The 57,671-nt window shown below is 62.5% G+C and carries 47 protein-coding genes (2 of these 47 only partly in view); 27 read left to right on the plus strand and 20 right to left on the minus strand.

Translation table 11 applies throughout. The features are described from left to right. The 3 genes from HZ994_16790 to HZ994_16800 form a co-directional block, all read left to right on the plus strand. Window positions 1-107 carry the 3' end of a hypothetical protein gene (locus HZ994_16790; protein ID QTN33899.1) on the plus strand. 532 nt of this gene lie to the left of the window's left edge, so the window shows 107 of its 639 coding nt (coding positions 533-639); its start codon lies beyond the left edge, outside the window; the stop codon is at window positions 105-107. 72 nt (window positions 108-179) lie between these two features. After that, window positions 180-1,301: a prepilin peptidase gene (locus tag HZ994_16795; protein ID QTN33900.1), complete on the plus strand. Its 1,122-nt coding sequence runs from the start codon at window positions 180-182 to the stop codon at window positions 1,299-1,301. Window position 1,302: 1 nt separating this feature from the next. Beyond that, entirely contained in the window at window positions 1,303-2,457 is a 1,155-nt protein-coding gene (locus HZ994_16800; protein QTN33901.1) for a cytochrome P450, read from the plus strand. A 1-nt stretch (window position 2,458) separates the two neighbouring features. Here the strand turns inward: HZ994_16800 and HZ994_16805 are convergent, their stop codons facing one another. Further along, complete coding sequence (locus tag HZ994_16805) at window positions 2,459-4,216, minus strand: sulfatase-like hydrolase/transferase (protein ID QTN33902.1); 1,758 nt, start codon at window positions 4,214-4,216, stop codon at window positions 2,459-2,461. Window positions 4,217-4,236: 20 nt separating this feature from the next. Further along, a complete protein-coding gene (locus HZ994_16810) occupies window positions 4,237-5,787 on the minus strand; it encodes a sulfatase (GenBank protein ID QTN33903.1) in 1,551 nt (516 codons plus the stop codon). Between the two features lie 178 nt (window positions 5,788-5,965). On the opposite strand from HZ994_16810, the gene HZ994_16815 reads away from it, so the two are divergent. The 7 genes from HZ994_16815 (at window position 5,966) to glgP (ending at window position 13,968) form a co-directional block, all read left to right on the plus strand. Further along, the gene (locus HZ994_16815) at window positions 5,966-6,790 is read left to right on the plus strand and encodes a hypothetical protein (protein QTN33904.1); all 825 of its coding nucleotides are present in this window, start codon (window positions 5,966-5,968) and stop codon (window positions 6,788-6,790) included. A 35-nt stretch (window positions 6,791-6,825) separates the two neighbouring features. Beyond that, complete coding sequence (locus HZ994_16820) at window positions 6,826-7,656, plus strand: NAD(P)-dependent oxidoreductase (GenBank protein ID QTN33905.1); 831 nt, start codon at window positions 6,826-6,828, stop codon at window positions 7,654-7,656. A 31-nt stretch (window positions 7,657-7,687) separates the two neighbouring features. Beyond that, on the plus strand, window positions 7,688-8,368 hold the full coding sequence (locus HZ994_16825; GenBank protein QTN33906.1) for a hypothetical protein: 681 nt from the start codon (window positions 7,688-7,690) through the stop codon (window positions 8,366-8,368). A 191-nt stretch (window positions 8,369-8,559) separates the two neighbouring features. Then, entirely contained in the window at window positions 8,560-10,173 is a 1,614-nt protein-coding gene (gene nadB, locus HZ994_16830) for an L-aspartate oxidase (protein QTN33907.1), read from the plus strand. 75 nt (window positions 10,174-10,248) lie between these two features. Further along, on the plus strand, window positions 10,249-10,974 hold the full coding sequence (locus HZ994_16835; GenBank protein QTN34431.1) for a spermidine synthase: 726 nt from the start codon (window positions 10,249-10,251) through the stop codon (window positions 10,972-10,974). 51 nt (window positions 10,975-11,025) lie between these two features. After that, window positions 11,026-12,216 (plus strand): trans-2-enoyl-CoA reductase family protein, encoded by a 1,191-nt coding sequence (locus HZ994_16840; protein ID QTN33908.1) that lies wholly within the window; start codon window positions 11,026-11,028, stop codon window positions 12,214-12,216. Between the two features lie 87 nt (window positions 12,217-12,303). Then, on the plus strand, window positions 12,304-13,968 hold the full coding sequence (glgP, locus tag HZ994_16845; protein QTN33909.1) for an alpha-glucan family phosphorylase: 1,665 nt from the start codon (window positions 12,304-12,306) through the stop codon (window positions 13,966-13,968). Between the two features lie 12 nt (window positions 13,969-13,980). On the opposite strand, the gene pgsA is transcribed toward glgP, so the two are convergent. Then, complete coding sequence (gene pgsA, locus HZ994_16850; protein ID QTN33910.1) at window positions 13,981-14,571, minus strand: CDP-diacylglycerol--glycerol-3-phosphate 3-phosphatidyltransferase; 591 nt, start codon at window positions 14,569-14,571, stop codon at window positions 13,981-13,983. 101 nt (window positions 14,572-14,672) lie between these two features. Here pgsA and gnd point away from each other — a divergent pair, with 101 nt between their 5' ends. Beyond that, window positions 14,673-16,091: a decarboxylating NADP(+)-dependent phosphogluconate dehydrogenase gene (gene gnd / locus HZ994_16855; GenBank protein QTN33911.1), complete on the plus strand. Its 1,419-nt coding sequence runs from the start codon at window positions 14,673-14,675 to the stop codon at window positions 16,089-16,091. A gap of 9 nt (window positions 16,092-16,100) precedes the next feature. On the opposite strand, the gene HZ994_16860 is transcribed toward gnd, so the two are convergent. From HZ994_16860 to HZ994_16895, 8 genes are all read right to left on the minus strand, one after another. Further along, complete coding sequence (locus tag HZ994_16860; GenBank protein QTN33912.1) at window positions 16,101-16,703, minus strand: sigma-70 family RNA polymerase sigma factor; 603 nt, start codon at window positions 16,701-16,703, stop codon at window positions 16,101-16,103. Between the two features lie 123 nt (window positions 16,704-16,826). Further along, window positions 16,827-17,840, minus strand: a complete 1,014-nt coding sequence (locus HZ994_16865) for a DUF1460 domain-containing protein (GenBank protein QTN33913.1) — start codon at window positions 17,838-17,840, stop codon at window positions 16,827-16,829. Between the two features lie 116 nt (window positions 17,841-17,956). Beyond that, window positions 17,957-19,675: a right-handed parallel beta-helix repeat-containing protein gene (locus HZ994_16870; GenBank protein ID QTN33914.1), complete on the minus strand. Its 1,719-nt coding sequence runs from the start codon at window positions 19,673-19,675 to the stop codon at window positions 17,957-17,959. 69 nt (window positions 19,676-19,744) lie between these two features. After that, complete coding sequence (locus HZ994_16875; protein QTN33915.1) at window positions 19,745-21,313, minus strand: arylsulfatase; 1,569 nt, start codon at window positions 21,311-21,313, stop codon at window positions 19,745-19,747. A gap of 46 nt (window positions 21,314-21,359) precedes the next feature. Continuing rightward, the gene (locus tag HZ994_16880; protein QTN33916.1) at window positions 21,360-23,192 is read right to left on the minus strand and encodes a right-handed parallel beta-helix repeat-containing protein; all 1,833 of its coding nucleotides are present in this window, start codon (window positions 23,190-23,192) and stop codon (window positions 21,360-21,362) included. 113 nt (window positions 23,193-23,305) lie between these two features. Beyond that, window positions 23,306-24,037, minus strand: coding sequence for a DUF1559 domain-containing protein (locus HZ994_16885; GenBank protein ID QTN33917.1), 732 nt, complete (start codon window positions 24,035-24,037; stop codon window positions 23,306-23,308). 206 nt (window positions 24,038-24,243) lie between these two features. Beyond that, a complete protein-coding gene (locus tag HZ994_16890; GenBank protein QTN33918.1) occupies window positions 24,244-25,452 on the minus strand; it encodes a DNA-binding transcriptional regulator in 1,209 nt (402 codons plus the stop codon). Further along, entirely contained in the window at window positions 25,442-26,656 is a 1,215-nt protein-coding gene (locus HZ994_16895; GenBank protein QTN33919.1) for an MFS transporter, read from the minus strand. The genes HZ994_16890 and HZ994_16895 overlap by 11 nt, the downstream gene beginning before the upstream one ends. Before the next feature lie 292 nt (window positions 26,657-26,948). Between HZ994_16895 and HZ994_16900 the strand changes: the two genes are divergently transcribed. From HZ994_16900 to HZ994_16915, 4 genes are all read left to right on the plus strand, one after another. Beyond that, a complete protein-coding gene (locus tag HZ994_16900; GenBank protein QTN33920.1) occupies window positions 26,949-27,617 on the plus strand; it encodes a hypothetical protein in 669 nt (222 codons plus the stop codon). Window positions 27,618-27,659: 42 nt separating this feature from the next. After that, window positions 27,660-31,088, plus strand: coding sequence for a hypothetical protein (locus HZ994_16905; protein QTN33921.1), 3,429 nt, complete (start codon window positions 27,660-27,662; stop codon window positions 31,086-31,088). A 12-nt stretch (window positions 31,089-31,100) separates the two neighbouring features. Then, entirely contained in the window at window positions 31,101-31,799 is a 699-nt protein-coding gene (locus HZ994_16910) for a hypothetical protein (GenBank protein ID QTN33922.1), read from the plus strand. Window positions 31,800-31,907: 108 nt separating this feature from the next. Further along, on the plus strand, window positions 31,908-36,215 hold the full coding sequence (locus HZ994_16915) for an alkaline phosphatase D family protein (GenBank protein ID QTN33923.1): 4,308 nt from the start codon (window positions 31,908-31,910) through the stop codon (window positions 36,213-36,215). Window positions 36,216-36,345: 130 nt separating this feature from the next. Here the strand turns inward: HZ994_16915 and HZ994_16920 are convergent, their stop codons facing one another. Continuing rightward, window positions 36,346-37,038: a PEP-CTERM sorting domain-containing protein gene (locus HZ994_16920; protein QTN33924.1), complete on the minus strand. Its 693-nt coding sequence runs from the start codon at window positions 37,036-37,038 to the stop codon at window positions 36,346-36,348. A 349-nt stretch (window positions 37,039-37,387) separates the two neighbouring features. Between HZ994_16920 and creB the strand changes: the two genes are divergently transcribed. From creB to HZ994_16940, 4 genes are all read left to right on the plus strand, one after another. Next, window positions 37,388-38,074 carry a two-component system response regulator CreB gene (gene creB / locus HZ994_16925; protein ID QTN33925.1) on the plus strand — a complete coding sequence of 229 codons (687 nt, stop codon included), beginning with the start codon at window positions 37,388-37,390 and terminating at the stop codon, window positions 38,072-38,074. 151 nt (window positions 38,075-38,225) lie between these two features. Continuing rightward, window positions 38,226-39,671, plus strand: coding sequence for a two-component system sensor histidine kinase CreC (gene creC / locus HZ994_16930; GenBank protein ID QTN33926.1), 1,446 nt, complete (start codon window positions 38,226-38,228; stop codon window positions 39,669-39,671). A gap of 70 nt (window positions 39,672-39,741) precedes the next feature. Continuing rightward, on the plus strand, window positions 39,742-40,503 hold the full coding sequence (locus tag HZ994_16935) for a hypothetical protein (protein QTN33927.1): 762 nt from the start codon (window positions 39,742-39,744) through the stop codon (window positions 40,501-40,503). Further along, complete coding sequence (locus HZ994_16940; protein QTN33928.1) at window positions 40,500-41,288, plus strand: hypothetical protein; 789 nt, start codon at window positions 40,500-40,502, stop codon at window positions 41,286-41,288. The genes HZ994_16935 and HZ994_16940 overlap by 4 nt, the downstream gene beginning before the upstream one ends. Before the next feature lie 158 nt (window positions 41,289-41,446). Here HZ994_16940 and HZ994_16945 read toward each other — a convergent pair whose 3' ends face one another. Further along, window positions 41,447-42,400, minus strand: coding sequence for a DMT family transporter (locus tag HZ994_16945; protein QTN33929.1), 954 nt, complete (start codon window positions 42,398-42,400; stop codon window positions 41,447-41,449). 71 nt (window positions 42,401-42,471) lie between these two features. Between HZ994_16945 and HZ994_16950 the strand changes: the two genes are divergently transcribed. From HZ994_16950 to HZ994_16960, 3 genes are all read left to right on the plus strand, one after another. Further along, window positions 42,472-43,668 carry a DEAD/DEAH box helicase gene (locus HZ994_16950; protein ID QTN33930.1) on the plus strand — a complete coding sequence of 399 codons (1,197 nt, stop codon included), beginning with the start codon at window positions 42,472-42,474 and terminating at the stop codon, window positions 43,666-43,668. A 140-nt stretch (window positions 43,669-43,808) separates the two neighbouring features. Then, a complete protein-coding gene (locus tag HZ994_16955; protein ID QTN33931.1) occupies window positions 43,809-44,690 on the plus strand; it encodes a polyprenyl synthetase family protein in 882 nt (293 codons plus the stop codon). Between the two features lie 230 nt (window positions 44,691-44,920). Next, the gene (locus tag HZ994_16960) at window positions 44,921-45,949 is read left to right on the plus strand and encodes an Mrp/NBP35 family ATP-binding protein (protein QTN33932.1); all 1,029 of its coding nucleotides are present in this window, start codon (window positions 44,921-44,923) and stop codon (window positions 45,947-45,949) included. Between the two features lie 13 nt (window positions 45,950-45,962). Here HZ994_16960 and HZ994_16965 read toward each other — a convergent pair whose 3' ends face one another. The 4 genes from HZ994_16965 to HZ994_16980 all read right to left on the minus strand — a co-directional run bounded on the left by HZ994_16965 (window position 45,963) and on the right by HZ994_16980 (window position 48,611). Next, complete coding sequence (locus HZ994_16965) at window positions 45,963-46,715, minus strand: tetratricopeptide repeat protein (protein QTN33933.1); 753 nt, start codon at window positions 46,713-46,715, stop codon at window positions 45,963-45,965. Window positions 46,716-46,791: 76 nt separating this feature from the next. Beyond that, window positions 46,792-47,358, minus strand: coding sequence for a methyltransferase domain-containing protein (locus HZ994_16970; GenBank protein QTN33934.1), 567 nt, complete (start codon window positions 47,356-47,358; stop codon window positions 46,792-46,794). Further along, the gene (locus HZ994_16975) at window positions 47,355-48,332 is read right to left on the minus strand and encodes an FAD-binding oxidoreductase (protein QTN33935.1); all 978 of its coding nucleotides are present in this window, start codon (window positions 48,330-48,332) and stop codon (window positions 47,355-47,357) included. Before HZ994_16975 ends, HZ994_16970 begins: the two co-directional genes overlap by 4 nt. A 36-nt stretch (window positions 48,333-48,368) precedes the next feature. Continuing rightward, complete coding sequence (locus HZ994_16980; GenBank protein ID QTN33936.1) at window positions 48,369-48,611, minus strand: hypothetical protein; 243 nt, start codon at window positions 48,609-48,611, stop codon at window positions 48,369-48,371. A gap of 87 nt (window positions 48,612-48,698) precedes the next feature. Here HZ994_16980 and HZ994_16985 point away from each other — a divergent pair, with 87 nt between their 5' ends. The 4 genes from HZ994_16985 to HZ994_17000 all read left to right on the plus strand — a co-directional run bounded on the left by HZ994_16985 (window position 48,699) and on the right by HZ994_17000 (window position 54,379). Next, window positions 48,699-49,673 (plus strand): Gfo/Idh/MocA family oxidoreductase, encoded by a 975-nt coding sequence (locus HZ994_16985; GenBank protein QTN33937.1) that lies wholly within the window; start codon window positions 48,699-48,701, stop codon window positions 49,671-49,673. Window positions 49,674-49,758: 85 nt separating this feature from the next. Then, a complete protein-coding gene (locus HZ994_16990; protein ID QTN33938.1) occupies window positions 49,759-50,574 on the plus strand; it encodes a PDZ domain-containing protein in 816 nt (271 codons plus the stop codon). 185 nt (window positions 50,575-50,759) lie between these two features. Continuing rightward, a complete protein-coding gene (locus tag HZ994_16995) occupies window positions 50,760-51,881 on the plus strand; it encodes a M20 family metallopeptidase (GenBank protein QTN33939.1) in 1,122 nt (373 codons plus the stop codon). A gap of 5 nt (window positions 51,882-51,886) precedes the next feature. Continuing rightward, window positions 51,887-54,379, plus strand: coding sequence for a ligase-associated DNA damage response DEXH box helicase (locus tag HZ994_17000; GenBank protein ID QTN33940.1), 2,493 nt, complete (start codon window positions 51,887-51,889; stop codon window positions 54,377-54,379). Window positions 54,380-54,428: 49 nt separating this feature from the next. Here HZ994_17000 and HZ994_17005 read toward each other — a convergent pair whose 3' ends face one another. Genes HZ994_17005 through HZ994_17015 form a run of 3 tightly spaced genes read right to left on the minus strand, consistent with a single transcriptional unit; the run spans window position 54,429 to window position 56,730 of the window. Next, window positions 54,429-55,343, minus strand: a complete 915-nt coding sequence (locus HZ994_17005) for an RluA family pseudouridine synthase (protein ID QTN33941.1) — start codon at window positions 55,341-55,343, stop codon at window positions 54,429-54,431. Then, window positions 55,340-55,936: a hypothetical protein gene (locus HZ994_17010; GenBank protein ID QTN33942.1), complete on the minus strand. Its 597-nt coding sequence runs from the start codon at window positions 55,934-55,936 to the stop codon at window positions 55,340-55,342. Before HZ994_17010 ends, HZ994_17005 begins: the two co-directional genes overlap by 4 nt. Then, window positions 55,936-56,730, minus strand: a complete 795-nt coding sequence (locus HZ994_17015) for a ParA family protein (GenBank protein QTN33943.1) — start codon at window positions 56,728-56,730, stop codon at window positions 55,936-55,938. Before HZ994_17015 ends, HZ994_17010 begins: the two co-directional genes overlap by 1 nt. A 114-nt stretch (window positions 56,731-56,844) precedes the next feature. On the opposite strand from HZ994_17015, the gene HZ994_17020 reads away from it, so the two are divergent. Then, on the plus strand, window positions 56,845-57,671 hold the beginning of the coding sequence (locus HZ994_17020; GenBank protein ID QTN33944.1) for a DUF255 domain-containing protein. It continues 1,375 nt past the right edge of the window; 827 of the gene's 2,202 nt are visible here — the first part of the coding sequence; its start codon is at window positions 56,845-56,847; the stop codon falls past the right edge of the window.

Genomic DNA, 57,671 nt, shown 5'->3' on the forward strand with positions numbered 1-57,671 from the left:
CCATGGGAAGTCCGACATCCGTTAGTCGCTTGGTTTCCGCTGGGCGGAAAGACAAGAATAGGCTGGAAGAAATGAACAATCTGCTGCAAAGAATCGACGAGCATTGAGCAAGACCCGATGACCCCTACCATAAAAAATCAATCCGAAAGGACTGACCCCAATCCCGAAAGGTGGCGCTCATGCCTCTGATCTATCCGCCCTTTGAGCATTGGGTCTGGCTGATCCCTGCCTTCATGATCGGGGCCTGCATCGGCTCTTTCCTCAACGTCGTGATCTACCGGGTGCCGCTGGGCATGTCGGTGAACAAGCCGAACCGCTCCTTCTGCCCGCTGTGCAAGAACCAGCTCAGTATGTTGCAGAACATGCCGATCGTGAGCTGGCTTTTCCTGAGGGGAAAATGCGCCCACTGTTCTGCGCCGATTCCCTTCCGTTACATCGCCGTCGAGATCGTCACCGCCGCGCTATTCGCCCTCGTCTGGTGGATGTTTCCGCCGCAGGTTTCCGTTTTCCTATGGGTGCTGATGGCCTTGCTGGTTGCGATCACATGGATCGATGCCGAGCACCTCATCATCCCGACGAATTTCACATGGGCGGGCTCGGTGGTCGGCCTGGCCGCATGTGCCGTATGGCCCACGTTGCCGGTGATGGCTGGCTACGATCCAGGTGTCTGGTGGCAGGGGCTGATGAACGGCGGCATAGGCTGGGTGGTCGGATTCTGCGGCCTATGGTTGGTGGTGGAGCTGGGGAAAAAAGCGTTCGGGAAAAAGGCGATGAAGTTCGACAAGGAGGTCGAGTGGTCATTGCGCGAGCCGGAGGGCGATGACGATCCGATGTGCTTTGTGATCGATGGTGAGGCGGTGCCGTGGTGGGATATTTTTTCGAGGAAAACAGACCGGCTCGTGGTCGATGCCACCGAGGTCGTCCTGGATGGAGAGGAAACAGGGGGAGGCGAACTGGTCATTCGGGAAACGGGAATTGAGCTGGCGGACGGAAGAACCTTCGAGCTGGAGAAAATGGTTTCCCTCAGCGGCAGGGCGCGCGGCGCCGTGATCCCCCGTGAGGCGATGGGCGGCGGCGATCCCCACCTGCTCGGGATGATCGGCGCATTTTTCGGCTGGACCGGGGTGTTCTTCGCGTTGTTTTCCGCATCGCTTTTTGCGCTCATCGCCGCGCTGATCGGGCGGATCGGCTTCGGCAAGCCGCTACCCTTCGGCCCATTCCTTGCACTGGGTGCGGTGACATGGATGTTCGGCGGCTGGAAGCTGTGGCAGTGGTATATGGAATTCGTGGGATTCCTTTGAAATGAGCGGATCCTTGGAAAACGATGATGTATTCCGCGAGCGGCGCGAAAGGGCGGCTGTCTGCCCCGGGCGTTTCCAAGGGGAAACGCTCCCCATGATCCTACGGCATGGCGATGTGATGGCGGCGGCGAAGGATTGGGAAACTTTCAGCTCCGATGTGCCGTTCCGGGTGCCTATCCCGTCCGAGGAAAATGTCAGGAAAGTGCGGCAGCTTCCCATCGAGACAAATCCGCCGGTGCATACGGAATACCGCGCCATCGTGGAGCCGTTTTTCAAGAAGCCGGGCAAGCCGGATTTCGTGGCGAAGATCAGTTCGCTCGTTGGTAACATGGTGGCAGGAGCGCTTGCAGGGGATGGGATTGAGGCGGTAGGTGATTTCGCCGTCCCATTGCAATCACGAGCCTTGGCTTATCTGTTAGGGCTGCCGCAATCCGAGGCGGAGGAATGGATAGGGTGGGGGACGCATGTGTTCCGCGATGTGCTCGAAGGGGAATCCGATGGTACGGCGGTGGATGCCTACATCGCCAGGCGCCTCGATCTCGCGGCGCAGGATTCATCGGGCGATGATTTTTTCTCCGCCCTGGCCAAGGCGGAATTCCGTGGCAGGAAGCTCACCCGCGAGGAGATGGCAGGCTTCGGGAACCTCACTTTTGCAGGCGGTAGGGACACCGTGATCCACAGCATCACCTCGGTGCTAGCCCACATGGCGGAGCATCCCGGGAAACTCGATTTTCTCCACGCCGATCCGAAGCGGATCGCGCTGGCCGGTGAGGAATTTTTCCGCATCGTTTCCCCCCTGACCCACATCGGCCGCGTCTGCCCGGTGGAGACGGATGTGCACGGGATGAGAGTCCCCGCAGACGGGCGTGTCTCGCTTTGCTGGGCCTCCGCAAACCGCGATGCGGAAGTCTTCGCCGCTCCCAACGAAGTCCGCCTCGACCGCAAGCCGAACCCGCACATCGCCTTCGGAGCCGGTGCCCACTTCTGCCTCGGTGCCGCCCATGCGCGGCTGATTATGCGCGAGCTTCTGCGGCATCTTTCCACATCCGTGAAAAGCATCACAATCACCGGAGCGGTTCCAAATACGGATGCGGCGGAGGATTACAGCCGCAACATCGGATACGAGCGGCTTGAGGTGCGGATGGAGGCGCGGTGATTCACTCCATCAAGGTCAATGTCACGCGCCGGACTTCCATCACGGATTTTCCCGGCATCTCCATGGCGGAAAGGATGAGGTCGCCATCACCCGCCGCTAGTATGATCTCGCCGAGATTCAGGGTTTTGAAATCCTTCATCTGGGATTCCATGGGATGCCGTGGCACGGTGTCCTGATCCGTTTTGACCGGCGGATCCCAGGCCGGCTCCACCTTTCCTGTTAGGCTTGCGTCCTTGAACGACAAGCGGATGGTCGAACCGGCATCCCCAGGAGGGCAGGTGTAGTCGATGGACACCCGGTATCTTCCGGCGGTGTGGACATCTGCGGGCCATGTCATCTTTCCTTCCGTGGAAGTCCAGTTGATGAAATAGGAGCAGTTTGGGGCGGCTCCGCTGCGTTTGATCCCGCCGGAGGGAATCCCATCCCGGGCGGGGAGCATGGTGATGGGGAATTCCCGGTGGCCGATGGGGATGGGGCGGGCATCGAGATCGCCGCGTGTTGTGATGCGGTCTTGGAAAACCTCTTCCTTCCATCTGAGCGCAGCTTGGGAGAGTTCTGCGGCGAGTTGTGGTTCCTCTTTGTTTAGCACCGTCGTTTGGCCGGGATCGGTGGTCATGTTGAACAGGTTTCCCTGCGCATCCAGGCGATGTGCTTGCGTCCGGACGGAGACCTTCTGCGGCCATGCTGAAAATATTTTCCGCTCAGGCCATTCGACCCCCGCACCGGTGAGCAGGGGTGTGAGGTCGCGGCCATCCAGCGGCTTGTCTCCGACGCGCTGAATTCCCGCGAATCCGGTCAGCGTCGGCAGGAGGTCGATGGCGCCGGCGATCGGCATGATGGATTTCCCGCTCCGGATCTTTCCCGGAAACCTCATGTAACATACGGATTTCACGCTGCCCTCGTCGGTGCCGCCCTTCGTTCCCTTGAGGCCGCCGGTCCAGCGGTTTCCATTGGGGCCGTTGTCGGAGAAGTAGATGACGATGGTGTTTTCCGAGAGCTTCAGTTCATCGAGCTTCCTGAGCACGCGCCCGACATTCCAATCCTGGTTTTCCATCATCGCATAGGCGCAGCGGGTCTCGTCGATGTTCTGGCGCTTCGCGTTCGTGCCGGTCTGGGTGATGGGCATGTCCTTGAATTTCTCCCAATATCCTTTTGGTGCAGCCCATGGAGAGTGTGGGGTGGTGAAAGGGATGTAGCAGAAAAACGGGCCGTCCTTTTTCCGCTCGATGAAGGAGATCGCCTTGTCCGTGCAGACATCGACGATGTAGCCCTCGGTCTTCACCATCCTGCCATTATCCTCCAGCGGCGCATCGAAATACTCGCCCCAGTGGCCGGATGTGTGGCCGAAGTATTCGTCGAAACCACGCCCGCACGGGTGGTAGGGAAACTGGGAGCCGTTGTGCCATTTCCCGAACGCACCGGTGGCATAGCCTGCGGCCTTGAAGGCATCGGCGATGGTTTTCTCGTCTAGGTTCAGGCGTTCATGGCCGGTCGAGACCCCGGATACGCCGGTGCGCGGATAGTAGCGTCCGGTTAGGAATTCCGCGCGGGTCGGCGCGCAGAGGGGGCAAACGAAGAAGTTTTCCAGCGATGCGCCTTCCTTAGCGATGGAGTCGATGTGGGGGGTGGATAACTGGGTGTTGCCGGAGTGCGAGTAGTCGCCCCAACCTGCATCGTCCGCGAGGAATATCACGATGTTCGGCTTCTCAGCCCATGCTGTTGGGGCGAGGAGCGATAGGATGGGAAAAAGAAGTTTCATGGTTCTGAAAATGGGAAATGTCAGTCCAGCGGTTCCTTCTCGTAATCGGATGGCTTCACCCAGCCTGTGGGCAGTTTCTCTCCCTTGATGAAGCGCTCGTAGAAGCCGGGGTAGGAGGTCGGCTTGTAGTTGTCGAAGATGTCGCCTTTACCGAACATGCGGGGATCGGCCTGTTGCTTCAGTTCCGCTACCATGATATTCTGCAGGATCACACGCATCATTCCCAATTTCGGATCTTCTGCCAGGTTCGTGACGCAATCGGGATCTTCTTTCAGGTCGTAGAGTTCCTCGCCGGGGCGCTTTCCGAAGTTGAGCTGCCAGAACCTGTCATTCCTATCTACACGCCCGAGTTCGAGGATCAGGGACTTGGTGGGCGAGGCATCGGTGTCAAGATAGCCCGTCTCCGGATTCCCGGCGGGCCAGCGGTTTGGCTCGTAGTTTTTCAGGAAAAGGAAGCCGTCGCGGATGATGCCGCGGATCGGGTAGCCCTGGTCGTGGGGGCGACCGACATCGGTGCGCTCCTTGCCGATGAGGGTGTGGTCGCGCCCGGCGATGATTTGTCCGGAGGCTTCGCTTTCGAGTATGGGGCGCAGGCTTTTCCCGGTGATGGCGGCCATGCCGGAGTCCGCTTCAGGGATGCCCGCCAGATCCAGGATGGTCGGGGCGATGTCGGTGAAATCCACGAAATCGGTGATGACCCGATCCGCCTTTGCGATCCCGGCAGGCCAGCGGATGGCAAGCGGGATGTGGTTTGCGTGTTCGTAGGCGTATCCCTTCACGCGTGGGAAAGGCATCCCGTGGTCGCTGGTGACGATCACGATGGTGTTGTCTAACAAACCGCGTTTTTCAAGTTCCGCGAGCATCCTTCCGAGGTGGCTGTCCATGTGCTCGACCTCGTGGGCGTAGTCGAGCATGTCGGTGCGGACGGTCTCGTTGTCCGGCCAGTAGCCCGGGACGCGGTCGATGTCCGAAAGCTGTTTCCCGCCCTTTTTGATGCCCGCCCCGAACTCGTAACCCCGGTGCGGCTCAAGCGATCCGTACCAGAAGCACCATGGCTTGCCATCGGCGTTGTCATCTAGGAAGTCGGTGAAATTCGCCGCGTAATCCGTGGGGATGATCCCGCTTGCAGCGGGCTTGGCGCGGCGCTTGTTGTATGGCTTGCCGGTCATGAGGCGTGGCTTGCCGTCCGCGTCCTTCGCTTCGCCCGGCCCCCAGCCCTTGCCGGTGATCCCGACATGCCATCCGGTTTCCGTCAGCACCTCCGGCCACGATTTGAACTTCAGGGGGAAATACGCATTGTGGTTCCCCGCCTCCTCAAGCTGCCATGGGTGGCGGCCGGTGATGACCACGGCACGGGAAGGGGCGCACTTCGCGAGGGGGGTGTATGCATTCTGGAAAAGGACACCCTCCTTGGCGACACGGTCGAAAGCCGGGGTTTTCACCCACTTCGTCCCGTAAGCCCCGGCGTGAAGCCCCCAGTCATCGGCGATCGCGAAGAGTATGTTCGGCTTCCCGTGGGAAGCGATGATGCAGAGAAGCCACGATATGAGGGTGAGTGTTGGGGTTTTCATGGATGTTGCGCTGATACCGGTCAGTGTTCCCGCTAGGCTATCCGCTGTTTTCCGATGATGGAACCCCGAAAGCGGGATCTGTGTTTCCGGCGTGCGGGATGACCTGAAGCGATGGATGTTCCCTTGGGTTGACATTTGGCGATTGCGGATGGGGCAGGCTGGTGCCATTTTTCCAGCCATGAGTATGCGTATCGGATTGATCCTGATGGCTTTGTCTTCCGGGCTTTGTTTCGGCCAGGAGGATGATATCAAGGGAAATGTCCCGGAGGATCTGCTCGAAGACGAGCATGTGAGGGCGGAGCTGGGCGTGAACGAGTTCACCGCGCCGTCGATCTCGAAGCTCTTCGACACCCTACAGTTCCTGATGCCCCTGCCGCTCATTGAGATGGAGCGGAAAATGGGTGACCGCATGCCGCTGGACCGGGCGGACCTGGCCATCGAGCTGGGTTTCCTGATCGCGGACGGTTTCCTGATCGTGCAGGCAGGCCAGATGGACAAGGTGGAGCAGATGGCAACGGATCTGACCCGCTATGGCAAGGCGCTCGGAGCCGGCGACAGGATCAACCGCCATGCCGCGGCCCTGTTGGAAAGCGCGAAGGAACAAAACGTGGAGCAGCTGAAAAAGGAGCTGTCCTCGACGCAGAAGGATGTGGAGATCGAGCTTGTCACCCTGCGGGATGCGGATCTTGCGCACCTGATCTCGCTGGGTGGATGGATTCGCGCACTTGAGGTTTCCACCGTGGCGGTGGACAAGCAATTCTCCCCCGAACGGGCGGAAAAAATCATGCGGGAGGACATTGCGGACTATTACACGGAGATTGTCGCCGGGCTGGAGCCGCGAATCTCCGAGCGGCCGAACTACCTAGAGATCCGGGATCTTCTTGCCGGCCTCCGCCACGAGATGGTGATCCCGCAGGGCGAAAAGGCGACGCCGGAAAAGGTGAAGGAAATCCGCGAGCAGGCGGCAAATCTGGTGAAGCTGGCGCTCCAGAGGCAGGAGTGAAAATGCGTAACGATAAATTCTGAGCTCTTAGGATCATGGAGAAGGTGGCTGTATTGGGATTGGGCATTGTTGGCTCGCGGGTTCGCGGGAGGTTGCTGGAGGCGGGATATCCGGTGGCTTGCTGGAGCCGGACCCGGCGCGGGCTGGAGGGGGAGAAGGATTCCCCGGAGCAGGCCGTGGCGGATGCCGGGCTGGTTTCCATCTATCTCAAGGACGTGCCCATGGTGCGCGAGGTTTTCGCAAGGGCGAAGGCGGGTTTGAAAAAGGGTGCGCTGGTGATGAACCATTCGACCATAGACCTGCCTACCACGCTCTGGCTCGCCGAGCAATGCGCCGCGAAGGGCTGCGATTTCATCGATGCGCCGTTCACCGGCAGCAAGGACGCCTCCGCCGCAGGGCAGTTGCTCTACTACACCGGCGGGGATGAGGAGCTGGTCGAAAAGGTTTCGGACTTTCTCGCCGTGAGCTCGAAAGGCCGCATCCACTGCGGTGAGATCGGCGCTGCGACGGTGACGAAGCTTGGCACGAACCTGATCTCCGCCTGCACGGTGCAGGCGATGAGCGAGGCGCTGGCCATCGCGGTGCGGCACGGGGTGAACCCTGCGGTCTTCACCGAGGCGGCGATCCGGAACGGCTCCGGCTCGCCATTGATGGCCATGAAATATCCAGGGATGCTGGCGGGTGACTTCGAGCCCCATTTCACGATGGCGAACATGTGGAAGGACAGCCTCTACGCGCTCGCGCTGGCGGAATCGGCGGGGGTGGATTTGCCCGCCATGTCCGCTGTTTCCACCCGTATGGGGGAGATGTGCGGGAGTGGTTCTGCGGATCTCGATTTCTCGGCGCTGGTGAAGGCTTACGAGTGAACCTAAAGCACGGATTGCACGGAAAACACGGATGGAAGATTTTGGACTGTACCCGTGCGTGCTGCGGTTTTCCGGGCCGGATGCTGTTAGGTTCCTGAACGGCCAGGTGACGCAGGATGTCCGGAAGGTGATGGGGAGCGGGCTGGTCCTGCCGAGTTGCGTGACGGATGCCAAGGGGAAGCTCCAGTTCCGGGTCTGGATCGCGGAGGGGAAGGAGGCGGGATCGGTGCTGGTTTTCTGCCACCGGGGCGCGGCGGAGGATCTGGAGGCGCGGCTGACGAGGTATCTCATCGCCGATGATGTGGAGGTGCGGGATCTCAGCGGGGAGCTTGCGGCCGCGGATTTCGGTTTTCATGGAACGGATGAGCGCGAGCGGATCGAGCAGGGGATTCCGAAATGGGGGGCGGAGCTGAGGGAAGGGATGCTGCCGCCCGAGGCCGGGCTGGATGCGACGGATATCTCCTACAACAAGGGCTGCTATATCGGCCAGGAGGTGATTTCCCGGATCAAGTCCGCCGGGAAAGTGAACCGGCGGCTGGTGAAGCTGGCCTTCGGTGGCGAAGGGAAAACCGGGGAGATCGTGGATGCGGTAGGGAAGGTTTGTGGGGAGGTGACGAGTGTTGCCGGAGAGATCGGCCTGGGTTTCCTGAAACGCGGGGCGGACGGGGAAGGGTTATCTGTTGGGGGTGTCGGTGTTTTTCTCCGCCTGTGATGGATGGCCACAAAAGGCGCGAGAATCGCAGAATTTCTCCCGGGGTGGTTTTCAACGGCAGGTTGCCGGCATTTTGCTTTTCGTGTTCTTCGTGGCTTTTGTAGCCGGCTCCTTACGCAACCACGGAACCCGCCCATGATGCGAAACTTTCCGCTTTCCCCTTCGCCAACCCGCTCCATGCTTACCCGCACATGACTTCTGATTTCCTTGTGGTCGGGGCGGGAATCGCCGGGCTTTCCTTTGCATTGCGCGCGGCGAAACACGGAAAGGTGGTCGTCCTGACAAAAGGCAAGGCCGAGGAGTCCAACACCGCATGGGCGCAGGGCGGGATCGCCTCGGTGCTTCCCGAAAGCCTGAGGGCGGAGGGCGATTCCGTGGAGAGCCACATCGCCGACACTCTCGATGCCGGGGCGGGGCTATGCCATGAGGAGGTTGTCCGCCGCATCGTCGAGGAGGGTGATGATACCATCGCGGATCTTCTGGGTTACGGGGTCGAGTTCGATAAGGAAGGCGATCATTTCATGCTTGGGAAAGAGGGAGGGCACAGCCATCGCCGCATTCTCCATGCCCGCGACACCACCGGGCGCGAGGTCGCGCGGGCGATGCTGAAGGCGGCGCGTGCGGAGCCGAATATCACCTTGCTGGAGAACCATTTCGCCATCGACCTGATCACCTCCGCAAAGCTCGATGTGGTCTCAAACGACCGTGTCCTCGGCGCCTACGTGCTGGTTCGGGAAACGGGCGAGGTGGAGGTTTTCCGCTCGGATCGGGTGGTGCTGGCGGCTGGCGGCTGCGGGAAAGTCTATCTCTACACCACCAACCCCGACTCCGCGACCGGCGATGGAGTCGCGCTCGGCTGGCGGGCGGGTGCGACGATGGCGAACATGGAGTTCATCCAGTTCCACCCAACCTGCTTCTACAACCCCGCCGCCACCGGGCCGGAGGCGCGTTCTTTCCTTGTTAGCGAGGCGGTGCGGGGCGAGGGCGGGATACTGAGAAATGCGAAGGGTGAGGATTTCACGAAGCGGATCGACCCGCGCGGATCGCTGGCGCCGCGTGACATCGTCGCCCGCGCCATAGACCGGGAGATCAAGAAAACCGGGGCGGCCTGCGTGTATCTCGACGTCACACACAAGCCGCCGGGCTTCATGAAGGAGCATTTTCCCTACATCCATCAGACCTTGCTGAAGTTCGGCGTGGATTGCGAGAAAACGCCCATCCCCGTCGTCCCCGCGGCGCACTACATGTGCGGCGGGCTGAAGACGGATGTCACCGGCAAGACCACGATCCGCGGCCTGTATGCGGTCGGTGAGGTCGGCTGCACCGGCCTGCACGGGGCGAACCGGCTGGCATCGAACTCGCTTTTGGAAGGCAACGTGGTCGGTCGCCTCGCACTGGAGGAAATGATGCGGATCTACCCGCCGGACAAGCCGGTGATGGAGGCGCCGGCCATCCCGGAATGGCATCATGGCGATGTCGCCGAGCCGGACGAGCTCGTCGTCATCTACCACAACTGGGACGAGATCCGCCGCCTGATGTGGGACTACGTTTCCATCGTCCGCACCGACAACCGCCTCCGCCGCGCCGCAGCCCGGTTGCGGAACCTGAAAAAGGAAGTCCGGGAGTTCTACTGGGGGCATCGCGTCAACGCGGACATCCTGGAGCTGCGCAACCTCGTCGCCGTCGCCGGGCTCATCGTGGAGTGCGCCCTACGCCGCAGGGAATCGCGCGGCCTCCATTACACGCTGGATTACCCGGAGACTGAGGATCGCTTCTTGAAAGACACCACCTTGCGGAAATTCTGATGCCGGCAAGGCATTGGCGTTCTTTTCAGACGCCGCTTGCCTCCGAGCCTTGCCGCAGGCGAAGCTGCCGCACTCATGGACAAGCTTTTCGAAGAACTCGACTTCCGCCCTACGCCCATCGGCGACCTGATCCTGCAACGCCGCAAGTACCTCCAGCTCGATGGCGAGACTGTCTATGAGGTGAAACTCGGGGACGCGTTCCTGATGTCGAGCATGTTCCATGAGGTGGAAGAGGAACTGTCGAGGCTTGGGCTGGCGGCGCTCGAAGGGGAGGGCTGGGACGTGGTGGTCGGCGGGCTCGGGCTGGGCTACACGGCGGTGGCTGCCCTGGAATTCCCACAGGTGAAGGAGATGCTGGTGGTGGATGCGATGGAGGGAGTGATAGACTGGCATGAGCGCGGGCTGGTGCCGCTCGGGAAAACGATGAATCAGGATCCACGCTGCCGCTACGTGCTCGGGGATTTCTTCGCCATGGCGGCAGCTCCGGAAGGCGGATTCGATCCCGGTCAGCCGGGGCGGAAATTCCACGCCGTGCTTCTGGACATAGACCACTCGCCCAGAAACCTGCTCTCGGAACAGAACGCCGCCTTCTACACGCCTGATGGCCTTCGGAAACTCGCGGAGCAACTCCATCCCGGCGGGGTCTTCGCACTGTGGTCGGACGATGCGCCGGATGCCCTCTTCATAGCGGATCTGCAGGGCGTTTTCCATGCGGTCTCCACACATATCGTGAAATTCCCCAACCCCCTGCGGGAGACCGTCTCCGAAAGCACCGTCTATGTTGCCGCGCTCGGTGCCTGAAAGCGGGCATTTGCTATTGCGCGGGGCAGTGGGACGGGTAGCTTGTTGGCCATGATCGTTTCTCCAAAAATCCGAGGGTTCATTTGTACGACAGCTCATCCGGAGGGATGCGCAAAGCATGTCGAGGAGCAAATCGCCGTCGTCGAGGGGCGTGGCGAGATCGTCGGCGGCCCCAAAAAGGTGCTCGTGATCGGCTCTTCAACCGGCTACGGGCTGTCCTCGCGCATCGCTGCGGCATTCGGCTCGAAAGCCGCTACCGTCGGGGTCTTTTTCGAAAGGCCTGGCACCGAGGACAAGACCGCCACGGCCGGCTGGTACAACACCGTGGCCTTCGAGCGGGAGGCGAACGCCGCCGGCCTCTATGCGAGGTCGTTCAACGGCGATGCATTCTCCGACGAGGTCAAGCAGGAGGTCATCGCGGCGATCAAGGAGGATCTCGGCCAGGTGGATCTCGTCGTATACAGCCTTGCCTCCCCGCGCCGGACGGATCCGAAAACCGGCGAAGTCTACAAATCCGTCCTCAAGCCCATCGGCGAGACCTACACGAACAAGACGCTCAACACCACCACCGGCTCGGTGGACGAGGTGACCATCGCACCCGCCGAGGGCGATGATGTGGCGCAGACGGTGGCGGTGATGGGCGGGGAGGATTGGGAAATGTGGATCGATGCGATGCTCAAGGCCGGCGTGCTCGCGGAGGATGCGCAGACCGTCGCCTACTCCTACATCGGCCCGGAGATGACCTGGCCCATCTACAAGAACGGCACGATAGGCAAGGCCAAGGAGGATGTGGAAAGGGCTCAGGCCGCGCTTGATGCGAAGCTCGCTCCCATCTCCGGCAAGGCATGGGTCTCGGTGAACAAGGCTCTCGTCACCCAGGCCAGCTCCGCCATTCCGGTCGTGCCGCTCTACATTTCCCTGCTCTACAAGGCGATGAAAGCCGCAGGCAATCATGAGGACACCATCGAGCAGATGGATCGCCTGCTGCGCGAAAGGCTCTACAACGGCAAACCCCAGCCCGACGAGGCGGGTCGCATCCGCATCGACGACTGGGAGATGTCCCAGGAGATCCAATCCATTGTCGGTGAGCGCTGGAACAATGTCGATACCGCGAATCTCAATGAACTGGCGGATTTCGAGGGCTACCAGTCCGGTTTCCTCAGGCTCTTCGGATTCGGCCTGGAAGGCGTGGATTACGCTGCCGAGACCGATACATCGGTTGGCGTGCCATCGCTTTCCTGAAAGTTGGTATGGAATCCGCATTGCGTCGGCGGGGAGGGGATTTCCAACCCGCCGCTTCCCGCAGAAAACGTTCTTTTTAGACCCGTCATGTCAGCCGCTTCGTTCCTTCCCGCTCCCTTCGCCCATAATTACCAGATCGCCCCGCAGTTCTCAAAGAGCGCGGTGTATTTCTCCTGTGAGTTTGCCATCGACCAGAGCTTCAAGATCTATTCCGGGGGGCTTGGCTTCCTGGCCGGATCCCACATGCGTTCTGCCGCAGACCTGAAGCAGAACCTCACCGGCATCGGTATCCTCTGGAGCTACGGTTACTACAATCAGGTGCGCGGCGAGGATGGGGAAATGGCGGTCCAGTTCCGTAGGAAAACATACTCCTTCCTCCAGGACACCGGCATCCGCTACACGGTGGATGTCCACGGCCATCCTGTCTGGGTGAAAGCACTTTTCCTCCCCGGAGACATTTTCGGCACCGTCCCGATGTTTTTCCTCACAACGGACATCGACGAGAACGACGAGCTCTCCCGCGCCATCACCCACCGCCTCTACGACAACGACCCGCTCCGCCGCATCGCACAATACATCATCCTCGGCGCGGGCGGCGCCAAGCTGCTCGATGAGCTGGGTGTCGATCCCGAGGTCTGGCACCTCAACGAGGCGCACGGGCTTTCCGCCGCATTCCACCTCTACAGGAAACACGGTAGCCTCGATGAGGTGAAGAGGCGGCTCGTCTTCACCACCCACACCCCGGAAGAGGCGGGGAATGAGAAAACCGATTTCAACCTCCTCCAGAACTTCACCTTTTTCAGCGGCATCCCGGAGGACGAGGTGCGGGAGATCACCGGCATCGAAGGCAATGTCTTCAACCACTCCCTCGCCGCCCTGCGCATGGCGCGGAAGGCGAACGGCGTCTCGAAACTCCACGGCGAGGTCTCGCGCCACATGTGGGAGAACGAGGAGGATATCTGCGAAATCACCCACATCACCAATGCCCAGAACGGGAAATACTGGACGGATCACGGAATGCAGAACGCGCTCCGCGAAAACAGCACCGCCACCCTCCGCAGCCGCAAGCGCGAACTCAAGGAGCGCCTCTTCCGTGTCGTCGCCGACCAGACCGGCAAGCTCTTCGACCCCGATGTCCTGACCATCGTCTGGGCCCGCCGCTTCGCTGGCTACAAGCGCCCCGATCTCATCACCAGGGACATCCGCCTTTTCCGGGAAATCCTCAACAGCAACGACCACCCCGTCCAGCTCATCTGGGCCGGAAAACCCTACCCCTTCGATTACTCGGCCATCGAAACCTTCGACGCGCTCATCCGCCTCACGAAAAACTACCCCAACGCCACGGTGCTCACCGGCTACGAGCTGGAGCTTTCGCGTTTCCTGAAAAACGGCTCGGACCTCTGGCTGAACAACCCTGTCGTCACCCGCGAGGCCTCCGGCACCTCCGGCATGACCGCCGCCATGAACGGCTCCGTCAATTTCTCCACCTACGATGGCTGGATCTGCGAGTTCGCGGAGGACGGGAAAAACAGCTTCATCATCCCCTCGCCCGATCCCCACCTCAGCCCCGAGGAACGCGACCGGCAGGACATGCTGGGTTTCTACTCGAAGCTCAGGGAGGAGATACTCCCCTTGTACTACGAGAAACCCGGGGCATGGGACGCCATCGCCATGCAATCCATGAAAGACGTCACGCCGTTCTTCGATTCCGACCGAATGGCGGCGGAATACTACGGGCTGATGTACACATGATTCGGCGCAGCCTCACCCGCGCAGCAAATACCGCGAGGACCAGACGTAGTTCCAGCCGGAGATGACCGTCAGCGCAACGGCGAGGAACAGGCTGCCCGGCATCAGCCAACCGCCCTGCTCCATGGGCTTCGTTAGAAAATGGAAAACGGAGAGCCAGCGTGGGATGGAATCCATCGTTTCCAAGGTCAGCCATACCATTCCGGAAATGAGATAGGTGAGCTGGAAGCCTGTCTTCCATTTCCCCAGATTGTCCGCCGCAAGCACCTGCCCGGCCTCGATGGCGATCTGCCGCAGCCCCGTGACGAGGAACTCCCGGCCTATGATAAGCGCCGTGATCCACACCGGGCACAGCCCCTTCGCCGTCAGGAAAACGAAGGCGGAGCAGACCAGGATCTTGTCCGCGAGGGGGTCGAGCAGTTTCCCCAGCGGTGTGACGAGATTCATTTTCCGCGCCAGCCAGCCATCCACGAAATCGCTCACCGCCGCGATGATGAACAGCGCCAGCGCCGTGAAATGCCCCCAGGTGCTCTCCCTTGCCACGAAGACGATGAATCCCGCCGTCAGGAAAAGGCGGGATACGGTGATCGCATTCGGGAGGTTCACGCACCCAATGTGTGGAATCGGCGGACAAAAGGCAACAAGGGGTTGCACTCATGCCCCCGTTTCCCTACATCCGCGTGCCGGAACACATCCGGACCATTATCATGAGCAACAGCGACTTTGGACTAATCGGACTGGCCGTCATGGGCCAGAATCTTGTTTTGAACGTGGAATCCCGGGGCTTCAAGGTCTCCGTCTACAACCGCACCACCAGCGCGATGGAGGAATTCGTCGCCAGGCACCCCGACAAAAAAATCTTCGGCGAGGAAACGTTGGAGGGCTTCGTCAACTCCCTCGCATCCCCGCGCAAGATCATGATCATGGTCAAGGCCGGCGGTCCGGTGGATGCGGTCATCGAGTCCCTCATCCCGCTCCTCGACAAGGGCGACATCATCATCGACGGAGGAAACTCCCTCTACACCGACACCGAGCGCCGCGACAAATGGCTGGGCGATCTCGGCTTCCGCTTCATCGGCGCCGGCGTCTCCGGCGGTGAGGAAGGCGCCCGCAAAGGGCCCTCCATCATGCCCGGCGGCCCTGTCTCCACCTGGGATGTGATGAAGCCGATCTTCGAAAGCATCTCCGCCAAGGTCGATGGGGAACCCTGCGTGACCCACATCGGCACCGGCGGCGCGGGTCACTACGTGAAGATGATCCACAACGGCATCGAGTACGGAGACATGCAGCTCATCTGTGAGGCCTACAACATCTTCAAGGCCGCCGGGTTCACCCCGGCCGAGCTTGCGACCGTCTTCACCGATTGGAACAACGGCGATCTCGAAAGCTACCTGATCCAGATCACCTCGAAAATCTTCGAACAGAACGACCCGGAAACCGGAGCCGCCTTGGTCGACAAGATCCTCGACACCGCAGGCCAGAAAGGCACCGGCAAGTGGACGCTCATCAACGCCGTGGAAAACGCGGTGGTCATCTCCACGATCAACGCCGCCGTCGAAGCCCGCATCCTTTCCTCGATGAAGGACAAGCGCGTCGCCGCCAGCACCATCCTCACCGGACCCAGGGCGGAGATCACCGCCGACAAGGCGGAGCTGGTGAAGAAGGTCCACGATGCGCTCTTCGCCTCTAAGATCATCTCCTACGCACAGGGGCTCGATCTCATCGCCGCCATGGGCGAGGAAAAGGGCTGGGGGCTGGATCTCGGCAAGATCGCCGCCATCTGGCGCGGCGGCTGCATCATCCGCGCACGCTTCCTCAACGACATCACCGATGCCTACCGGACCGATCCGAAGCTCAGCAACCTGATGCTCGCCCCCTTCTTCACGAAGCTCCTCACCGAGTTCCAGCAGAACTGGCGTGAGGTGGTCTCCATCGCTTCCCTCGCAGGCATCCCCATCCCCGCCTTCAGCGCATCGCTCGGCTACTACGACAGCTACCGCAGCGCCGTGCTTCCCGCGAACCTCCTGCAGGCGCAGCGCGACTTCTTCGGCGCGCACACCTACGAGCGCACCGACAAGCCGCGCGGCGAATTCTTCCACACCGACTGGCCAGAGGTCATCGGGTGATCCGGCGGATCAATCCTCCAGATACTTCGCGAGGGTTTCCCGGAGGGTTGTCCTCGCCCGGAAAAGCAGGCTCTTAACCGAGGGGACCGAGGTGTTCAGCACTTCGGCGATCTCCTCGTAGGCCAGCTTGTCGTAACGGCGCAGGACAACGGCGAGGCGCTGGTTCTCGGGCAGCGATGCGATTGCGGCATCGATGGCATCGCGCAGCTCGCGGTCCAGCAGGGAGGCATCCGGCTGGGCGGATTCGTTGTCCGGGTGCTGCAGGTGCTGCTCGTCCTCGCGCGCGTCCGTCGAGACCGTTTTCTTGCGGGAGCGGCGGCGGGTCTCATTGTAAACCAGGTTGCGGACGATGGTGTAGAGGTAGGTGGTGAACTTGTTGTCCGGTTTGTAGCGTTTCGCATGCTTCCAGACGCGGATGAAGACCTGCTGGGCGATGTCCTCGGAGTCCGTGGTGTTGCCCAGCATCTTGGTGACGGTTCCGACGATGGCGTCCTGATGCCTCTCGACGAGCTGGCGGAACGCCCTTTCATCGCCTCCGGCGATCCGCTCCATCAACCCATGGTCGATGGCGGCTTCGCGGTCTTCGGGTGCTGTTGTCTTGGTTTCCTCCATCGTTGGGAAAAAGGGCGATGTTCCGCAAAGGATCATGTCGGGATCAAACCCCGGCGATGGCATTCGGTTGCGGAAATTTGGCAATGGCTGTTGGAAGTCCGACTCCGTGATGACGTTCCCCATTCATCTGCCGGCCACATTTTTCATCCATAGGGCTGAGCGGGGGATGTCGAAGGGGCGGCAGACGACAATGCCCGCGTGCTTGGATGAGCCATGGATGTAATCCGAGATGGGCCGGTCGATGATGGTCATCCTTCCCTTGTCCCTGTCCGAGGTGGCATGGGTGAAATAGGCGCGCCCCTTGAGGCGGACGATGAGGCCGACGTGCGAGGTGTAGCCGTATTTCCAGTTCGTCGTGATCGCGCAGATATCGCCGTTCCGGAGGTAGTTCTCCGCCGTGCGCACCTTGTCCCTCGGGATGTGGTGGACGGGGAGCCTTGAAACCTGCGCCTCGATGCTGGCCATTTTCGGGAGCAGCGAGGGGTCGTTCCTCAGGTAGCGGTAGCTTTTCCACTCCACGGTCATCTCGCGGATCTCGCGCCGCAGAGGCACCGCACCGGGGATGCGGGAGGTGATGTTCATGGCGTAGCCCCTGCGCTGGTTGTCGTGGAACACCTCCTCCAGATGGTGCATGCGGGAAAGGTAGTTCCCGGTGCAGCGCCCGTCGCGGTAGCGCTCGATCTCCACCATGTGGAGCATGTCGGCCTTACTTAGAAATTTCGGCTTGTAGGCGAGCATCCGCGCGATCGCCAGGGCGTTCTCATAGTATGTCCAGCAGTCCATGCCCACAATGTTGACGATGGGGGACTCGATCCTGTCATCGGCCTCCAGCGTGTAGTTCACATAGGGTGCGCCGATCATTTCCCGGGCGATGCGGACGGTGCGGTCCCCGATGGGGAGTTTCCTCCAGCCCTCACGCTCCGCCTTGGCGACGATGGCCATGAACTTTGGCTCCCCCTTGAAAACGGTGCCCATGGGCAGGCGGGGAGGGGAGGCCGCTGGCACGGGCGCCTGCTGGCCGGGGGACTGCACCTGGATGCGGGCGCTTCCGGAAAACGCGATGGAATCCGGTGGCTGGGAAACGCAGCCGGCCAGTCCGAGGGCGGCGGCGGACAGGGTGCACAGGGGGATTTTCATTCCCAATCCCTATACCGGATGGCTGGCCGCCGGAAGACAAACTTCCGCATCCCACAGACTTCGGCCTGGCGCTGCGGAAGGAAGGCGATCCGAAGCCCTGCACCGCATCATATCGTTCAGGGATCGCAGTTTTGCAGAAGTATGGCCCCGGGCGCCTTGCCATCGCTTCCGGCGACTTGTCCCGGAGGGGCTTTCGGCAGGATGTTGCCCTCGATGGTCAGATCCGAGGTCGAGGTGACTCGGATGAGCGGCCAGGGGCAGTCCTCGATGCGGTTGCCGAGGATCGAGATGTTTCGGCGTGCGCCTGCCGGCAGCGGGCGGCCGTTCCCACCGGGGGCGAGGATCTGGATCGGGGTTTGCAGGCTGCCCCTGATGGTGTTCCCCCTCACGGTGAGGTTGCTGGAGATCCCGCCCTCCATCCACCAGAATTCCGGGGAAACCAGAACCGCGGCCATCCTGCTTCCGATGATGCGGTTGCCGGTGATCTCGCCATCGCTGGCCTTGATGAGGATTCCGCGCGAGCGGTTGTGCCCGAAGTCACAGTCCTTGATGGCGAAGCCGCTGCCCAAGCGCAGCGGGTTGCAAACCGCCGAGGCATCCGGCAGGACGACCTCGCGATCCAGCGTGAGGGTGTAGAATTTCGCTTTTGCGGAAAGCAGCCGCTCCCGGGTTCTCTCGTCCATCCGGAGGCTTTCAACCTTGGCCCGTTCGACGTCCGTGAGCGGATTCGGATCCAGCTCGACGCGCGTCGCGACGGCATCGGGCGGGCGCGGGCCGTGATGCGGCAGGAACTCGACGGGGTCTCCCGCCTTCAGCCTCGGTTTGTCGAGGACGGCAATGCGCAGCTGCCTGCCCTTGCTGCTGCAAACGTAATGATAGCCGCCGTTGATGTTCACGCAGTCGTCTCCCTGGTATTTCGCCGTGCAGGAGATGATCGCGGGGCCTTTGGCGGCGTCCTTGCTGTGGAAGGCGTCGGCGTTGAGCGAACGCATCCGCGGCAGGGCGCGCTTGGCTGGATCATCCGAGGCGGGGCGCCTATCTATGGTGCAGCGGATGTAGCGGGAGGCGTGGCAGTCCTTCTCGAGAAACCCGAAACAGGGCGAGGCATATAGCCTGATGTCCTCGAACCGCGTGTGCCTGGAAGATTCGATCACAAACGCATGCGTGGGTCCCGGTGTGCCGTGGTTGTTGTTCGTCACAAGGATGTCACCCACCCGTTCGGTGTCAGCGAGGGGATCGAAGCGGTAGTTTCCTGTTTTCTTGACCCGGTAGCGGCGCTCGCCGAGCGGCTGGATTTCCTGATCCCAGCGGGCATCGCCCCTGCGGAGCTCGCCGGTCGCGGCGTCGTAGATCTCGATGCGTTCCTCAAGTTCGTTTTCCGGGTAGCCCCCGGCGATCTCGAAATCGATCCAGCTCTTGTCCGGGGCGATGGCGATGATTTTCCCCTGGGTGAAAGGCAAAGGGTCGTAATCCACCGCAAGGCCACGGATGGTGAGGTTCGAGCAGTTCTCGATCGTCACGGCTCGGATGGTGGAGGTGCAGATCATCTCGACGTCGTCCGCGATGATCTCCACATCCCGCAGATCCTTGAGGTGGAGATGGTTGCCGCGCTGCGCCTTCACGTGGTAGCGGCCCGGGGGGATGACGATGCGTTTTTTTCCGGCGGCGAGTTCCGCATCGATGAGTGCGCGGAGATCCGCCGATTGCCCGGCCGGCACGGTTGCCGGGAGTTCTTCGGTGGCTTCGCGGCATCCCGCCAGAGCGATCGCCATGGCGGCCATCGCCCATGCCACGTGGCGGGAAAATGCGATGTGATTGGATTCGGGAAACTTCAAAATGGTTGTTTACGATGTGTCGCAGCGACAAAGGGGGCAAGGCCGGTTTGGCGGGTGAGGCCTTACACATCAGCGTTTGTCAGCGGGGCCATGCCCTTCCGCGACGATTTCCCCGAGCAAGCGCTTCATATCGCGGACCCGTCCGGGATGATCCGGGGCGACGTTCTTGGATTCGCTAGGGTCGTCGGAGAGGTTCACGAGAAATGGCTCCCGGGCCTCATCAGGCATCGGTGTGCGGTTGGATTTGTCGGCGTCGCTGAAGCTGGGGCGTGCGCCACCCTCGGTGATCAGCTTCCACGGACCCTGCCGGATGGCGAGGGGGACTTTGCCGGCAACCCCGCCGACATGTGCCACAAATGTTTCGCGCCCCGGTTTGTCGTGGGGCTGTCCCAGAAGTGCGGGCAGGACATTGCAGCTGTCGATCGCAGCGCCCGGTGGGATTACCTGTCCCGTGAGCGCCGCCAGCGATGCGGTCAGATCCAATAGCGTGACCAACTCGTCACAGGTGCTGCCCGCGGGGATGTGCCCCGGCCAGCGAGCGATCATCGGCACGCGGTGGCCGCCTTCGAACAGGCTGCCCTTGTAGCCGCGCAGGGTGCCGTTGCACGGATGTTCGAAATCACCCACATCCTCGTAGCCGTCGTCCATGATGCCGCCGTTGTCGCTGCTGAAAATGACCAGGGTCTTGTCCGCAAGACCGAGCCGCTCCAGGTTCGCCAGCAGTTCGCCCACGGCTTCGTCGAGCTCGACGATGGCGTCGCCGCGCGTGCCGCATTGGCTCTTGCCGAGGTGGCGTGGATGCGGCACGCGGGGCACATGGATGTTGTGGGTGGCGAAATAGAGGAAGAACGGCCGGGTTTTCTCACGTTCGATGAATTCCAAGGCCTTTTTGGTGAACGTGTCGGACATGTCCTCGTCTTTCCAGAGCGCGCTCTTGCCGCCCGTCATCCAGCCGATGCGGCCGACGCCGTTGACGATGGTCATGTCATGGCCGTGGGTGTGCCTGAGGGTGAGCAATTCGGGGTTTTCCGCGCCCGTCGGTTCCTCGCCGATCTTCTCCTTGTAACTGACCTTGATGGGGTCGGCGGGATCCAGCCCGACGACATGCCGATCCTCGATGAAGACAGTCGGCACCCGGTCGCCGGTGGCAGCCATGATGAAGGAGTAGTCGAAGCCGAGATCCAGGGTGCTGGGCTTGATTTCCCCATTCCAGTCCGGCCCGCCTTCGGTGCCGAGGCCCAGATGCCATTTGCCGACGATGCCGGTCCTGTAGCCGGCTTGCCTGAGCATGCCTGGCAGGGTGAAGGTGCCGGGCTTGATGGTGATGGCCTCGTCGCCGGGTGCGATATGGGCTCCTGGCGGCTGGCGCCAGGAATAGCGCCCCGTGATGAGCGCCCGGCGCGAAGGGGTGCAGCTTGCGGCGGGGGAATGCGCATCGGTGAAACGCCGCCCTTCCTTTGCCAGCCGATCCAGATTCGGGGTTTGCACCAGCTTCGCCCCGTAACAGGAAAGATCGCCATATCCGATGTCGTCGGCCAGGATGACGATGATGTTTGGTGTTGTGGCCGTCTGCGCGGCCAAGCAAGTGACCGACAGGGCCGCAACGAGCGCAGCGGGGATGACTCGGTTGGATTTCATGGGATGGTTCATTTTGGATTTGATCAGGCGCTCCGTGGGTCGCCGGTCAATCCGGGGAAGTTGCGGCAGGCTCCCTGGTGGCAAGCGTCTGCGGAGCCTCCACTTTCACATTGTCGGAATCAGTGATCTCGAACGGCTTCCAGTCGCCTGCATCCGGAGCCGGATAAGCCTTGGTTTTTTCCAGGCGGTTGCCGGTGAAGGTCAGGCCGTCCACCGAATACATGGAAAGCAGGGGGAGCGGGCTGAAAGCGCGGAACAGGTTGTTCTCGATCCGGATGTTGCGGTTGTAGCGGGATGTTTTCCTGAACTCTTCCGCGATGCCGGAGCCGACCTGGATGCAGCCGGTGCCCCAAACGCCGTAGTTGCAGTTGTCGAAGGTGTTGCCGCGGATGACGACGTCGCGCACGCCGGCCTGCTCGAACCAGAAACGCGAGTCGCCTTCGAACAGGATCGCCGCACCCGGGGTGTGGAAGGTGTTTCCCTCGATGACCATCGGGCCGCGCGAACCAAGGAGGATGCCGCGCGCCCGGTTGCCGCGCAGCACGCAGCCCCGGATCAGGACTTCGGCGGTGTTGGCATCGGCATCGGCGACGGAATCCCCGACGGTGACGATTTCGGGCAAGCTGCCTTCGATCTCGACAAGCGTTCGCTGCTTGTTGATGCGCTCGACGGATTTGACCACGGCGAATCCCTCCTCGCGCAGGCTGGGGCCGTCGTTGAGTTCCAGGCGCGTTCCGGCCTTGACGAAATCGATGCCGGCCTGCTGGGGATGGATCAGGGTGATTTCGAAGCGGCTCGGGGAGATGATTTGCGTGATCTTCGCGTAGAGCCCGTGGATGTTCGTGGCATCGTCCTTCTGCTGCTCGAAAAGGCAGTCGACCAGTTCGATCCTGCCCTTGCAGTTCACGAAATGGGTGGCGTCGGCGGTGGTGCTTACGATGCGGCGGTCGCCCGGGGGCGGCGTGACACGCAGTTTCTTCACGAAGAGATCCGCACTCCGCTGGGCGATGACGCCCATGCCGCCGCAATGATGGATCGTGATGTCCGTGAGGCGGATGTCCCTGCTGTCGGAAATGACAAAGCCGGGGACGTCGCGGTTTCTGGGGCTGAACACCAGCACGTCGCCTTGTTTCGCGGAGATGTTAGGGATTCTGAGCCGCACCTGGTTGGGGCCGATTTTCCCGGCGGCGATCCCGTTGCCCACCTCGTAGCGATCCTTCGCCATGAACGCGGTCTCGCGCTTGGCCGGATCGAAGGCGAGCAGGCTGCCGTAGGGATAGAGGACTTCACCGTTGCTGACCGTCGTCGCAGGTCCCTCGGCCTTCCGTCCGCCGGTGAAAACGAGGACGCCGTTGCGGATCTCGTGGGGGAATTCGTCGGAAAACGCCAGATCGACATGCTGCGGGGTTATGTCGAGAACCTTCCCTTCGGAATGGAACGGCCGGATGAAATCCACCGTGAAATTGCTGAGGCTGACGCCGCTCGATTTTTCTAACAGAAACGGCACGGTGTAGCCGTGGAAAACGAAGGTGGATCCGCCGCCGTCGATCTCGACACCCTCCAGTCCCTTGAGGGGAAATGCGATGCGCTTCAGCCCCTCGTCGTTGTTGCTGACGAAAAGATATTCCTCGGTCGCGCGCTCGGGATGGAAATCGTAGCGCCCGGGGGGGAAGGTCAGTTTTTTCGCCTTTCCGCCGCGAAGCTGCTCCAGCGCCGCACGCACGCTGGGCGTGGTGTCGCTGCCGTCGGGCTTCGCGCCGAAGTCCGCGATGCTGAGCACGGCTGCTTCACGCGCACCAAGAGGTGCCAGTGATAGCAGCGCTGCCACGATGATTCGTGCGCCAAGGCGGCAGTGGTTCGGTGATTGGGGAGCTTTCATGTGGATGGGTGCAGTTTTGCGTTTGGGTGGGTGGTCTCCGGAAGACGCGCGAAATGGCGCGGCACCGGGGTATGGATGGTTATGGATGGGCTCGGCGTATCGTCAGGCGCGGGCTACCAGTTCCCTCGGATGAAGTTGCCCGCACCTCCGCGCTTGGGGTCGTTCGCGAATTTCATGTACTCCTCATAGGTCAGCGAGGAGACGTGTCCATCCACCCAGAGGATGTTGCCTCTTCCGTTGTGGCGGGTTGCAAAGGCCGCATTCGCGGTGCGGGAAAATCCGGAGCCGTAGATCGCCTGCCCGAACTGGTTCTGCTTCACGGTATCCTGGACGTAGGGGGTTGACTCGGGGCGTTTCACTGCAGACAGGGAGCGGGGGTTGTTCGGGTTGCCTGGGTTTCCAAGGAACATGTTCGCCGCATAATCGCCGGTGTAGGGCCACGCCGGATGGTACGCTTTGCGGTGTCCGCCGGGACATGCGAAGACGTCAGGTAGGGGGTCCGCCGAAGGATCGTTGAACCTGTTGCTGAGATTCCCCCGTCCCATGTATTGCGCCGCGGCATCATACCAGCACAGCCCGAGGGGATTGTTATCGGTGTCCCTCAGCCATGAGACGTCCAGGCTGCCGTTGGGGAAGCGCCCGTTGTTTTCGGAAATGTAGCCGATCAAGCCGATGCCTATCTGCCTGAGGTTCTGGGCGCAAGTTGCGGATCTTGCCTTCTCGCGGGCATTCCGGGACACCGGGAAAAGGATGGCCGCGAGAATGGCGATGATCGTTATCACGATCAGGACTTCCGTCAGGGTGATGCCCGCCGGCCGCTTGTGTATTCGTGTTGTCGATTTCATTGGGTTTGCTCTGGGGGTGCATTGCACTCACCCCCACCGGATTGGTTTTTATCGCATTTCCATACCGCTGGTTAAATATGCCAATCCAATGCCGACAAGTCACTGAACTTTCGCGTCATTCTCATGGACTTTTCCGGCATGCCCCATCGACATGGCGTGCGCGTAACGCGACCGGAGCAACCCCCGATGTCCCTGGCGGGGGGAAATCATCGCGAAGGGAATCCGCCCGACCCCGAATTCCTCCTGAACTTGCCTGGTGTGATGCCCATCTTTTTCTTGAACAGGCGGCTCATGTACTCCGGGTGATCGAATCCGGCCTTCTCGGCAACCTCTGCGAGCGAGAGTTCGGACTCGGCCAGCAGGCGGCACACACGGTCCAGCCTGATGCGGAGGATCTCCGCCTTGGGAGGTCTTCCGATGATTTGGGAGAAACGCCGCTCAAGCACGCTCCTGGAGAGCGGAACGATCTTCAGCAGGGACTCAACATCCAAGCCATCGCAGGCGTGTTCGCGGATGTGCCTCAGGGCGGCAGCGATGTGCCTGTCATCGATCGCGAGGACATCGGTGGATTGCCGCGCCATCACACCCATCGGCTTGACCATGATGGATGGGGATGCGGCGCTGCCACCCGCCATCATCAAGGTCAACAGCCCGGCGGCTTCGAAGCCGATCCTCTGGGTGTTCAGGATCACGCTCGAGAGGGGGATGTCTGACAACTCGCAGAACACCTCGTCCTTGTCCACGCCGATGACGGCCACCTCGTCCGGCACGGCCACGCCCGCCTCCCGGCAGCAGTTGAGCACCTGCCGCCCGCGTGCATCGTTGCATGCCATCAGTCCGCATGGTTTTGGCAGGGATTGCAGCCAGGCCATCAGATCCCGCTCGTGCCGCTCGCTATGCTCCTCGTAATGCAGGTTTGAAACGGAAGGCAGCGGTTCGTGATTCTCAAACGCCTGGCAGGAAAATCCGGCTTCCGAGATCCGCCGCTGAAAGCTGGTCCGGCGCAAATCGGACCAATCGGCGCCATTGTAGCCGCAGAACGCGAAGTTCTGGAAACCGCGCTCCATCAGGTGCTCCGCCGCCATCGTGCCGACAGCCATTTCATCGGAGCGTATCCTCGGAAAGTCGGTGTCGGGCAGGTTCCCGCTGAGATCGACAACCGGCACCCCGGTGCGCGCGAGAACCTTGGCCATGGACGGGGTCGAGACCCGCGCAATGATCCCGTCCCATTGCCAGCGTCCGAACCACTTCGGGAGCTGTTCGCCGGGATCCCCTTCCTCAAACTCGATGGACCACGGACCGTGGATGCGGACATAGCTGGCGATCCCCATCAGCAGTTCCCGCCCGTAGCTGCGCGATGATTCGATGAGCAGCGCAACCCGGGGCGTGGATTTCCTTGTGAGGTTATTTTTCATGGGCAGGGATGATGGCCGGTGAATTCGAAACCCTTGCCTTCAGGCGGGTCCCTAACAAAAGCGCCATTCCGAGGGCCAGCAGCCCGCTCACCGACAAGACCCCGGCATCGGGGAATTGCGGCGCAATCATAAGGCTCAGCGCGCCCACCCCTGGCCCGACGAAGTTCCCGGCTCCCATCATCGCCTCATGGATGCCCCCCTGCTCGGCGCGCGCCTCGCCGACATCCATCGAGTAGAAAAGCGATGCGTAATACAGCGAGCCGACTGCGAGCCCGAACGCCACCTGCCCCAAGCCAAGCCAGAGCAAACCGTCGGCCGTCAGAACGGTGGCGAAGCCTGCGATCAGGAGAACATAGCCAGCCAGCAGCCACCGGAACCGATAATGCCAGCCTGGCCATCGCCACATCACCACGAAGGCAAGCAGCCGGGCGAAAAACCAGATCGAGCAGAAAAATCCGGCCATGGTGGTGCTCAGCCCCAATGTTCGGGCTAGCCCAGGTATCATGGCCAGCAAGGTGAACGCCGCGATGCAGGCGAAGGGGTTCGCGATCCAGGCCATCCGCTGGAAAGAGCGCGGGCAAAGGCACTTGCCGGCGGCAGGCAATCCTGGCTTTGGCTGGGGCTGGATCGGCTCCGTTGCGGGTGTTTTCCCAAGGCTCCGCGAGATCCCCCAGAGCACGGCGATCTGAAGGACATGGATGGCCGGGGGTAGCCAGAAGATGCTTCCGCTCCCGAGCTTTTCGAACAGGCCGCCGCCAAAGAAATATGACAAGGCCGAGCAGCTTGCCCAAACCACGCTGTACACCCCGACGAGATGCGCCCTGCCGGTTCCGCTCTCCCCCTCCGTCACAAGAGCCTCAAGCGCGGGCCATACCAGGAACTGCGAGGCCGTCCAGAAAACCAGCACGGCGAGCTGCACGGGGAGTTGCGGGAAGCACGCCCCCGCCGATAGGGCCAGGATCATTCCGAAGAGGCCGTATGACATTGTCCGCAGATAACCCCGGCATTGCGCGAATCTTCCGCCCTGCCAGGAAGCCAGGGCGATCACCAGTCCCATCAGGGCGGCGATCGCGAGGTTGCCCTTGTCCCCGAAGCCATGGCGGTCGCGGAATAGGAAAAAGACATAATTCCCGTAAAATCCGCAAGCCAACGACCCCAGCGCCTCGAAAACGAAAAGCGGGAGTTTCGAACGGGCGCGTCGCATGGTAGTTGCAAAAGTTCAGGAAAATGACGCAAAAGTCCAATGACTTGTTGCATCATGTGTGTAGATTGGTAAACAAGACAAAGAGAAAGCCGTTTCCTAAAACCCAACCGGAGCGCAACCTCATACGCCTCAACGGCTCCCTACCGGAAGGCAAAAGTCCAACATGTCCCATCGAGTTGGGCCACATTCCTGCCCCGATATACCCATGAAAAACCCACTGGAATCTCCCGTCTTACGGCTTGCCCGCTTATTTCAGCGGACGCCCTGGCCCCGTGTTTTTCCGCGGGCCGCCATGGCCTTGCCCGCATTCCTGTTTGCCGCGCTCCCGGCGATTCATGCCGCAGGCGATGGCAAGGAGCCGGTGGTTTCCATTTATTGCGCGGCCTATGCCGACGGGTTGAAATCGGTCTTCGTGAAAAGCGCGGAAGACCGGTATCACGGCGTAAGCCTGTCCACGGCCAATATCGTTGAGACAGCGGATCCGCTCATCGAGGACGGCAGCATCCTGCTTTACGGCCCGGCCGGAGAGGATGGGAAGCATCCTGTGGTGGCCAAGGCCGAGATCGGCGGCATCCGGCAGCCGTTGCTGGTCTTGCATCCGGCCGGTAAGGACGGGCAAACGGCCTACGATTCGAAGGCGGTTGAGATGGCTTCCGGCGTATTTCCCCTGGGCGGCTACAGCTTGGTAAACCTTTCCCCCACACCCGTCCGGATCATTCACGGGGAGGTGGTGATCGAACTGGACAGCACAGACTGCCGGGTCTTCACACCAGCCCAGGCCGCCGGCCAGCCGCTTGCCGTACGGATGGATTACAAAGCGGGCGAAAGCTGGGTGCAGCTCTCCAGCGCGCCATGGGCTGTGAGAACTGACCGCCGCACGCTGGTTTGCTTCCTGCTCGATGCCGCCAGCAAGCGGATGAATGTGAAGAGCGTCCCCCTGAGGGGGGATCCCAGCCGCTGAGAGCCGACGCCCCGCGTATCCGATCTGAAAACCCATCACCCTATGACACCCTTCGATGTGAATCGTATCTCCAAGCGCCATGGCGGCTTCGCGCTGGTCGTGACACTGAGCCTGTTGATCCTGCTGACGGTGATTGCCGTCGGGCTGCTCAGCCTATCGAGCGTCACCCTCCGCGCGTCATCGGCGGACCAGTTGAACCGGGAGGCCCGGCAAAACGCCCGCATGGCTCTCATGCTCGCCATTGGGGAATTGCAAGGCGCCACCGGGCCGGACCAGAGGGTGACAGCACCCGCGAGGATCCGCGGGGCGGACGTCGTCCAACCGCACCTCACCGGAGTCTGGCAGGGCTGGAAATGGGATGGCACGGGCAATCCGGATTTCAAAGGGCGCAAATCATCCCAGTTCCTCCGCTGGCTGACCTCCTCGCGCGACCAAAGTCTCGTCACCGGCCTCGACTACGCCAAGAGCGCACCGCCCGGAGAGGTGGTCACTCTGGTGCGGGGAAAACGGGATCCTGCCGAAAATGACCGGGTGGATGCGCAGATCGTGCCCGTCACCACCGGAAACAGTTTGAGCGGCGGCTTCGCTTGGGCGGTTTTCGATGAATCCACCAAACTGCCGATTTCGCTGCCCGAGCCTGCGGCGGGCACGGTCAGCGCCAGTCTGGAGCAGATGACCGCCGCGCCGCTTCCGGGATACTCGGCCGCCACCGAGCGGGATTGGAGCGTCCTCGAAGACCTCGCCGCGCAGCGTTCCAAGCTCGTCACGGCCGATCAGTCCGGACTGACGGGGCTTGTGGCCGCTGACCGCGGTTTCCATGATCTCACCCCGCGCAGTGCCGGTGTCATCGCGGACGTGGCCAAGGGTGGTCTCGCCGTGGATTTGTCCCGGCTTTTCAGCGATCCGGGCGGCTTGCCGGCCGGCTACAGGGAACGCTTCCTTTACTCGGGGACTTCCACCCCGCTGGCGCCGCCGCCCGCCCGTTTCAACGGAGCCAATCCCTTCCCCAGTCCGGATCCCTCCTGGAGCCTGCTGCATTCCCACTACCGACTGTATGACAAGCTGACAGGCGGCTTGAGCCCCACCATCGACACCACCACCCTTGAGCGGCCCGCGCCGGGAACCACCGGTGCGGCGGTCGGGAACCACCCGTTTTTCCAGACCCAGCAACTCGCCCCCGTCATCGCCAAGGCGCAGTTCGTGTTCAGCCTGAGCTTCGGTTGGCACATGGGCCTGCCCTCGTTCTCGAGACCTGGGAACTCGAACTTGCCGGACAGCGATCCCAACAAGGATCTATACATCACCTGGCTGGTCGTCGATCCGGTCATCACGCTGTGGAATCCCTATAACGTGAAGCTTCGTTTCAGCGGCGGCCGCATCGACCTCTACCGCGTGCCCCTGATGTTCCGGCTCTACAAGAACGGCACGCTGATCAATTCCGAATACACCCATTTCGCCAACTGCTTCGTCAGCGACGGTTTCGGCAGCCGCGCGAACACCTTTTACCGTCTCAACCTTCTCCCTGAAAAAGGCTCCAGCGAGATCATCCTGGCTCCCGGCGAGCATGTGGTTCTCAGCGCCTCGAACCACGTCAAGGTCTTCAACAACGAGTTCACCATCAAGGGTCTGGACCTTCGTCCCGGCTTCGAGCCGCCCGCCGGCAATGCCAGCGGCGCCGAGGTGGGGGGCGTGTCGACCATGAATGTTTGCGTCTCTCCGAATGGCGCAAACAACGGCAGCATCTATGGCAAAACGGTGCGCTCGGTTCCGGTGAAACCGGGGGACAGCATCCAGATCGAAGTGAAACAAGGCCGCGCCGCCGTGGATACGCCGGCGGAGACCGGCGGCAAGGAAATCTCGGGTTTCCTCAAATACTACACCGGCTCGCCCTCGAGCCCGCGCCGCGTTGGCGGGATCGAGCTGGATTACGGCGACCAGGAGCCCGAATATCTCCCGCCGTTTTCAATCAACGATCTGCCGTCGGTCGTTGTCAGCGGCGACATCCCGAAAAACGTTCCGGGAGATACCTACCAAGGCACCCGCCCGCCGCCGGCCGTCCGCTTCAAGGAACCCTTCCTCATCACCACGTTCCAGCTCAAGACCGAGCGCGATTCCAAGTTTCCCTCCCGCGGCTGGGTGCACAACTCTCCGGTGAACCTGTATGCCTCCGCAGGGCTCGACCAGAAGGAACCATGGGCCAATCATCAGTATGAGCTCCAGTGGGAGGCCATGACCGACTGGCCTCCAGCCAGCCCGACCATCGAGATCAGCAACACCAACAATCGTGGTTATGGCGGCCCCGGGATCTATGCCCAGTCGGGGCTTGAATTCGCCACCCACAGCTCGGTTCCGCTCGCGCCCGCGCTCTCACTCGGCCAGCTATCCCATGCGCCTCTCAATGCCGGCGGCCAGCTTCCGCTGGTCTCCCGGATCGTGGCAAACTCGCTCGCTCCGCCCGTGCTCGATCCCTCGGTGGTGCGCAGCGAGAGCGGCGGCCGCACCCTCTTGGACCACTCTTACCATGCGAACTCCGCCCTTTTCGACCAATGCTTCTTCTCCGGCCTTGCCGAACCCGGCGGCCCGCTCGACCGCAAGGCCACCGTCAGGGAGGCCATCACCGGGTTGTTTGAGGGAGGCGTCCCGCTCGCGAACCCTCGCTTCGTCCCGCACCGCGGCGCATCCGGTGTTGCGGAAATCTCCGATGCGCTCACCGCCCCGGACGGCTATCTCAAGACCGCTGCGCACCTGCTCATCGACTCGCCGCTCAACGTCAACAGCATGCGTGTCGATGTCTGGGAAGCTTTCCTCAACAGCACCTTTGGAGGTGAGGTTCCGCAAACCAAGGATGGCGTCCTGATCGCCACCCCCGGCGATGACTCCGCCTTCAGCCGCCACCTCCCAAGCAATGGGGGTTCCCTCGAATCTGCAAACGGCCCGCTTGAGCAGGATCTCGCAAAGTGGAATGGCCACCGCCGCCTCAGCAAGCGGCAGATCCGCCAACTGGCCGAGGAAATCGTCTTGGAAATCCAGGAACGCGGTCCTTTCCAATCCATCGCGGAGTTCGTCAACCGCCATCCCGGGGCGGGAGCGCATGGCAAGGCCGGAGCCTTGCAGGCGGCGCTCGACCGTACCGATATCAACGAGCTTGCCCTCAGCGGTGCCACCAGAGTGGGCGATGGCACGACCGCCGACGGTGCGCCCGGTGTGATCTCCCAGGCGGATCTGCTCACCGCGATCGCTCCGGTCCTGACCGCCCGGGGTGATACCTTCCGCATCCGTGCCTACGGTGAGGCGGGGCCGGCGAACGGACGCAAGGTCAAAGCTTGGTGCGAGGCTGTCGTCCAGCGTGTTCCCGACTATGTCGACTCCGGGGATGATCCGTGGGTCGCCCCCACCAAGGCCATCAACACCCGCTTCGGCAGGCGCTACGAAATCGTAAGCTTCCGCTGGCTTTCGGAAGCCGATATTTGAAACCCCGGATCCATGAAACTCGCAATTCCCGCCATCATCCTTCTTCATGCCGCCTTGTCCGGTGCCGCCGAGCCTCTGCCCAAGATCGCGGCCTCGTTCTATGCGTTCGGCTACGCATCCGGACATGAGAAAGTCCAGATCATGACCGGGCCCGAGGCTTTCGAGGAGATCCAGCTCTCCACGGCAAACATCGTCGGACCGGTGGCTGCGGTGGCCGTCGATGGCTCGCTGCGCATCTGTGACAAGCCCCGGACCGTTGGGGGCAAGCTCATCCACCCGGTGCTTTCCGATGTCAGGATACCCCTTGGGATGAAACGGGTGCTCGTCATGCTGTTTCCCGCTCCCAAGGAAGCAAATCACGCGTACCGCAGCCTCGTGATCAACCATGACCTCAAGGATTTTCCGCTAGGGGTTTACCGCATGATCAATGTTTCCCCGTATCCCATCCGCGGTGCCATCGCCCGCGAATACATCACGGCCAAGCCAGGTGGCGTCGCCAACCTGGAGCCTGCCGGCCAACCCGGCGCGGTCGTTCCCGTGCGCTTCGAGTTTTTTGACCAAGGCCGTTGGAACCTGCTTACGGAAACCCGCTGCGCCATCCGCAAGGACAGGCGCTGGCTCACCTGCGTCTATCAGGATCCCGTCACCGGGCGGATGAACATCCGCAGCATCCCCGACCGCACCGCCGCGATCGCAGGCGTCAAGGAGTAGTGCGCCGCGCCGGAGCCGCAAAAGTCCATGAAAATGACGCGAAAGTGCAATGACTTGTTGCCGCATGCCTGAGAGATTGGTCAGGATCAAATTCTTACCCAAAACCCAATGCGCAAAACCAATCTCTTGATTGCTGCGGGCGTAGCATCCGGCATGGCCGGTGCGAAGCCCATCCCGATTCTCAATCCCTCCGGCGAGGTGAACCCGGGAACCAGCCCGACCGCCATTTCGAATCCCGCTGTCATCGGCTGGAACGGATCCGGATCCGGTGCGCAGGTGATCAAAAGCGACACCGATTTCGGCAACGGTGCCTGGCGGCTGAGCATCGAGGACAGCGTGGAGGCATGGCAGATGACCCCGCACGTCATCGCGGCGGGGGACGCCTTCTCGCTGCGCTTCGATGCTGCGATGTTTTCGGGCAACCTGCCGGGGGGCGGGAGCGGTTTCGTGCCGACCGGGACCCTCGTCGGCGGTGCGCTGCGCAACGGCGATTTCAACGATCCGGCGGTGACCGGCAACTCCTTCGCTGAACTGCCGGAATGGCAGAACCTGGGCGGCGCGCAGACGACCGAGGCATCGAAAACCGATCTTGCTTTCGACGGCACCCGCAACGCCGTGATGTCCAACAACGGCACCCGTAAATTTGCCGTCGACACCGGTCACACGCTTGCGGCCGGTGAGATCTTCCGGGTGGGCTTCGTGTGGCGCGATGCAAGCAACTGGGATGACGCCGCCGACACCGTGGCGGTCACGCTCTACACCACGGACAGCAACACCATCGATGGCGCGAGGACGGTGCTGCAGACGCTCCAGTCCCCGGCCTCCACGCAGGACAGCACCTACGAGCAGGCCACTTTGACCTTCAATGCCGTCGCTGCGGCAGCCGCAGGCAAGCGGCTGTTCGCCTTCTTCGAGGGGATCGACGGCAATCCCGCGAATACCACCAACATCGGCTTCGCCCGCCTCGACAACTTCACGCTGGAACGCGGCACCAATCAGAGCACCGTACCGGAGCGGCAGATCATCGCCGAGCTCTACGTCGATGACGGCGGCGCGCGGCTGCCGGTGGCCTCACGCACCTACGATTTCAAGACACCGGTCGCCAAGGCATGGGATCATTACCACCTCGCCGTCCCGGCTGCGGCGCTCGACGCCCATGCGGGCAAAACCGTCGGCGTGAGGTTCCGCTCGAACGACCAAGGCATCGGAAACTTCCAGAGCTTCGACAACGTCAGGCTGGACGTATGGCCCACAGTGTCGCCCGACGGCTCGTTTTCCGACAACTGGAACAGCACCCCCAATCAGACTTGGGCAGGCCCTGGATACTGGGCGAACCGGCTGCAGGACTGGGAGGTCAGCGGCAACCGCGTGCAATGCATCAATGGTGCGCGCGAGCGCCTCACCCTCCACCGTCCCGGCACCTCGATCCGTGGAAACGGCGGGAATTTCACGCTCGGCGTGCGCACCGGGGTGAACACCGGCACTTCCAGCGCAGGCTCCCGCGCCGGGTTCCTGCTCGGTGCCGCACCCAACGTCGATTGGCGCGGCGCACTGCTCGTCCACGACGGCATGGGCCGTGACTTCGGGCTGTTCCTCGGCATCACTGGAAACGGGAATCTCGTGATCGAGGATTACTCGACCGGTGCGGTCACCGCGCTGGCAACGTCAGCTGTCACCGGAGGATTCGTCCAGAACACCCGCCTCAGCCTTGCCGCCACCTACAACCCGGCACCCGGCACCTACACGCTTGCCCTCACCGCGTTCAATTCGGGCGGCACCCAGACCGGCACGGTCAGCTTCAGCGTCCCTTCCGACCGCGTGCTCGGCGCGTTCGGCCTGCTCAGCCATTTCGGAACCTCCGCGGCCACCCATTGGTTCGACGATTTCTCCGGCACCGGCTCCGCCCTGAATCCCGAGCCCGACCGCCACCTCGCGATCATCGGCGCGATGCACACGCTCTCGAAGGGGAAACTGAAACTCACCGCCCAGCTCTCGCCGATCAGCCTCGCCTCCAGCCCGTCCGTCGCCCTCGACACCTGGAACGGGTCGGCGTGGAACCAGATCGCCACCGCTCCGGTGGACAACACCGACAACCTTTCGTCCTACACCGCGACCTTTTCGATCACAGGATGGAACGACAAGGTGGACACCCCGTACCGCCTGCGGGTCAGCATCAACGGCACCGACTACCCGTGGACCGGCACGATACGCCGGGATCCCGTGGAAAAGGAGAAAATCACCCTCGCCATGGTCACCTGCCAGCGGATCAACGACGGCAACCTCCAGAACAACGGCTTCGACTGGTCCCCGGTGATGTTGTGGCATCCCCACACCCAGTCCTACGGCCACATCGCCAAGCACAATCCCGACGTTCTGCTCGCCCACGGCGACCAGATCTACGAGGGACAGCCGACCAACAAGGACAGCAACTCGGGTGCCACCAACCGCCAGCTCGACTACCTCTACAAGTGGAACCTTTGGGTGCTGCAGGCGCGCGAACTCACCCGCGACATCCCGACGGTCGCCATCCCCGATGACCATGACGTTTTCCAGGGAAACCTGTGGGGTGAGGGAGGGGTCACGACCAACACCGAGGCCTTGGGCGGCTATGTCGAGCCCGCCTCATGGGTGAAAATGGTGGAGCGCACCCAGACCTCGAACCTCCCCGATCCGGATCCCTACAATCCCGTCCAGCCAGCGCCGGCCGTCGCCCAAGGGATCAAGGTGTATTTCACCGGCATGACCTACGGCCGCCTGGGCTTCGCCATCCTTGAGGACAGGAAATTCAAGACCGGCCCCAACAGCCCGCCGTCCGATCCCGCCCAGCAGCATATGCTCGGCGAGCGCCAGCACGACTTCCTCCGCGAATGGAACAAGGACTGGCGCGGGCAGGATCTGAAACTCGTCGTTTCGCAATCGCCGCTCGCGATGCTCAATACCCACGCCAGCGCCGGATATAATTTCCGTCTCACCGACAGGGACGCCCACGGTTGGCCCGTCCACCGCCGCAACGACGCATGGCGGCTTTTGCGCGCCTCGCGCATGTTCCAGCTCGCCGGGGACCAGCACGTCGCCACCCTCGCCCACCACGGGACCGATTCCCCGCGTGACGCCGGCATTTCCTTCGCCGCCCCGGCGATGGCGAACTTTTTCCCGCGCATCTTCGATCCTGTCCACAACGCATCCGGCACCACCCCGACCGTCAGCCCCTATCTGGGCGACTATTTCTTCAACGGCAACGGCACGCTGCCGGACGGCGTGACGCCGAACCTGACGGCGAGCGACCCGCATCACTTCGCCATCCTCGGGGCGGGGAACTCGGACGAATATTATCAGCGCACCAGCGGAATCAATCCGCCGAACTACCATGACCGGGGTGCCGGATACGGCATCACCCGGGTCAACAAGACCACCCGCGAGATCACCTTCGAGAGCTGGCCCATCCATGCCGATCCGGAATACCCGCAGACCGGTTCGCAGTTCGCCGACTGGCCGCAGACGTACCGCCAGACCGACAACGACGGCCGCGTCCCCACCGGTTTCCTGCCTGTGATCGACACCCTCTGGCGCGAGAATCCGGTCGTCCGCGTATTCGATGAAACCAGCGGCGAGCTGGTCCATGCCATGCGCGTCCGCGGCACCCGCTACCGCCCGCCGGTGTATGACAACGGCACCACCTACCGCGTGGAGATCGCTTACGGGGACGCCCCGGTTTCGGAAACGCTCAACGGGCAGACCGCCGCCGTCGCGGGCGCTCCTGCGATCCAATATTTCGGCGCGGTGCAACCCTCCATCCTGCTGGGCGGCACCGCCACGCTGGAATGGGATGTCATTTCGCCGGCGACCCTCACCATCGACCAGGGGCTGGGCGATGTCCTGCCCCAGACCGTGGACGGCATCGGTTTCGCCCGGGTTTCCCCGCAGGTTGACACCACCTACACGCTCACCCTCAACGGCGGCGCAACCGCCACCACGACGGTTCGCGTGTTCGGCGGCCGGGCTGCTTGGGACGACGCCTATTTCACCCCGGCGGACAAGGCCGATCCGGAAATCTTCGGCGGCGGCAAGGATCCCGATGGCGACGGCTTCAGCAACGACGAGGAGTTCCAATTCCAGACAAATCCCCGGGATTCTTCCTCAAGACCCAGGCTACAGGGCAGCGTGAAGCTGGAAGGGTCGCAGCTCACCGTGGATTTCGACATGTCCTACCCCGTGGATCCCGCCGCCGCGAAGCTGATTGTGGAGACCAGCCCCACATTGCAGGGCTGGCAGGAGGTTCCGGCCAACAGCTACGTGGAAACGGGACGGGAAAATTTCCCCTCCGTCGGAACCAGCCGGGTTCTGGTGCGCCTCACGGACACAGTGTCGTCATCCCATGACAGCCGTTTCTACCGGGCTCGGTGGGAGCTGAGATAGAGGAAAGGGAAATGGGAGATTCGCTATGTCTGACTGCGGAGTCGTCCGCATGGCTTAAAGGCGCGAAAAAGCCGCCCCTCGCGGAATGATCCGGCAACAGGGCGGCTGAGATTTCTTATTTCGGCTGTTCTCAGGCTGCACGGCGGCGGCGGAGCAGGGCGACGGCTCCGAGAGCAACAAGCGAGGCGGAGGCGGGTTCGGGAACCGCGTCAAATTGCGCCGTGAAGCCTTCGAAGTTGACGGTCGTCGCTCCGTCCACCGCATAGGTCACGAAGTTGCCTGAAATCGGATAGATGATTACATTGGGCGAACCGTTGGCGAAAGGTGTGGTTCCACCTCCATGGGTCAGAGTGCCAGATTCGCCGGTGGTCGTCAAATTGCCGATCCTCGTGTTGGTGAATCCTGTGAGCGATAGGCCCGTAAAACTTGAGCTTGTGAGTGCGATTGTGGCGGTGAGTGTCTCAGTCCCGCTGACAAAGTTGTCACCGCCGACCGCCACGTTGCCGAAAGTGTTGGTGAAGTTCACGGTGCTGGGCGTGCTTCCGTTTGTTGTCGAAGTGTAGGTGACGGTGAATGTAAATGTTGCATTTGAGCCACCACCGACTGAGGTGAGGTCAACGCCCTGGACCGTGTAGGTGGTGGTGGGCAAACCGTTGTTCGAGGAAATGGTTCCTGACGATGTGCTGAGCTCGCCAAATCCGGTTCCTGAGCCTCCGGATTGGGTGCCATTCGGGACGGTGTTTACTACCGTAATGGATACGGCGGCGGGCAGCGTGCCTGCGGAAGCGACGGCAAGCAGGAGGGTGATGATTGGATTTTTCATTTTCATTGGGAGTTTCGGGATTTGGATTTCTTGATCGCGACGCCTAAGGCATCAACCGCCATTAAGCTTGATGGAGCTCAACCCCCGCGTCCATGAATATTCATTGAACTTTCACGGATATCTCTTGAACTTTTTCGTCACTTTTCTGAGGCGCATTGTTATCGGCTCTGGAGCGTGTGAGCCCAACCGATCCAAAGCTCTCGGCATGCTGCGCAGGTCTTCGCGCCGGCTCCTAAGCCCCGGCAGCCCGTTGAAGCCTTCCAGCTTCCGGATCCGGGTGGGTTGGCGAGGCCGGTGCCAGCCTCTCCTTTCTGCTACCGTCCCGCCGATTTCCGGATATGCTGCGGCCATGCCCCGCCTGCTGCTTGTCGAAGACGAACCCGCGATCGCCGATACCCTGGTCTATGTTCTGGAGGGCGATTGCCATCGGGTGAGCCATGCGATGACGGGCGTGGATGCGCTGGCCTTGCAGGAGGCGGAGCCGCATGAGCTGGCGATCCTCGATGTGGGCCTGCCGGACATGACGGGCTTCGACCTGTGCCGGAAGCTCCGCGAAAAATGGCCTATCCCGGTGATTTTCCTGACGGCGCGGGATGGGGAGATCGACCGGGTGCTTGGGCTGGAGATCGGGGGGGACGACTATGTGACGAAGCCGTTTTCCCCGAGGGAGGTTGCGGCGCGGGTGCGGGCGGTGCTGCGCAGGGCGGGCGCAGCGGCGGATGCGGCGAAATCGGCGGAGGGTGGCTTGAGTGTGGACGACGGAGCGAAGCGGATTCTCTGCGGCGGTGCGAGGCTGGATCTGACGGCACATGAGTTCAAGCTGGCGGCGGTGCTCATCGGGCATCCGGGGCAGGTGTTTTCGCGCGACCAATTGCTCGACCATGCATGGGATGATCCGGGTGCGGTGACGGACAGGACGGTGGATGCGCATGTGAAAAGCCTGCGCGCGAAGCTGCGGGCCATGGTTCCGGGGGCGGAGGAGATGATCGTGACCCGGCGCGGGCTGGGGTATTCGTATTCGGCGCAGGGATCCTGAGCATTGGGAAAAGGGGAGACACGGATGGAAACGAATCATTCAATGGGGTTCCCAAAGGTCGAATCATGATTTCACGCTTCGCTCAAGCCCAACTGCGTCTGCCGTGCCCTTCGGGTGCATCTGCGCTTGGGCTTCATGTTCCTTCCGCATCATGAGGATTACCCGGATCACGCTCATCATCATCGCGCTGATCATCGGCGCGGGGTTCAACCTGTTGGTGAGGAAGCAGCTTGCGGATGTCGAGCCGCAGCTTTTCCAGGCGACCGAGGAGGCGATGGTGGACGCGGCGAACATCCTTTCCGCCGTTGCGGAACAGGGCTTCGGGGAGGATGGATTCGATCCAACGGCGCTGCGGAAGGCGATGGATGGGGCGCATGGGAAAGAGCTTGATGCGGAGATCCACAAGCACACGAAGCGGAAGGTGGGGATGGATGTCTATGTGACGGATGCGGCGGGGATCGTGCTCTTCGATTCCGGCCATCCGGAAAGGGAGGGGCAGGATTTCTCGCGGGAGAACGATGTGTATCTGACGCTGCGGGGGAAATACGGTGCGCGCAGCAGCAGGTTGGTCGAGGAGGACGAAACAAGCTCGGTGCTGTATGTCGCAGCCCCCATCGGCGATCCGGGCAAGCCGCTCGGGGTGCTGGCGGCATACAAGGCGCAGGCGGATGTGCTGCCCATCATACGCCGCAGGATTTCGGAGATCTGGTGGGGCACCGGGCTGGTTGGGGGCGGGATCCTTTTCTGCGTGGGGGTTGTGTTCGTATGGCATTACCGTCCCATCTCGAAGCTCACGGAGTATGCCAGGGACATCGAGATGGGGAGACGGCGGCCGCTGCCTTCCCTGGGGCTGGGCAAGGAGGTGAACACGCTGGCGCGGGCGCTGGAGTCGATGCGCGAGTCGCTGGAGGGGCGGCAGTTCGCGGAGCGCTACGTGCAGACTCTGACGCATGAGATGAAAAGCCCGCTTGCGGCGATACGCGGTGCGGCGGAACTGCTCAACGAGGATGCGGGTGCTATGAAGGAGGGCGACAGGAAACGGTTTCTCGGGAACATCTCGGCGGAGGCGGTCAGGGCGGACAGGCTGCTTGCGAAGCTGCTTGAGCTGTCCGTCATCGAGGGCAAGGCGGCGCTTGATGTCTCGGAGGTGATGGATCTGCGGCTGCTGTTGCAGAGGGTTGTTTCGGAATCCGGTGCGATGGCGGACCTGGCCGGGGTTTCCATCGGGTTGCTGGATTCGCCGCGGCCTGCGATGGCGCAGGGCGATCCTTTCATCCTGAGGGCGGCGATCACGAGCCTGCTGGAGAATGCGGTGGATTTCTCGCCGGCCGGCGGGGTGGTGGCTGTGGGCGTGGAGCCGGGGAGGGATTTCCACCGCATCGTCATCGAGGACAGGGGTGAGGGGATCCCGGAGTATGCGCGGGATAAGGTTTTCGAGAGGTTCTTTTCCCTGCGCCACATGCGTAGCGGGAGGAAAGGCACGGGTCTGGGGCTGACCCTGGTCAGGGAGGCGGCGGTGCTACACCATGGCAGCGTGGCGATGGAAGCGGCGGAACCGCAGGGAACCCGGGCGGTGCTGTCCATCCCCGCGTGTTGAAACATTTTGCGGGAATTTCACCGTAGCTTCATCAAACCCTCATCGGGGCGGGTTGCCATGAATCTGTCCGATGCGAAACTTCCTTTCACCAAATGCAGAGAGCCTCAGGGCGCCTACGGCGGGCGAGATCGCTCGGACGGCGTGCGTGGCGCTCGTCGGCTTCGGCATCTACGGGCTGACGGTGGGCTGGTGGCGGGCGCCGATGATGGGGCTTTTCGTGGCGGTGAAAATGCCCTTGCTCATCGCCCTGACCCTGGGCTGCAACGGTTTGCTCAACGGCCTGTTAGGTCTGCTCATGGGCAGCGGGCTGGGTTTCAGGCAATCGCTGCACGCGCTGCTCAGCGCGTTCGCGATCTCCGGGCTCATCCTCGGATCGGTGGCTCCGGTGACGTTTTTCCTGGCGCTGAACGTGCCGGCGGCCGAGTCCACGGAGGCGGCTACCGCGCATTCCGCCTATCTGCTGATCCATGTCTTCCTGATCGCCGTGGCGGGTCTAGCGGGTGTGGTGAGGCTGCGGGGCTTGCTGGAGGGCTACACCGCATCGCCGGCCATCGCCCGCTCGACCTTGGGGGCATGGATCGCGGGGAACGCCTTTCTCGGGATGCAGTTTTCATGGATACTCCGCCCATTCTTCGGATCGCCAAGGCTGGAGGTGGCATTCCTCCGCGAGAACCCGATGGCGGGCAGTTTCCTTGAGGCCGTGTGGGGATCCCTCGAGCGCATCCTCGGCGGCATGGGCTTCGGGGCGGCCATCTTGGCTGCCGTCTGCGCCGGCATCGCCGCCATCGTGATTTTCCAGATCAGAAACGAACACAGAAAGACAAAACCATGAACGAGAATACCGAAAACAACGTTGTGACACCGCCGCCGCTCAACCCGGAAAGCTACGTGCCCATCCCGCCCGAACCCGGAATCCGCGATCTCTTCGAGGCGCTGCTCAGGCGCCCCGCCCAGCTCGCGGCGCACAAGGCGTGCGGTGGGGGGAACACCTTGCTGCGCTTCGGGCTGATCGCCGTGCTGTCGGTTGTGGTCTTCGGCTTCGTGCTGGGAACCTTCGCATACGGGGAGCAGCTCTGGGCGGCTCCCGTCAAACTCGGTGGCGGCCTGCTTTTCGCGGGCCTGATCTGTTTCCCCAGCCTCTACATTTTTTCCAGCCTTGCTGGATCGTCCGCATCGGCGGCGAAGATGGGAGGTCTGCTTGGCGGGATGCTGGCGCTTGCCGGGCTGCTGCTGCTGGGTTTCGCACCGGCGCTCTGGATCTTTGCGCAAGGGACTTCCTCCTTCGGCTTCATGGGATTCCTTGCGCTGGCCTCATGGCTTGTCGCGCTGGGCTTCGCGTTCCGTTTCATCCGCACAGCATTGAAGCAAACCGGTGCGACCCAGGCATTGCCCCTGCTCATCTGGTTCTCGATCTTCCTGCTCGTGACGCTCCAGCTATCCACCACCCTTCGCCCCATCCTCGGCCGTTCCGACAAGTTCCTCATTGCGGAAAAGAAATTTTTCCTGATCCACTGGGGGGAAACGATGCACAAGTCGCTGGATGCGCAGGCCAAGGGTGAGAAGCCATCGAAGCGCACTCCCGCGCGAAACGAGGATATGAATCCGTTTGTCGATTAGGGGTCTTGCCATCCGTGTGTGAATCCCTGCCGTATGAGGAATTTTCCTAGGATGAGTGAATCCATTCCTCGCTCCGCCCAAACCGATATCATCACCGAGCATCCGCAGCATCAAGCGGGTGGGAAACCTCAAGCCCATGGTCTTCGGAGACTGAGTTTTCAGCCCCTCACCGCCGGGAATTTCCTCCTTGCGGCCACCCGCCAGATCGCGATGAGCACCACCACGGCGGCGACGAGTTCGTAGGTCTCGAATTTTTCCCCGAACCAGAAGAACGCCCCCACGGCCGTGAAAATGGGAAGGGTCATCTGGAGCGAGGAACCCTGCGCGATCGAGAGGCGTTGGTAGGCACTGGTCATGACCAGCTGCCCGAAGGTCACGAGAACCGCCCCGAGCGCCAGCAGCCCCCAGCCTGCGAATGGCAGCTCCGGGACATGCCCTGCGAACGGCAGCCCCATCAGCAGCGAACAGCTCGCCTGCGCGCCGTAGATCGTCGCGGGGTGCTCCTCGTTGCGCAGCTTGCGGATGATGACCACCACGAAACCCGCGGCAAAGGCCCCCAACAGACCGAGCAGGTCGTATCCCGATGGAGCGAGATTCATATCCCCGTCGCTGAGGAAAACCACCAGCCCGCCCATCGCAACCACCAGCCAGCAGGAGGTCACGACCCTGACCTTTTCCTTCAGCCAGAATGCCGCGACCACCGTCGCGAACATCGGGTAGGTCAGGTTGATCACGATCGCGCGCCCCGCCCCAAGCTCCGGGATGGTGATGTAGAAGCAGATGATTCCCAGTCCGCCGATCAGCCCGCGCAATACCACGAGCCGGTTGGAAAACATCCGCCGCCATTCGAAGCCGCGCCCCCCCGTGTAGAAAACCACAAGGATCAGCACCCCTACCAAGCCGCGGAACAGCGCGGCCATCCAGCCATCGGCTCCCGAAGTCACCAGAGAGGCGGCGCGTATCATGAGCGTGTTCCCGGCAAACAGCACCACGGAGGCAAGCATCCACATCACCCCTTTCAGATCCAGCTGCTCGTCTCCGCTCTCCATGCGCCCGCCCGCTTCTCGCCCGGCGAGGCTCTGAAAGCAAGCATCGCCGCGACATGCTGTCATTGATCGCCCGGTTTCCCCGCATGCGATCCATCCTTGACCCGCCGCAAAAGCCCGCCTAAACCCGGCGCCTCATGGGATTTGACACACTCGGCCTTTCCGCCCCCGTTCTCGAAGCAGTTCTTGAAACGGGCTACACCAACCCGACCCCGATCCAGGCGCAGGCCATCCCGGTGATCCTGGAGGGCAAGGACGTCATTGGCGCATCCCAGACCGGCACCGGAAAGACCGCCGCCTTCGCGCTCCCATCCCTTTCCAAGATCGAGAAACTCGGCAAGCCCCAGATCCTCGTCCTTGAGCCGACCCGCGAGCTCGCCCACCAGGTCGCCGAGCAGTTCGAGAAATACGGTGCCAAGACCGGCATGAAGGTCGCGCTCCTCTACGGCGGCGTCGGCCTCGGCGAGCAGATGAAACAGCTCACGGACGGCGCGGACATCGTCGTCGCCACCCCGGGCCGCCTGGTCGATTGCTTCTATCGCGCCGCGATGCGCTTCGGCGAGGTGAAGATCCTGATCCTCGACGAGGTGGATCGCATGCTCGACATGGGCTTCCTCCCGCAGGTGCGGAAAATCGTCAACCTCTGCCCATGGGAAGGCCGCCAGACACTTTTCTTCTCAGCCACCATGCCCGCCGCGATCCAGACCTTCGCGCAATGGTGCCTGGTCGATCCGGTGAAGATCGAGATCGCCCGCCGCGAGGTTGCCGCAACCGTTTCCCACGCATTTTATCCCGTCTCCATCGATCAGCGCGACGAGCTCCTCCTCGCCCTCCTCAAGGAAACCGACTACCACTCCGTGATGATCTTCACCCGCACCCGCCGCGAGGCCGACGAGGTGACCGGCATGATCAAAGGCACCGGCCAGACCAAGGTCGCCGCCATGCACTCGGACATCAACCAGACCGACCGGATGAAGGCACTTGCCGGATTCAAGAGCGGCGAGTTCGAGATCCTCGTCGCCACCGACGTCGCCGCGCGCGGCATCGATGTCTCGGGCGTCTCCCACGTCATCAACTACCGCGTCCCGGAAAACGCCGAGGACTACGTCCACCGCATCGGGCGCACTGGCCGTGCCGAGGCCGAGGGCGACGCCTTCACCATCCTCACCGCCGACGAGCTCGATTTCGCGAAATCCGTCGAGATTTTCATCGGCAAGGAGATCAAGCGCGAGAAGCTCCCCGACTTCCCTTACATCTACACCGCCCTGCTCGACGACTCCCCCTCCAAGTCCATCCGAAGGAAGAAAGTCGGCGGGAAAAAGAGGCGGAAGTGAGCAAGGGTCCCTGGACTCGGGAGAATGAGGGTGTGTTCGCCGCGGAGATCGCGGGCTTTCACGGACAAGGGAGCCTGGTTCCCGGTCTTGCCCCCGGAAAAATGCTTTCCAATCGGCGCGGGGCCTTTGATTTTCAGGCCATGGATCTGGATGGGTATCTCAAAGGGGCGGCGGCGGATGTGGATGCGGCGATGGACGGTTTCCTGCCAAGTGCCGACGAGCGTCCGGGAAGCATTCACGAGGCGATGCGCTATTGCATTTTTGCAGGCGGCAAGCGGCTCAGGCCGGTGCTTTGCATTGCGGCGGCCGAGGCTTGCGGCGGCAAGAGGGAGCATGCGCTTGCCGCTGCCTGTGCCGTGGAGCTGATGCACACATATTCCCTGGTGCACGACGACCTGCCCTGCATGGACGACGATGAACTGCGGCGCGGCCGCGCGACCTGCCACAAGGTCTATGGCGAGGGGATGGCGGTGCTTTGCGGCGATGCGCTGCTCACGGAGGCCTTCGCGGTGCTCGCGAAATCGGCTCCCGCCGGGCTTCATACAGTCGGTGACATGGTCGCGGAGCTGGCTCTCGCAGGCGGCAGCCGTAAGCTGATCGGCGGGCAGGTGCTGGATCTGGAAGGGGAGGGGAAAACGCTCCCCCTGGAGGAACTGGTCCGTATCCACGAGGCGAAGACCGCCGCGCTGCTGGCCGCCTCCGTCCGTCTCGGGGCGATGGCTGCCGGTGGCGGCCAGCGTGAGTTGGCGGCTCTGACCACCTTCGGACACGCCCTGGGGCTTGCCTTCCAGATCATCGACGACATCCTCGATGTCACCCAGACAACGGAAAACCTCGGCAAGACGGCGGGCAAGGACGAGGCGGTGCAAAAATCGACCTATCCGGCCGTGATCGGCCTGGAGGCATCGCGTGAAGAGGCCGGGCGGCTTACAGCCGAGGCTCTCGGCGCACTGGCTGTCTTCGGCGATGAGGCCGCGAGGCTCAGGCAGATTGCCGGGCGGATGCTGGTGCGGGAGTTCTGAGGCTCGATGTCCGAAGCCCGAGCTTCCGGGGGAGGCTCCTTGTCGCTGTCTCCGGCTGCTTGCGCTGTACCGGATTTTTTCGGTCAAGGTGTTCCGGGAGGATACGGAAAAGCTGGCATCGTTTTGTCTGCTGTGCGGGGTTGGGTTTTCATTGGTTAGCGGCGTTCCTCTCGGAGTTTCGCCCGGTATTGGGTTGCGTGTGTGGCGGATCTGCGGAGAGTGTGCGGCGTATGACGAATGTTGAGCAGATCAAGGAGGCGCTGAGGGCGGTGAAATACCCCGGTTTTTCGAGGGACATCGTTTCCTTCGGGCTGGTCAGGGGCGTGGATCTGGATGGTGACTCCGTGCGCGTGCGGATCGAGGTCGCCACCAAGGATGCGAAGGTGCCGCAGCAGATTTTCCAGGATGTGCATGCGGTGCTGGACGGCATCGAGGGGATCGCCTCCGTGAAGGTGGACATCGAGGTCAAGGACGCACCGGAGGCCGCGGGCGGAGCTGTGGGGAAAAGTTCCATCCCGGGCGTGAGGCGCATCATCGCCGTCGCTTCGGGTAAGGGCGGGGTGGGGAAATCAACCGTCGCCGCGAACATCGCCGTCGCCCTCGCGGCACGCGGGCTCAAGGTCGGTCTCTGCGATTGCGATCTCTACGGTCCGTCGGTCGCCCAGATGTTCGGCACGACCGAGCGGCCAGATGCGAACGAGCACGACGAGATCATCCCGATCGAGGCACACGGCATCAAGCTCATGTCGATGGGCTTTCTGCTCGAAGACAAATCACCGGTCATCGTCCGCGGGCCGATGGCGACGCGCTATACCCAGCAGTTCCTCCGCCAGGTGGCGTGGGGGGAGCTCGATGTGCTGGTGCTCGACCTTCCGCCCGGCACGGGAGACATCCAGCTCACCATCGTCCAGACCGTTGCGGTGGATGGCGCGGTCATCGTCACGACCCCGCAGGAGGTGGCGCTCATCGATGCGCGGAAGGCCGTGGCGATGTTCGCAAAGGTGAACGTGCCCATCCTCGGACTGATCGAGAACATGGCTTGGTTCGAGTGCGATGCGGGGAAGCGCTACTACTTGTTTGGCGAGGAGGGCGGGGTGCGCGAGGCGGAAGACATGGATGTCCCGCTGTTGGCACAGATCCCCATCGACATCCCGACCGGGAGGGGCGGGGAAAAGGGTGTCCCCGTCGCCCTGACGGATCCGAAGGACAGCAAGGTCTCGGCCGCCTTCCATGCGATGGTGGCCGGCCTGGAGATATGATCGCCGCCGCTTTTCAGGGCGCGGCGGGCGCTGTGTCGTCTCCGTAGAAGCTCTTGATGTAGCCGTATTCCACCAGCGTGTCCTGCCATGGCGCGATGATGTTCGGATCGCGGAAAATGCGGTTCGCGCGGGCCAGCCACTCCTCGGCCTCTAGCAGTTTCTCCTCATCGTAGGCGAGCGCCGCCTTGGCGTAGTAATAGTAGGGGGAATCGTCCTGGAAGTCGTATTTTTCCGCCATGATGAGGACTTCCTCGTCTTGGCCCAGCTTTTTCTTGCAGAGCAGGATCTTGAACTCGACGAGGCGGGACAGCGACATGTTGTTCTCGGGGATTTCGCGGAGGATTTCCTGGAAAAGGTCGTGGGCTTCCTTCCACTGCTTGGTGACAAAGAGCACTTCCGCGATGTTGAAGCGGATGCTCGTGTTTTTCGGGGAGATTTTGACCGCTTCCTCGAAGGCGGCGGAAGCCTTGTCGAAGGCGCGCATCTCCACGTAGCAGGAGCCGCGGAGGTTGAGAAGTTCCGCGCTTTTCGAGAAAATCTTCTCCGCTTCCCTGAGTGCTTCCAGGCACTCGAAGATGCGCTTCTGTTGGAAAAAGCGGGAGGCCTCCCCGAAGTTTTTCGCGAACTCCTTGCGCTCCTCTTCGGGCAGGTTGAGGAATTCCTTCTGCTCGGGGAGGAGTTCCTTGGCGGCTTCCTCGGGAGCCGCCGCATCCTGCGCATGAAGCGGGCAGAGCAGAAGGAGGAATAGAAATGGAAAATGTTTCATGGTCATCGGGGTTGGCCTAGCTTTAGACAGGGAAAGCGGAGGGGGCAAGAGGGAAGATGTGGCGGTTTTTCCGGCTCTAGCCTTGCTTGCAGGACAGCAGGATGAAGGGTGCGGGTTTTCCCTTGGCGATCAGGCCATAGCGGGCGGTGCGCAGCTCGGGTGCTGTGGAAATGGATTGCTCCACGGCATGCGCCTCCGCGTCCCCGCCGGGATGGGCGGGATAGCATGTCACCGCAAGGATGCCGCCGGGGGCGAGGATTCCGATGGCAGAGCGTAGCGCAGCGAGGGTTTCCTCCGTGCGGGTGATCACCGAGCTGTCGCCTCCCGGAAGGTAGCCGAGGTTGAAAACGATCACCGATGGCACCCCGCCCGCCGCGAACTCCGCCAGGTCCACATGGGTTCCGTGATGCAGGGCCACCCGCCCGCTGAGCCCTGCCGCGTCAAGTCGCACTCGCGTGGCCGAGATCGCCGGTTCCTGGATGTCGATGGCGATGACCCTGCCCGTTTCCCCGACGCATTCCGCAAGGAAAATCGTATCGAAGCCGTTGCCCGCGGTGGCGTCGATGGCCAGATCCCCCGGCGCAATGTGATAACGCAGCAGGGCGTGGAGGAGTTCTGTGGGCAGCGGCGGGAACGGGGTCATGGGGCTTCTGGCAGGATGAAATCGGGGTGCGGGGTCTTTCCGTCAAGCATCCAGTCGGCCAGCATAGCCGCAATGCCGGGCGCGTAGAGCGTGCCCTTGGAGCCGAGGCCGTTGAATGTCCAGTTCCCGCCACCATCCCTCCCGATGAGCGGCTGGCTCCTCCGCAGGATGGGCCGAACGCCGGCCACATGATCCCTCACCCCGAACTCCGCCCCGCCCAGCTTCGCTGCGATTTCCGATATCCTATTCAAACCCGCCGGGGTGGGGGACTCGTCGAGCTGATCCCACTCATAGGTTGATCCGACCCGGAAAAGTCCGCTGCCTATGGGCACCAGCCAGCCGCCCGCGCCGATGCGGATATGGCTCTCCGGCCAGGCGGCGCTCACCGTGAGGATCTCGCCTTTCGCACAGCGGTGGGGGCCAAGCTGCCCTTCCGTCAAGCCCGCCGCACCGGTGCAGAGGATCTGCCCGGGTGAGGATACGCAGTCGCCCTCGTCATACAGCCCGAGGCTTTCGAAATAGCGGCGGCTCAGGGAAATCAAGCCCGCCGCATCCAGCCAGCCACCGCCCCTGACCGCATAGGCGGCGAGGAAACCCGCAGGCACCTCCGCCGTTTCCCCATCCACCCATGCCGCCACCTCCGCAAGGCCGAGCTTCGAGGAAATCTTCCCCCGCTCCTTTTCCGATCCCGCAAGCCGCAGGATAGGCATCGGGTGCCATAAGGTGATGCCAAGTTCTTCCTCCACCCGCCGGTAGAAGGCGATGGCTGCCGGGTGAAACTCCGAGATCCGCCAGCTTGGCTCGAAGTTTTTCCCCGTCACCGGATTCACCATCCCCGCCGCAACCCGGGTGCTGCCACCGGCACCCCGGTCCGCGATCCGGAACGGCACCCCGCGCCACAGGAATTCCCACGCAAGGCAGCTCCCGGCCAAGCCTTGTCCGATGATCGTTTGCCCTTGGAAGTTCGTGCCCATGCCGCATGGCGAGGATTCCCCATGCTCCAACCCCCGTCACGTGAAATTCCAGACCGCACCCACCTTCCCGCCCTCTGCGAACTCCGCTTTCGTGAATGCCTGCCGCTTGTCCTCCTTGCCCCGGCTGATGTTGTCCGCCCAGCGCTGGACGCGGCGCATCACCGGCAGCCTTTCCCAGCGGATGTGGGAAACGGATGGAGTGAACCATGCGAAGCGCCTGTCCCCGTCCGTGCACATCAGCGCGACATCCTGACGGGACAGCTGCCATCGGATTCGCACCGCTGTGCCTTTCCCTGCAGTGGGGGCACCTGTTCACCCCTGGCCTTTGATCTTTCAACCAGGTGGGTTATCCGGCTATCCATGCGCATGCGGATGGAACAGTTGCGCTGGGGGATTCTGGGCTGCGGGAACGTGACGGAGGCCAAGAGCGGTCCGGCCTTCGGGAAGGTGCCGGGCAGTTCGCTTGTCGCAGTGATGCGGCGGGACGGTGCGAAGGCGGCGGACTACGCGGAGCGCCACGGGGTGGGGCGCTGGCATGATACGGCGGGAACCCTGATCAACGATCCCGGGGTGAATGCGGTCTACATTGCGACGCCGCCGGGATCGCACTGCGAGCTCGCGCTGGAAGTGGCTGCTGCGGGAAAGCCATGCTATGTCGAGAAGCCGATGGCGCGGAACGCCGCCGAGTGCCAGAAGATGGTCGATGCCTTCGCAGCGGCGGGGCTCCCGCTTTTCGTCGCCTACTACCGTCGCGGCCTGCCCCATTTCACGCAAGTGAAGGCGATGATTGATGATGGCCGCCATGGCCCCTTGCTCGGCGTTCGCTACCAATTTTACAGCGGCCACCAGGCGAATGGAACGCCGGAAGGCTGGCGTTACCAGCCGGAGATATCGGGCGGAGGCTTGTTCTGGGATCTGGGGAGCCATGCGCTGGATCTTTTCGATTGGTGGCTCGGCCCGCTCGGATTCGTCCAAGGACAGGCATCGAAACAATCAGAAGCCTCGCCCGTGGAGGAAGCCGTCGCCATGACAGCCGTTTCAGGAAGCGGGGTTTCCTTCGTCGGGGACTGGAGCTTCATCAGCCGCGAGGACGTGGACAGGTTCGAGCTGGAGTTCGCACATGCCCGTGTCAGCGGATCCGTTTTCGGCCCGATGGAGTTGCGCATCGAGACGGAGATCGGGGAGACCCAGACCCTCGTCTACCCTCAGCCAGAACACATCCAGTCCGGATTGATCGCGAACATTGTCTCTAGCCTCCGCACCGGAGCCCCGGCACTGAGCACAGGTGTCACGGCTGCGCGAACCAATGCGGTCATCGACAAGGTTGCGGCCACTGCGTGACCTCCGGCTCATCGCTTTTCCGGCCCTAGCCCCGCAACTAGGAAAGACAAAACAAGCCCCGCAGCGGCGCTATCCCTACACGGCCATGAAAACCCAATCAGTCCTCTCATTCCTCGGCGCGATCATCGCTGCCTTCACTCTCCTCCCTGCAGTGGCTCAGGAGAAATCCAAACCCGAAATCCGGGTGATCGAATTTGCCGAAAGCGATGGGCTGAGGGTGGAAGACATGCGGAAGCGGATCGAAGAGCGCCTCAAGCAGGCAGACATCGACATGAGCCCGGAAATGCGCCGCGAGCTGATGAAATCGTTGCGTCGCCCTGCGGGCGATGTTCCCGGGGATGCCAAACCAAGGGGCGAGGCGCCCACGAAAGCCCCGAATGAACAACCATGGATGATCGGCCTGATGGTTGAGCCGGTGGACGATTTGCTCCGCACCCATCTTGATCTGCCCAAGGACGTTGGGGTGATGGTTACCCGGACGGTTCCCGGCAAGCCCGCCGCCGCAGCGGGTATCGTGCCCAACGACATCCTTCTCTCCGCAGGCGACCGCAAGATTGCGGGCATCGGAGACCTCAGGGATGCGGTGCAAGCCGCAGGGAAGTCCGGGAAACCGCTCAAGCTTGCCATCATCCATGAAGGAAAGCGGCGCGAGGTCAGCATCGATCCCGATGGCCCGAAACCGGAGCAGGAGAAAAAGGACGACAAACCATCCGGCGGCGTGGAGCGCGGACAAATGCTCCGCCCGGGTGTGGACGCCATGCAGCGCCATAACCGCCAGATGGAGGAAATGGGCAACCAGATGCGCCGCATGAACCAGCAAATCGAAAGGCAGCAGAAGCAGATCGAGATGCTTGAAAAACGCCTCGCCGAGAGCAACCGGAACCGGCCCGAGCCGGATTGATCGGCCGACATCGGAAGCGGGGCGCGAATTTCCCTCTCCTCCGCCCGGGCCCCGTCCCGCCGCATCTCACAAGCCGGACCGGACTTCTGGATTTCCATGGACGGTTGTGTGGTGAGAGGGCCAGCCCTTCCGCCTCCCTATCCCTTCAGGTTTGAATTTTGGGGTTTGGAGCTTAGGGTCACCCCATGTTTCTCCAGCAGCTCATCCGCATCCCTTCCGTCAACCCCGACCACGCCACCCCGACCAGGCCCGGCCTGAGCGGAGAAAAGGCGATGGCCGACTTCCTTGCAAGCCACCTCACCGAAGCAGGTGCCGAGGTCACCCTTGAGGAAATCCAGCCGAGCCGCCCGAACCTCATCGCCCGCTTCGCCCCGCTCGATGGCCGCCCCCGCATCCTCCTCGGCCCACACCTCGATACCGTCAGCGTCACGGGCATGATCATAGACCCCTTCTCCGGCGAGATCCGCGACGGAAAAATCTGGGGACGCGGCGCATCCGATACGAAAGGCCCCATGGCTGCGATGGTCGAAGCCCTGCTGGAAAACAAGCGCATTCTGGCCGATCTCCCCGTCGCAGTCGATTTCGTCGCCTTCATGGGCGAGGAGGCCTCACAGCACGGCTCCAAACACTTCGCCCGGCACCATGCGAAGCACTACCGGTTCGCCATCGTCGGCGAGCCGACATCGATGGACATCGTTCACATCACCAAGGGTTCCCTTTGGGCCACCCTGACAGCCACCGGCGTCCCCGCCCATTCCTCCCAGCCGCATCTCGGCGACAACGCCATCCTCAAGCTCTCCCGCTCCCTCCTCGATCTCCAGGAATATCTCTCCCCGGCGCTAGCCGCATACGCCAATCCCATCCTCGGCCCCTCGACCATCAATATCGGCACAGTCAACGGCGGCACCGCCCCGAACATCGTCCCGGACTGCGCGACGGCACAAATCGACATCCGCCTGACACCCGAGCTTCACTCTTCCGGCGGAGCCCTCCAGCTTCTCCGCGAAGCCATCGCCCAGCTCCGCCTGCCTCTGGAAATTTCCTACGCCCATGAAAACCCGCCCATGGAGACCGATCCGCAAGATCCGTACATCAGGAAACTCCTCTCCACCCATGTCGGCACCCGGCTTGTCGGAGCGCCGTGGTTCTCGGATGCCGCCCACCTCTCCGCCGCCGGCCTGCCCGCGATCTGCATCGGCCCCGGATCCATCGCCCAGGCACACACCAAGGATGAGTATATCGAGATCGCCGCCTACGAGGAAGGCCGGGCGTTCTTCTCCACATTCATCCGCTCCCTCGCCGACTGAGCGCAATGCCCACCCCCGCCGCCTTCCTGGAATCCAAGGGTTTCAAGCCCTTCCCGTTCCAGAAACAAGCCTGGGCCGCCTACCGCAAGGGTGAATCCGGCCTGCTCCATGCCCCCACCGGGCAGGGGAAAACCATGGCTGTCTATCTCGCCCCGCTCGCTGATTCCCTTGATGCGGAGTCTTGCGCCATCCTCTGGGTCACACCGCTCCGCGCCCTCGCCGCAGACACCCTCCGCGCCCTCCGTGAGGCCCAGCAATTCTATCATCCCGGACTCACCGCCGAAGCCCGCACCGGCGATACCCCCCCCGCCCTCCGCGCCCGCCTCCGCAAGAAGCTTCCCCACACCCTCGTCACCACCCCGGAGTCGCTCTCTCTCATGCTCACCCACCCGGAGACGCGGGAGAAATTCCGGAACCTGCGCTGTGTCATCATCGATGAATGGCACGAGCTCCTCGGCACGAAACGCGGTGTCCAGACCGAGCTCTGCCTAGCCCGCCTCCGCACATGGCTTCCCGCCCTCCGCGTCTGGTCACTCTCCGCCACCATCGGCAACCTCGAAGAAGCAGCCTCCACGATTGGTCCAAGTCTTCCACTGAGCACCGATCACTCGGCGCCCGGCACCCCGACCATCATCTCCGCCTCCCTCAGGAAGGAGATCGTCATCGAAACCCTCATCCCAAGGGAGATCGACAACTTCCCTTGGTCCGGCCACATCGGCACCTCCCTGGCCCCGCAGGTCATCCGCCGCATCGAGACCGCGAAATCCACCCTGCTCTTCACCAACACCCGCTCCCAGACGGAAATCTGGTTCCAGGAAATCCTGCAACTCCGCCCTGCGTGGAAAAACCTCATCGCCATGCACCACGGCTCGCTCGACCGCGCCGAGCGCGACATCGCGGAGCGCGGCCTGCGCGATGGCTCCCTGAAATGTGTCGTGGCCACCTCATCCCTGGATCTCGGGGTGGACTTCTCACCCGTTGACCAGGTCATCCAGATCGGCTCCCCGAAAGGTGTCGCGCGCCTGCTCCAGCGCGCAGGCCGCTCCGGCCACCAACCGGGAGCGCCCTCGAAAATCCTCGGTGTCCCCACCAACGCGCTGGAACTCATCGAATTCGCCGCAGCCCGCAAGGCCGCACAGGACAAGGCCATCGAGTCGCGCCAACCGCTGCCCAAGCCATTGGACGTACTCGTCCAGCACCTCGTAACCTGCGCGATCGGCGAGCCTTTCCTCCCCTGTGAAATGCTCGCCGAAATCCGCTCCGCCCACGCCTACAGGGATCTGACGGAAGCCGAGTGGCAATGGGCGCTCATCTACATCACCCGGGGCGGGAAAGCCCTTGCCGCCTACCCGCAATACCAGAAAGCCTGTATCGACCCGGAAGGCCGCTACGCCGTGACCGACAAGCATCTGGTCACCCGCCACCGCCTCTCCATCGGCACCATCACCTCGGACTCGCACATCTCGCTGAAATTCGCCAACGGCCACAGCCTGGGGAGCGTCGAGGAAGGCTTCATCTCGAAGCTCAAGCCCGGCTCCACCTTCATCTTTTCCGGCCGCCATCTCAGCCTCGTCCGCATCCGGCAGAAAACCGCCACCGTGAAGCCCGCCACGAAAACCGCCAAAGGCAAGGTCGCCATCTGGGGGGGCGCCAAGATGCCTCTCTCCACCGAGCTCGCCCATGCCTTTTCCGATCTCATCCACAAGGAGGGGCGGAATCCCTCCGTCCGGGAATCCAAGTCTTCCGCTGATGACCGATCACTGGTCACCCGGCACGGCTCGCCAGAGCTGCAAGCCGTTTCACCCATATTGTCCGTTCAGCGAAAGTGGTCCCGCCTGCCCTCGGATTCCTTCCTCCTCATTGAGCACACCCGCTCCCGCGAGGGCGAGCACCTCTTCCTCTATCCCTTTGCAGGCCGCCTCGCCCACGAAGGCCTCGCCGCCCTCCTGGCTTTCCGCATTTCCCGCAAAAACCCGGAGACCATCACCGCCACCCAGAACGATTACGGTCTCTCGCTGACGGCAAGACGCGGTCTCCCTTTTTCCGAGGATAGCCTGCGCCAGCTCCTCGCCCCGGAAAACCTCCTTGCGGATCTGCTGGAGTGCATGAACACCGCCGAGCTCGCCCGCCGCCAGTTCCGCGAGATCGCGCGGGTCTCCGGCCTGATCCTCCAACCCATGCCCGGACGCCAGGCTGCCTCACAGCGCGAGCTGCAATCCTCCGCCACGCTCCTCTACGAAGTCCTCCAGCGCTACGATCCGGAAAATCTCCTTCTCGCCCAGTCCGAGCGGGAGATCCTCGAAAAGCAGCTCGAGCTCACCCGCCTCAGGTCATGCCTGGACAAGATCCGCTCCCAAGCCCTCGATCTCCGCGAAACCGAAAAGCTCACCCCCTTTGCCTTCCCCCTCTGGGCCGAGCGCCTCCAGGCCACGCACATCGGCCCCGATGCGGCCACCCGCCTCGAGGCGATGCTCGAGGAGCTGAAGTCCGCACTGTGAACCGATGGATCGGGCGGCCTTGGATGTCCCCTCGGCCATTTCCGCGCAATCAGCCACCGGTCATCTCCAGCCATGGCCTGAAATCCTCCGGGGGAGGGGCGGTGAAGTGGAGCTTCTTTCCGGAAACGGGATGCTCGAAGGAGAGCTGCCAGGCGTGGAGCATCAATCGCGGGGTGGGGAGCTCGTGCTTTTTCCCGTAGATGGTATCGCCGAGGATGGGGGTGCCGATGTGGTGGAGGTGGACGCGGATCTGGTGGGTGCGGCCGGTGTGGAGGTGGCAGAGCAATAGGGCTGTCTTCGTCGCAAGATCGGTGGCGAGGGTTTCGTAATCGGTGATCGCGGTCTTGCCGGCCGGCGGCGTGATGACGGCCATTTTCTGGCGGTTCACCGGGTGGCGGCCGATGTGGGTGAAGATCGTGTCCTTGGCCTTCGCGGGGATGCCATGGGTGACGGCGAGGTAGAGCTTCTCCATCGTCGTGCGCTCGGAAAACTGGGTGGTGAGCGACTGGTGGGCGATGTCGGTCTTGGCGACGACGAGGCAGCCCGATGTGTCCTTGTCGAGGCGGTGGACGATGCCGGGACGCTCGACCCCGCCGATGCCGGAGAGCTTGCCCTTGCAATGGTGGAGCAGGGCGTTGACAAGCGTGCCGTCGGGGTTGCCCGGGGCGGGGTGGACGACGATGCCGTGAGCCTTGTGGAGCACGATGATGTGCTCGTCCTCAAAAAGGATGTCGAGCGGGATGTCCTGCGGCGCTGCGATGTCCGGCGTGGCCTCGGGAATCACTATGGATATAGTATCTCCGTCCCTGACTGGGTCGCGCGGCTTGGCCGGCTTTCCGTTGGCGAGGATGTATTGCTCGCGGATCAGCGCCTGGATGCGGGAGCGGGAGAGCTCCGCGAGCCGGGCGGCTAGGTAGGCATCGAGGCGGTCGTGGTTGCCTTCGGCTGAAATTTCGAGGCTCACGCGGGGGAGGCCGTTTGGATGAGGACTTCGGTGATGGTCTGGACGTGGTTGGCGGGGAGGGACTCCGGGACGATGGCTCCGAGCACGATGCGCCCGTAGGGGGTTTCACAGGGGACGACCTCAAGGATGGATGCGGGGCCGATCTTCACGTGGATGTTGCCGGAGCCGCGGGACGCGAGGGCAAGGTTCCGCGCCATGAAATGGAGCCGGCCGTGGCCGCTTTCGTCGAAGATGACCTTCCCTTCCCGGTCGAGGATGAAAATGTCGGTGGCACGGAAATGCTTCGCCAGCCAATCGCGGAAGATCTGGATTCGCTCCAGGAAGCGTGTGCGGGATGGGGCGGCGGGAGGCGGCTCTGGGGATTGCGCCGGAGCGGCGGTTGGCCCGACGATTTTCCCGACGAGGGGAGCTGGTGCCGGGGCTTCCGGTTGCGGTGGGGCGGCCGGCTGCGCATCGGATGTCATGAACCCGACGAAGGAGGAATCGAAGCCTGGATCCGCCGCCGATAGGCGAGCGGGTGCGACGGGCCGGAGCAACTGCTCGGCGAGGTGCCGCACCTCCGAGGGGTCAAGCCATGGGTTGACGGGATCCATCAGTGGGGCTGGAAATTATGGTGGTGGCGGGATTTGGAGAGTTTCGCCTGCACTTCCGCGCGCAGGGAATCGAAGACCGTTTCCGCTCCCGCCCCATCCTCGAGGACACCGACGGGCAGGCCTTTTGCACTGGCGCGGATGTAGATCTCGTCGCGAGGGATGGTGGTCTGGAAAAGCATTTCCTCGGGGAGAAGCTGGCGCAGGGCGGTGGCGGACTCGGTGCTCTCGGCCAGCCCCTGCTGGATCATCGTGAGGCAGACGCCGAGGACGTTGAGGCGCGGGTTGATGATGCGGAGCCGGTTGAGCCCTTCCAGGAGCTTCGGCACGGAGCGGATGCCAAGCGGCTCCGCCTGCTGTGGGATGATGAGGGCGTCCGCCGATGCGATGATGTCGTTGGTCACGCCGAAGAGGCCGGCCGCGGTGTCGATCAGGCAAATGTCGTGGCGGCGGGCGGCGGCGTTCCTGAGAAAAGCCTTCACGCGGGCGAGGTGGGAGCCGGATGAGCCGTTGCCCGCCTCGTAATCGCTGGCCTGGCCGGCGGCAACGAGGGATAAGGTTTCGAGCCGCGTCGGGACGACGAGGCGCTCCATCGGGATGCCAGGATCCGCGAGGAAATCGTAGAATCCCGGGAGCAGCCGCGACTGCCTGGTGAGGGACAGGCCGACGGAACCCTGTGGATCCGCATCCACGAGCAGGGTGTTGAGCCCGGCGCGCGCAAAGGCGTGGGCGAGGTTGATGGAAAGTGTGGTTTTACCCACACCGCCCTTTTGGCTGGAGATGGCGATGCTGATCACGCGGGGAACGGAGAATCCTTGTGGGGAGAGGTTAGCGGCGGGCGGTCGCAGCGGAAGTCTTTTCTTCTTCTCTTGGCAAGTCCGCGGGTTTTGTGGATGCTCTGCGGAAGCAACGTGAATCCGGCCAACCCAAAGCGACTCATCCCGGCAGGAATTGCTGCCGCAGGGTTCCTGTCGCTTGGCTCTTGCCGCGATAGGGCGGTGGAAGCGGAGATGCCTCCCGATCTCCCCCAATCACGCATCTCGTCGCTTGCAGGCAGGAACAATCTCGCGGGCCTGCCGGGCATGGTTTACCCTGCTGCGGAAAAATCCCCCATCCACTGGCAGCCGTGGACGGAGGACAGCAAGAAAATGGCGCGCGATGCCGGGAGGCTCATGCTGGTTGTGATCGCGATCCCGCAGCAGCCTTCCTATGCCGGTGTGCTCGGCCAGCTGGGCTCGGATCCCGCTACGGTGCAGGCGATCAACAGCACATACGTCCCCGTCCTGGTTGATGGCGATGCGGTGCGCGAACTGGGCATTCTCACCGCCGGGCTTTGCTCCGAGATCGGGAGCGGCCTGCAACTGCCGCTCATGGTCTGGATGACCCCGGAATCCAATCCCGTCGCATGGATACCGCTTCCTTCCGATGAGTCCGCCTCTGCGGTGGATCTATTCACCCAATCGCACGGCATGGTCGGCAACATGTGGATCGAGGATCCCCGGTACGTGGCGGATAACAGCCGGATGGATCAGAAAAACCGCTCGGAAAGGATGATGAAAAGGGTGGCGGAGCGGGAACTCAGCAAGCAGCCCGCACAAGATTCGCTCCGTGCCCTGCGGCAGCTCACCTCGCTCTATGATCCGGTCTCTCGAACCTTCGACGAGGCCGGCGGGCTTTTTCCCTGCGGTGCCATCGACCTGCTCGCCATGGGAGCGCGCATGGAGGCTGTGCCCGCCGA

This window comes from Akkermansiaceae bacterium (assembly GCA_017798145.1).
Lineage (GTDB): Bacteria > Verrucomicrobiota > Verrucomicrobiia > Verrucomicrobiales > Akkermansiaceae > Luteolibacter.

Bases quoted from the DNA above. Each gene is read 5' to 3' on its own strand.
- HZ994_16795 (QTN33900.1), top strand. From the start codon at position 180: ATGCCTCTGATCTATCCGCCCTTTGAGCATTGGGTCTGGCTGATCCCT.
- HZ994_16800 (QTN33901.1), top strand. From the start codon at position 1,303: ATGAGCGGATCCTTGGAAAACGATGATGTATTCCGCGAGCGGCGCGAA.
- HZ994_16805 (QTN33902.1), bottom strand. From the start codon at position 4,216: ATGAAACTTCTTTTTCCCATCCTATCGCTCCTCGCCCCAACAGCATGG.
- HZ994_16810 (QTN33903.1), bottom strand. From the start codon at position 5,787: ATGAAAACCCCAACACTCACCCTCATATCGTGGCTTCTCTGCATCATC.
- HZ994_16815 (QTN33904.1), top strand. From the start codon at position 5,966: ATGAGTATGCGTATCGGATTGATCCTGATGGCTTTGTCTTCCGGGCTT.
- HZ994_16820 (QTN33905.1), top strand. From the start codon at position 6,826: ATGGAGAAGGTGGCTGTATTGGGATTGGGCATTGTTGGCTCGCGGGTT.
- HZ994_16825 (QTN33906.1), top strand. From the start codon at position 7,688: ATGGAAGATTTTGGACTGTACCCGTGCGTGCTGCGGTTTTCCGGGCCG.
- nadB (QTN33907.1), top strand. From the start codon at position 8,560: ATGACTTCTGATTTCCTTGTGGTCGGGGCGGGAATCGCCGGGCTTTCC.
- HZ994_16835 (QTN34431.1), top strand. From the start codon at position 10,249: ATGGACAAGCTTTTCGAAGAACTCGACTTCCGCCCTACGCCCATCGGC.
- HZ994_16840 (QTN33908.1), top strand. From the start codon at position 11,026: ATGATCGTTTCTCCAAAAATCCGAGGGTTCATTTGTACGACAGCTCAT.
- glgP (QTN33909.1), top strand. From the start codon at position 12,304: ATGTCAGCCGCTTCGTTCCTTCCCGCTCCCTTCGCCCATAATTACCAG.
- gnd (QTN33911.1), top strand. From the start codon at position 14,673: ATGAGCAACAGCGACTTTGGACTAATCGGACTGGCCGTCATGGGCCAG.
- HZ994_16860 (QTN33912.1), bottom strand. From the start codon at position 16,703: ATGGAGGAAACCAAGACAACAGCACCCGAAGACCGCGAAGCCGCCATC.
- HZ994_16865 (QTN33913.1), bottom strand. From the start codon at position 17,840: ATGAAAATCCCCCTGTGCACCCTGTCCGCCGCCGCCCTCGGACTGGCC.
- HZ994_16875 (QTN33915.1), bottom strand. From the start codon at position 21,313: ATGAAATCCAACCGAGTCATCCCCGCTGCGCTCGTTGCGGCCCTGTCG.
- HZ994_16880 (QTN33916.1), bottom strand. From the start codon at position 23,192: ATGAAAGCTCCCCAATCACCGAACCACTGCCGCCTTGGCGCACGAATC.
- HZ994_16885 (QTN33917.1), bottom strand. From the start codon at position 24,037: ATGAAATCGACAACACGAATACACAAGCGGCCGGCGGGCATCACCCTG.
- HZ994_16890 (QTN33918.1), bottom strand. From the start codon at position 25,452: ATGAAAAATAACCTCACAAGGAAATCCACGCCCCGGGTTGCGCTGCTC.
- HZ994_16895 (QTN33919.1), bottom strand. From the start codon at position 26,656: ATGCGACGCGCCCGTTCGAAACTCCCGCTTTTCGTTTTCGAGGCGCTG.
- HZ994_16900 (QTN33920.1), top strand. From the start codon at position 26,949: ATGGCCTTGCCCGCATTCCTGTTTGCCGCGCTCCCGGCGATTCATGCC.
- HZ994_16905 (QTN33921.1), top strand. From the start codon at position 27,660: ATGACACCCTTCGATGTGAATCGTATCTCCAAGCGCCATGGCGGCTTC.
- HZ994_16910 (QTN33922.1), top strand. From the start codon at position 31,101: ATGAAACTCGCAATTCCCGCCATCATCCTTCTTCATGCCGCCTTGTCC.
- HZ994_16915 (QTN33923.1), top strand. From the start codon at position 31,908: ATGCGCAAAACCAATCTCTTGATTGCTGCGGGCGTAGCATCCGGCATG.
- HZ994_16920 (QTN33924.1), bottom strand. From the start codon at position 37,038: ATGAAAAATCCAATCATCACCCTCCTGCTTGCCGTCGCTTCCGCAGGC.
- creB (QTN33925.1), top strand. From the start codon at position 37,388: ATGCCCCGCCTGCTGCTTGTCGAAGACGAACCCGCGATCGCCGATACC.
- creC (QTN33926.1), top strand. From the start codon at position 38,226: ATGAGGATTACCCGGATCACGCTCATCATCATCGCGCTGATCATCGGC.
- HZ994_16935 (QTN33927.1), top strand. From the start codon at position 39,742: ATGCGAAACTTCCTTTCACCAAATGCAGAGAGCCTCAGGGCGCCTACG.
- HZ994_16940 (QTN33928.1), top strand. From the start codon at position 40,500: ATGAACGAGAATACCGAAAACAACGTTGTGACACCGCCGCCGCTCAAC.
- HZ994_16945 (QTN33929.1), bottom strand. From the start codon at position 42,400: ATGACAGCATGTCGCGGCGATGCTTGCTTTCAGAGCCTCGCCGGGCGA.
- HZ994_16950 (QTN33930.1), top strand. From the start codon at position 42,472: ATGGGATTTGACACACTCGGCCTTTCCGCCCCCGTTCTCGAAGCAGTT.
- HZ994_16955 (QTN33931.1), top strand. From the start codon at position 43,809: ATGGATCTGGATGGGTATCTCAAAGGGGCGGCGGCGGATGTGGATGCG.
- HZ994_16960 (QTN33932.1), top strand. From the start codon at position 44,921: ATGACGAATGTTGAGCAGATCAAGGAGGCGCTGAGGGCGGTGAAATAC.
- HZ994_16965 (QTN33933.1), bottom strand. From the start codon at position 46,715: ATGAAACATTTTCCATTTCTATTCCTCCTTCTGCTCTGCCCGCTTCAT.
- HZ994_16970 (QTN33934.1), bottom strand. From the start codon at position 47,358: ATGACCCCGTTCCCGCCGCTGCCCACAGAACTCCTCCACGCCCTGCTG.
- HZ994_16975 (QTN33935.1), bottom strand. From the start codon at position 48,332: ATGGGCACGAACTTCCAAGGGCAAACGATCATCGGACAAGGCTTGGCC.
- HZ994_16985 (QTN33937.1), top strand. From the start codon at position 48,699: ATGCGGATGGAACAGTTGCGCTGGGGGATTCTGGGCTGCGGGAACGTG.
- HZ994_16990 (QTN33938.1), top strand. From the start codon at position 49,759: ATGAAAACCCAATCAGTCCTCTCATTCCTCGGCGCGATCATCGCTGCC.
- HZ994_16995 (QTN33939.1), top strand. From the start codon at position 50,760: ATGTTTCTCCAGCAGCTCATCCGCATCCCTTCCGTCAACCCCGACCAC.
- HZ994_17000 (QTN33940.1), top strand. From the start codon at position 51,887: ATGCCCACCCCCGCCGCCTTCCTGGAATCCAAGGGTTTCAAGCCCTTC.
- HZ994_17010 (QTN33942.1), bottom strand. From the start codon at position 55,936: ATGGATCCCGTCAACCCATGGCTTGACCCCTCGGAGGTGCGGCACCTC.